Below are 57671 nucleotides of genomic sequence, written 5' to 3' on the forward strand. Positions count from 1 at the left end.
TCCTCGTCAAATTCCTCATCAGATTCCTCATCAGATTCCTCGTCAAATTCCTCATCAGATTCCTCGTCAAATTCCTCATCAGATTCCTCATCAGATTCCTCGTCAAATTCCTCATCAGATTCCTCGTCAAATTCCTCATCAGATTCCTCGTCAAATTCCTCATCAGATTCCTCGTCAAATTCCTCATCATTTTTTCTAGCCTTTTCAAACCAATCAAGTTCTTCTTGTAATTCTTGTAAATGTTCTTTATCTAATAATGAAACCATTCTATCAATTCTCTTTATGTATTCAGCTTCTGTCTTAATTTCACCTCTGGTGAATTTGTAAAAATCATAGATCAATATATATTTTTTGTTTATTTTATCAATTAATGAAACAATTTTTTTATCCTTTTCACCAACCGGATTTAAGTGTAGTTTAATTCGGTGTCTTAAATAACTAAGCTTCTCGATATAAGCATTTAATTCAGCGCCTTGTAATATCTTTTTTTGTTTGTAAAAGTAAGTCAGCGATGAGTATTCCGCCAACAAATCCTTTAACTGCCCTATCCACTTTACCCTTTCACTGGTTACCGCATTTACATAGAGAGTTCTTTTATTAGTTACTAAGCTATTGATCAAATTAGCTACCCCAACAATTAATGTGATCCCTATACCAATCAGTGTTATAAGATCTTTAGTGTCCAAATTCCACCGCCTCCTCTAATAGTATTTCATAACTCTAAAGCAATCTGACCTATAGAATTTTGCACCCGAATTTCATGCGTCGAATTTTTATAGAATTTAGAATGTATGTTTTCACCTACTAATCAATATATACGCTAAAAATGATGATATTTATGTGTAAAATAACCCCCGCCTTCGTTTTTTAAAACGAAACAAATTAATGTATTTTGATTCATAATCTTACTCTTTGTTTGTACGCCTCTTATTTTCCTTAATAATTTTATAGACAGTTGCTCTTCCTATACCATATTCTTTAGCGATATCTTTCGCGCTCTCGCCACTTGTGAACAATACACAAACATGCTTTCTAACTTTCTCATCTATAGTTGGTCTCCCTCCAATTCTACCTCTCTTACGAGCCGCTTCTAATCCCGCTTTTGTACGTTGCTGGATAATATCACGCTCAAACTCAGCAAAAACAGCTAACATACCAAACATAGCTTTTCCTGTTGGGGTAGATGTGTCAAAAGCATCACTTATCGATACAAAATCAACTTGCTTTTCTTTCAATTGCTCTGTCAATTCATATAACTCCTTAGTACTTCTAGCTAAACGATCTAGTTTATACACTACGAAAAGATCTCCTTGCGTAGCAGCTTTCAATGCATTATTCAATTCAACTCTTTCACTCTTTCGGCTTGATATTTTTTCAACATACATAACTAACCTGAACCCTTTTTCTTCTGCGTACTTCTTAATAGCTCTTTCTTGCATATCTAAGTTCTGTTCTTCAGTACTAACACGACAGTAACCAATGATTCGATTCATTTATACACCAACTTTCTATTTACCATACGTTTTATACACTTTTGATAATAGACGAGTTTATAGACGAAAACAATGAAAAAGAGCGAGTATAAATTAACATTTATACTCGCTCAAAAACGATCTATAAAACGATGCTTTAATAGACAATTTAACAAGTTCAAAGATGATGAAAGAAAAAAGAAAAATCAAATCAGTAGTTAATATGAATTAAGCTCACTTGGATCATTTGTTACTAACTTACCTTTATAAGCCCTCGAAAGAATAGATTGCTTCAAATTTTCTATAGCTTTCGAATCCGGTATTAGACTTAAAATACTTTCTTCTTTATCAATCAATTTTTCAAGCATATTTACTATCTCTGATTGTTCTTCTAAAGAAGGTATAGGAAATATTAGGTTTCTACTCTGAGAAATTGAAATATTAACTTGACCCACTACCCCTTTAGTATTTTCCATAACTTCTTTTAACGTTTCGTCGTACTGTAAGCAGTAGTAAAGATACTTCGGTAAAACATACTTTATGGGTCTAAAACGAACAATAGCCTGATTCATATTCATTTCGGGATATGAAGTAGGTATTATTGCGATTTTTTTCAATGGAGGACCTACAATATTCATAATTACATCATCAGGTTTCAATCTGGACTTTTTCAACTTCGACTCATGTATTTCTTTGGGAATATATTGAGGTTTGTATTCAAAGTCAACTGTATTGTTTACTATATTATAAACTTTTAAAAATGGTATCTCACCTGATTCAGATATTTCCTTCGAAGGTGTTCCTCCACTAGTAATATTATAGCAAAACATATTTGCTTTTAAATATACCCAGCCTTTAGCGTCTGAACATTTATCTATATCAAAGTCTTCAAACATTTTGTCTAATTCTTTCATCTCTTTATTCGATTCAGCTATTGAATATCTCTCTTCCTTTATAGCATTAAACTTCAACTTAGCTGTTTCATTTGAGTTATTAGCACGCCACTTCTTCGTCAGTTCTCCACTAAATGCTTTTTCAAAAAGAGACGCTCTCCGTAGTTCAAACAACTCCTTGGTTTCTTCCATTATTTCTTCCACTTCTTCAATTTTACTTAATAGAGCCTCTAATTTTTCAACAATTCTTTTTTGCTCTTCTATAGGAGGAACTGGTATGGGTAACTTGTCTATAGCATTTGGAGATACTCTCGGAAGATTAATACCATTACTATTCTCAATAGCATATTTTAGTACATGCGGTAAATCTAAATACATATTTACAAACTTACTTGTAATTAAATCCTCAATTCGGTATACCAGAATATCAGTTGAAGCAATCCCATCAAAATTAACATGAGCATGCTTATTAAGGTAAGGTCGTAATTTACCGTATAATATATCATTTTTCTTGAAAACTATTTTCTTGCTTTTTAAATTCTCACTACTACCTACCTCTAATATGCCTCCACCTTTTTTCATATGTTCCAGACCAATATATTTCTCTGATCCATCCGGCTGCACTTGTTCTTTTATTCGTTCAAATAAACATTCTAAGTCAGTCCAAAACCAATTCAAGGGTATTTCATATGGTTTCTGCCTATTTGTTTTTGAGATATCGACTTTCCTTCCTTCTATACCAATCTTTTTCTTTCTCATTTCACTTCCACCTTGTTTTCTTCAAGAACACTTAATTCATCCAATACCTCATGTAATAAACCAATAGCTGTTTTAAGTTTGTAAATAGTTTCCTCTACAGATTCAATAGGATCTTGTACACTATCATATGAAGAAAGCGATTCATCAGCTATTAGTCCAACATCTAAACTATCATTGTTTTTCGCAATTTCTTCTCGAGTAAACATACTCCAACGATCATCCTTGATTCTCGTACGGTCTTCAGCTGTATATGCAATCATAAATTTTTCGAAGTTAGCCTTTGATAATTGATTACGCTTACCAAAAGAAGATAAATTTGTCCGAAGATCATATACCCATACATTTTTCGTATTATTTTGATCAGTTTTACCTCTTGTAAAGAATAAAACATTTGTTTTAATACTTTGTGCATAAAAAATGCCTGTTGGCAATCGTAAAATAGTATGCAAGTTACATTTATTCATTAAGTCATAACGAATTTTTGCTCCTGCACCACCCTCAAAAAGTACATTGTCAGGTAAAATCACTGCAGCTCTTGAATTCCCATTATCTTTCAACCCATTATAAATAAGTTGTAAAAAATTCAATTGCTTGTTAGATGTTTCAAATGTTAAATCATCTCTTGTAGTGCGTTCACCACCTTTTCTCTTTCCAAATGGTGGATTTGCAAGAATTACATCAAAATTCTTTATCCACTTTCCATTACTTGATAAGGTATCTCCATGCTCTAAACGTCCTTCAATGTCATGTAATAATGCATTCATTAATGCTAAGCGGTGTGTATCCTTTACGAGTTCCATTCCCGCAAACGCTTCTTTCCTTTGAAACTCAATTTCGTTCGCTGTTAAATCAAAGTGATTATCTGTATTTTCTTTCACGTGCCGATCAGCAGCAATCATAAAGCCAAATGTTCCTGCAGCGGGATCAACACAACGTTCACCTGGTTTTGGATCAATTAATTGCACCATTACATCAATCAATGCTCGAGGCGTGAAGTATTGACCGGCTCCTGATTTTGTTTCACTCGCATTTTTTTCAAGAAGCCCTTCGTATAAATCTCCTAGCCCTTCTTGTTTAGCATTATACCAATCAAGTGCATCAATGGATTTAATGATTTTCTCTAAGTTTTTAGGTTCTTCAATACTCGTTGCTGCGTCACTATACACAAGACGCAACTTATCATTATCGTTGCTGCCTAATTCAAGAAGAAGTTTTTGATAAAACTGCTTTAATGGTAAGCCTTCTTTTTCAACCAGTTCATCCCATCGATATTCTGCCGGAATTATAGCTTCAGTCTCTTGTTCTTTCATCATTTTCAAAAACAATAAATAAGTTAATTCCGTTACGTATTGTTGGTAATTAATCCCGTCGTCTCGTAATACATTACATAGATCCCATAACTTCTTTACAATTTCTTGGTTTGTCATTTATTTTTTCTACACCTTTCTATACTTACGTTCAATTAGTAATTTATCAATATATACAAATCAATTTTATTATTATAACGCAAAAAGCACCGCTAAATTAAATTAGCGGCACTTTTATTATATTATCCTACATATAGGTTATCATTGATTGTTGATACGATAGGATCAATTAAATCGCCAAATTCTCTTTGCAATGTTCTAATTCCACCACTACTCTTAAATGGTTCTTCCATAAAAGCTTCTTCTGGTGTAGGTGCCAAAACAGGAAATAACAATAATTGTTTTTCAATCCGTTCTAGCCATTTTTTTTGCCTTGGTGTCCAATCATGAAGAGAATGTACTTTTTGCATTGCATACTTAATGCGTGTTTCATGATCAACTAACGCTACACCAAGAGCAGCTTGGCGAATAAAGCTAATGATATCTGCAGCAATCTCTTCATTCTTCGCTTGCTTCCAAGCAGTTTGCAAATGTGATTGCTTAAAGCCTTTCGTCTCTAAAATTGTGATAAGTTCTCGCAGATCCTTTCTAGTTAAGTCTTTTGGACGAGTACAAATCAACTGCAGAGCTGGTATTTCGTTTATATTGTCTTTAACAAATTGAACAAAACCATCTAAGTAATCTTCAGGACGCTCATTCCCCTCTCCATATCCTCTACCAACTTCTGTGACTTCATCTTCATGAGTAGAAATATATCGTCGACCCGCTTGAGTTTTGTACTCTCCCATATACTCAAATAAGATTGAATGATCAATAGCTTCTTGAGGTGAGTAGTTCTTCACTTCACTAATCCAGTCATCAATACTTTTACCGTCAGATAGTTCTTCAAATTTCTTTTTGTCCGCTTCATTCAGTCGTTGTTTACGGCGTTGTAGCTTTGCGGTTAATTGTTCACTAAAGAAACTCACTTCTTCTTCAGTTTCTGCGTTAGCTAACCGCTCATGCAATTCTCGAATACTGTGATTTTGACTTTTCACAACAGGCTTCATTTCTGTATATTTTTGAAGTTTATCATATATCCCAACAGCATCATAAATATTAAAATGGGTTTTATTTATTTCAGGACAAAGTCGCGTAGCACGACCAAGCATTTGGTCGTAAAGAATCCGAGATTGTACACGTCGCATGAAAACAATATTCGTAATACTTGGCACATCAATACCTGTAGTAAGAAGATCAACCGTAACAACTACACTTGGCAAGCGTTCATTTTTTAAGCGTTTAATCGCTTCAAGCGGTTTGTAAATAGAACCCGTGATTTTTACAATCGAATCATCTTCAACCTCATCACCACGATCTTTAAATGCCTCTTTTAACAACCGCACAATTAAATCGGCATGCTGATCTGTGGCAGCAAAAATAAGTGTCTTTTCTTTGCCCATAGGATCAATATACTCTACAAGCTTATTTAATATTGCCCTGTTGAATGGTTCGGTAATAACTCGCTTGTTGAATTGTTCAACATCAAAATGAAGAGTATCTTCTATTTTTTCTAATTGAACTTCATTGTTTTCTGGATCGTATACTTCTACCTCGGTATCCTTTTCAAAAGTAATCCCCAACGTCGATAACTCGGTTTTAAACACATATGGAGGTTCATGATCAGTTAAAAATCCATCCAGAACTGCTTCACTGTATGAATACTTAAAAATTGGCATCCCAAATATCTCCGTGGTATGAAGAGCGGGCGTTGCTGTAAGCCCTAAACAGGTTGCATCAAAGTAGTCAATAACACGTCTGTATTGGCTAATGTAGTCGTTCTGGTCTTCAAACAATAGCTCATCATCTGTCATTTCTCGATCGCTAGTATACCCTCTGTGAGCTTCGTCCACGATAATGAAATCATACTGCCCCACACTTGGTGTACGGTTTTGATCGCTATAAAACAATCGATGTACCATTCCTTGAACAGTGGCTATATGAACTCGAGTCATTATTTCAGGTTTTAAATCATCTAAAGATTTAACATCGTAAATACTCGAAAACGGCAATCCTTCTATTTCCGTATCTTTTAATGCGTTTTCTGTTTGGATACCAAGAGATTTACGATCGACTAAAAAAAGAATCCGTCGACTCTTTTTCGCTTTAATCAAACGATACATAAGTGCAAGTGCAGTTCTTGTTTTTCCAGTACCAGTCGCCATTGCCACAAGCATTTTACGTTGTCCTTCTTGCATTGCTTTTTCAGCTGCTAATACAGCGTTTTGCTGGTAATATCGTAATCCAAACTTCGTAATATCCTCTTCCTGCAACTTTTCATTTGCTAATTCATCGTTTTGACTCAAAAGTAATTGTAAATCTTCTGGTGAATGCCAACCTTCAAGTGGACGGGCATGATCCGTTGGTTTACGAGCATCCCAAAACCATATCCCTGACTCTTCGTGTAACTGTCTTAAGAATGGTCTACCATTAGTCGCATACAGAAACGGTACTTTATAATCACCTTGTAGATTTAATAACTGTTCATCTCCAACTGAAGCTGCATTTCTAGCATAAGTTTTAGTCTGACTCTCTAAAACAGAAGGTATATTTTTATGCTTTGCTTTGGCTTCAATTAGCCCAACAAGTTGCAAGCCAATAAAGAGTGCATAATCAACTCGCCCCCTCCCAACTTTCCATTCAGCTATAGCCATGTTCTTATTTTTTTCTGGCTTTGTTTTATTTGTATACGCATTTAAATTAAGGGTGTCAGCTTCCCAACCTGCGGAGCGTAGTTTTTCATCGATAATCATTCTTGTTTCAGCTTCTGTCAGGTATTGATTTCGACTATTGTTTTTAGCTTTCTGTCTACGTTCCTTTTTCAAATCGGAAGTTACTAATTTTGCTTCTTCGCGAATAGTATCTAGCTCTTCTTCTAGATGTTTGACTTTAAGATCATATTCTTTTTGTAATTTATCCAGTTCTAACCTTTCTTCTCTTTTACTCGGGTCACAATAAGAAGGAGCTTCAAAGTTCCAATCTCCGTATACTTCCATAAACCAGACAGATATACGAAATGCAAGATGGAGCGTCGCTTTTGCCTCTTCAACTTCTCCATATTCCGCTCCATGAACAGCTTTGTTACCCTTTTTACGTATTGTCTCAAATAATTCAATTAACTCTGAGTGAAGAATCCCTTCTTTCCTCAACTTGTTAATTCGATCAACTTGTTTTGTATCATAAGTTTCTTGAAAATTTTCAAGAGCAAAAATATATTTCGTCATCGTCTCAGCAAATAAACGTAACTTCATTAGTGTCGTATGGGGATCAATGTAAATATTTCGTTCTGCTGATTCTCCTAAATTAGCTAGAACCGACCATTTATCATTTAAAAAGGAAAAATTACTTTTCATAGTCACACCACTTTATCTAGTATTTGTAATCATTATATCATCGGAGTGTATAAGATTTACAGAACGTTCATTTTAATGAGTAGTTAGCCACTTTATTGTAATACTTTAAACTAGGCTCTAATCTAAATCTTATTATTCATTTTTCAATAAAATCGATATTTTATTTAATAAAAAGAGGCTTCATTTACGAAGCCCCTCTTTCATCACAAACTCCTATTGCGCCACCTTTAAACTTCTTATGATTTGTCCTATATTGAAATTCTGCTTCTCCTACAGCCCATTGCCCCGTATGTTCATTGTGAACCCATCTCGTATAGTAATTCTTTGAAATAGTATTATTAATATCAAAATGTATGCAATGTAGTATTTCTTCCTCATGTAAAATTTTCAGGTACTCTACAATGGACTTTCTAACTATCCCGGTATTTTTTGCAATAGTATCAATTTTAATATATGAGAGTGGATAAGATGTTGAAGAATAAAACATATAAGCAACAATATTAAAATACGTCGCAAATATTTTCGGTCTGTAATTACTATTCAAACTTGCTATTTTATTTATATCTTTGTAAAAGACTTTAGCAAATCCCATGTCTTCATCCTTCCCAGTAGGTTTAATAAAGTAAGTATTTGCGTGTTTTAAGTGATTTATTTGATTGAACATCTCAATATCTTCATATATTTCTATATGACCTTCTGTTTGAAGTCTTAGGAGCGATTGGTTAGTGCGCGTTTTTGTCGAACTTTGTTCCAGGTTCATTCCTAGACATTTCATTAAGTGATTCACTCCAGTAAATGCGACTCCTTGAAAGTTATTAGCAAGTGTCTTAATTACCGCTAAATGATATACATCTAGATCACCGTACTTGCCCAGTTTTTTCGTTTCAATTAATGACTTAGAAAGCATGATGAATGACTCTCTATTTTCTTCCTGCAATGATTTTGATGAATTATTTTTACCCAACTTACTTTTACTCCATTTCTACTTTTAATTTTTTGACTCTTTAAATTAAGTAGACAATCCACAATTCCTACAGCAAATGAGGCTCCGCCGAATGCTGTTCATATTTATATCTACTTATATTTTTGTATCTAATTTATCTTCTATCTATTCCCTACTTATTATCACCAAAATATCTATATAATTTCGGTGATATTTAACTTTCGGGGTGTACCTGGTTTACAGGTGTCTTTTTTTTAGAGATGTATCCAAAATCTAAGTGTAGTTATCTAATAATTGAGAGAACCCTAACCGGAATTCAGGTACTCTTTTTATTTTTGTTGATTACCTTATAATGTTTTTTTGGCGTTTACTTAACTCTAATTTCAGTAAAAACCTTGCCGCCAATTCTTATTTTAACTTCAGTGAAGTTTCGATTCTTCACTTTCTCAGCAATATGATTTAATAACATAGGTCTTAGAGTCTCCTTTGGAACATCTTTAATCATATCTCGAATAATTTTGGTACCCTTAGAGACATTACATGACTTACACAATATCCATGCATTCTCAGAAACACTAGCCATGTTAGGATTGCAAATATTTTGTGGAAGTTTGTGATCAACTTGCAAATTGAACCCACTACCACATATTTGGCAAGCTGTTCCATAAAGTAAAAATGCTTTTTCCTTTTGTTCCTTACTAAACTCCCCCCCATTTTCTCTGCGTATTTTTTCTCGACTATTGTTACATTCTCGGCAAGCAGATGTTAAGCCATCCTTTTTACTTTTGTCTTTAGAAAATTCCATTTCATCTTTTTCCATAGAACATTTCGTACATTTTTTTTTCATTTTTAGTAGTAGTCAATTACTCTCACTCACTCCCACTTTTCCTACCTACCCTCACTTTCTCATCTAATTTTTTATATAAATCGTCTGGATGTTGAAAACGATTAATTCCCCTCAAATCACATTATACTAAATGCGAAATCGGCTATTTTCTTAAGTAACAGCAGCAAAATATTAAGGAAACGTGCAAAATGCACAACCTAGAACTTTTTTTCGGAAATCTTAACTTTTTTATTTTTGTCTTTATATCTTCTAAATCCAGGTGTAGAAGAGTAAGTAAATTAATGACGTTTCATAAACTTGCACCTAGTTTACTTGTCTCGTCTCGATAATTTTTTGGATCCCTTCATGTGTAGCTTTGGCAGCTTCTAAAGACTTTTTGAGTCCGTTGCTTTAAGGTTTGCCGGGATCTTCATTTGTAATTACAAAAAAGAGCAACTAGATACCAGTATCATTTAGTTGCTCAGAATATTCGTATTCATTTTTGCTTACTTTATACTAAAGTCATTTAAGGGACTATACAATTTCCCTATCTCTAGAATACTTTCTTGTTCAAGCCCTCTTAAATATTTGACCGTCATTTGTGTATCATAATGTCCTAGTAAGCGACTTAAGCTGTATACATCGATCCCGTTCCGTAATTGCTTCTGAGCAAAATAATGACGACAGTCGTGAGGAGAACATCTTACTTCGGCTCTTACCCCGGCATTCTTACAATGTCTTCTTAAAATCTTATTTATGGTAGAACGGTGTAGTTGGACAGCAGATTGATCTAAAAAGTAATAATTCTCTATTTCTTCATTATTTTTATGCTTAAAACGCTTCTTTCTTTCTAGTTCATATTTCCTCATATATCTCCGCATCGTTTTACTAATATATACTAAACGCTGTTTCGACCCCTTCCCGTGAATCAAAATACTCTTTGAAGAAATATCATTCGTTGTAATTGATATTAACTCTGAAACACGAATTCCTGTATCGAAGAGTGTTATTAACATGAGTTTGTCGCGAATGTTCGAATACGTTACTTCTTTCACATCATTAATAATCCTTTTAACTTCATCGTCATTAAAAGTTGTTATAACTCGCTTTTCCTCTTTGAGATTTTTAATTTTTCTCATCGGATTTTCTGACTCATCTATGAATTCCTCATCAATCAAGTAGTTAAAGAACACTTTCAAAGTGGCAATATTATTATTGATTGTCGCCGCTCGTTCACACCCTAATTGCTTGTGATGTTGGATATACTTTTTTACATGAATAGCTTTAACCTCTTCAACATACTCTACCGCCATATGAAGTTTCATAAATTCTTGCCATTTGGTTAATCTCCATACACACATCTCAATATACTTTGATTGTCTTCCTTGAATTTGTTGATTAAGTTTAAAGTCATCCATCAACACTAAAATTTCATTCATAAAATCAGCTCCCTTTCATTCACAAATAACGTGAGTAAAAGAGAGCTGATTTTGAAATAGAATTGTTGCAGGTGATTGGATTTATCATTCATCTACAACTAGAAACCGTTGATACAGAAGCGTTCAAACGCCCTTAACCTAACATCGTCACGCCTTTTATTCCCACTCGATTGTCGCTGGTGGCTTCGATGTGATGTCGTACAGGACACGGTTGACGTGACTGACTTCATTGACGATTCGAACTGAAATCTTTTCAAGCACGTCCCACGGGATACGTGCCCAGTCCGACGTCATCCCATCAATCGACGTGACGGCACGAACGCCGACCGCATAGTCGTAAGTCCGCTCGTCGCCCATGACCCCGACCGAACGGATCGGTGTGAGGACGGTGAAGTACTGCCAGATATCGCGTTCGAGTCCAGCCTTCTTCACTTCTTCGCGAAGGATCGCATCCGACTCGCGGACGATTTCAAGCTTCTCTTCTGTGATCTCACCGAGGACGCGAATGCCAAGACCCGGTCCCGGGAACGGCTGACGCCAAACGATGTATTCAGGAAGGCCGAGTTCGGTCCCGAGTTCCCGTACTTCATCTTTAAATAGCGTGTTGAGCGGCTCGATCAACGTGAAGTTCATATCTTCAGGCAGGCCACCGACGTTATGGTGCGACTTGATCGTCTGCGCCGTGTCAGTACCGCTCTCGATGATATCCGTGTAAAGCGTCCCTTGGGCAAGGAAGTCCATATCGACGAGTTGAGACGCTTCTTCGTCAAACACGTAAATGAACTCATTGCCGATAATTTTCCGCTTCTGTTCCGGATCCGAGACGCCGGCCAACTTCGCCATGAAACGTTCTTGCGCATCGATTTTGATGACTTTCATGTTGAATCCGTCTGCGAACGTCTTCATGACGCTATCCGCCTCGTTTTTACGGAGCAAACCATGGTCGACGAACATACACGTCAACTGGTCCCCAATCGCACGATGGACGAGTGCTGCGACGACAGATGAGTCGACACCGCCAGACAAGGCGCAGAGGACTTGTTTATCGCCGACGATCTCACGGATCTTTTCGACTTCGATGTCGATAAAGTTCTCCATCGACCACTCGCCTTTGGCACCACACACTTCATAGATGAAGTTTTTCAAGATGTCGTTGCCGTACTCCGAGTGACGTACTTCCGGATGGTACTGGACACCATACATTTTGAGGTCGTCGTTTTTGATCGAGGCGACCGGGCAAGACGGGTTCGTCCCATCGACGATGAACCCTTCCGGTGCTTCCATGACGAGGTCACCGTGGCTCATCCACACCGTATGCTCAACTGGTAAGCCTGTGTAAAGGGCAGATGCTTCAGGTGTCGAGAACAGCGTCGCTTTCCCATACTCGCGATGGGCCGCACGTTCGACGCGTCCACCGAAGTGATGCGTCATGAGCTGCATGCCGTAACAGATCCCAAAGATCGGGATACCGAGTTCAAAGATTTCCGGATCGCAGCGGTACGCACCTTCCGCGTAAACGCTGTTCGGTCCGCCCGAGAAAATAATACCGGCCGGGGCAAGTTCACGAATCTCGGCAGCGGTCATCTTATGGGAATGAAGCTCACTGTACACCCCAAGGTCACGCACTCGGCGTGTGATCAACTGATTGTATTGTCCTCCAAAGTCGAGCACCAAAATCATTTCTTGTTCTATCTTCACAAAACCTCCACCTTTCTGCCTTCATCTCAAAAAAAGAGCGAGCCTCTCCCCCGGATTCACCAAACCGAAGAAGAAGCACGCCCTTTTTTCTGTATACGAAACGTGCTCCTTCATAGTCGGTCCATTTACGGTGGTCCGGTAGAGACTCTCGCGCCAATTCGCGAGTATATACGAAGGAATGCTTTGTTCAATTGTCTAACTAATGCGTCTATCTTACTGTATGCACCCGTTCACTTCAACTCATAATTCGGCGAATCATGATTTTCCAATATTCTTTATATTTTGAATTCGGAGTTTGATCGGCGTAAAGGCTCTGTTCGAACAAGCGCGTCAAGCGCGTCATCTCGTCCGATTCGTAGTACGCATCGACTTCGGCCGCGAGCTCGGACGGCGTCCGGCCCTCAACTTTAAATCCGGCGCCGCGAAGCCGTTTCACGAGATAACGATGCATCGCCACGAGCCGTGGTTCATTGAGCGGACGTCTCGTCCACCAGAGGACCATGATCAACCGTTCGAGTGACTTACGGTTCCAGACGAGCAAGGCAACTGCGAACACGATGAGCACCCAAGCCCAAACCGGTATATTCCACGACTCGGCCGCCGTCTCGCCTGTCGCGACGTCGTCGAGCGCCAAGTCTTCTTGCGGACGGTTCGTCTGTTGATCGTTTTGGTTCGCCTGAGGGTCGTTCGCCACCGGATCATCTGCTCGGATGTCCGATTCCGTCTCGACTTGCAACAAGCTAGCGTCAGAGAAACTGATCGTCGCCTCGAGCGGCACCCAACCAGCCCCTTCCACGAAATACTCGACCCACGAGTGGGCGTGGCGGTTTCGGACCGTATATTCTTCCTCACCTTGGATGACTCCGCGTGTATCCCCCATCGTAAAGCCTTTCACCCAACGCGTTGGCACGCCGTTCGCCCGCAGGAGCACGGCAGCTGACGTTGAGAAGTTATCACAGTACCCGACGAGCGTATCGAACAAGAACTGGTCGACATAGTCGGTCTCGCCTTCAGGGGTTGCCACATCTTCCGTGTCATATTGGAACTCGCCTGACTGGAAGAAGGCTTGGATCGCTTGCGCTTGTTCGTACGGGTTCTCACTGTCGGCCATAATCTCGACCGCTAAATCACGGACCCGGTCCGGTAGCGTATCCGGCAACTGCAAATAAGCTTGTTGCTCCTCGTCCGTCAACGTCGTCACCGGTTCGTTCAGCTCGAGTTGTTGTTCTGTAAATGAAGGGACGCTGTATCGCAACTGAATCGTCTCCGGCGTCACTTGTCCGTCATTATCGAATACGATTTTTCCGGAAGGGCGAATGTGGATCGTCTCATTCGGGAACGACTCTTCGATGTCTCCGACAAGGAATTCCGTCCCACTCTCCGTCTCCGCAGCCTGCGGGTATTCCCCGCCATACGGGACGAACGACTGGCGACGGTCAAATCGGAGCAACGCCTGTTCCGGGGTCGTATCGACCTCATCGTCGACGAGCTGCCCCCGGTTATAGTCAGAATCGAGGACAGGGGATTCAACCCATCCTTTACCCGTATAAATTTCTTTTGCCTCGATGCGCCAATAGCGGGCCGGCACACCCCGTGCGATGAAGACGATGCCGTCATCTTGTTCGAACGGACCGCCGAGCTGTTCGTCGTTCACGCCATAACCGACGCGACCACTCCCCGAACCGCCCTCGTTCACCGCGTTTTGGAAACTCGTCGTCAACCGATCAGACCAGTCCCCTTCGATTGTCGGAGACACACTGCCAAGTACGATGACGACCGCAGCGAGCAGGCTGATGCTGACGTAACGGACGAGCGATTTGCTCGGACGCTTCGCCACATCGGTCACGAACAAGAGGAAGAGCGATGCCAAGATGGCGAATAGGATATTACTTTCACCATCATAGAGCGTCCACGTGTCAAAATACGCCATCAACCCAAGCGTCGAGACAATCATTCCGAGAACGAAGCCGTAGCTCGGATACGTCCGGCCGACCAAGATGGCAAACAAGACACCGATGAGCGCCATCGCCGAGAAGAAAATGGCTTCTTCAGGCAGCGCCCCGCTCAATACACCTGTCAAGTCGTCGAGCCATAGTCCGAACCAGTCGAGCAAACTGCCGTGATAGATGTAGAGGACCGTAAAAAAGTTGAGGACGACGACAGCGATAAAGCCGTACCAAGGGAGCAGGCTCGCAAACATCGGCACGAGCAGCAAAAATAAAAACGGCCAGTTCACATCAAACGTCGTGCTTCCGACGATCGGTTCAACCCAAAATGACAACAAGTAGGCGGCCAGCGCCGTATAGACGATTCGCTTCACCCACTCGGTCATGTCGTCACCTCGTTTGCCGTATAGAGATGATAGCTGCCTTGGGTCTCATGCATGAGTTCGCGCACCCATTTCGTCTCGAACGGGCTAATCAAAATTAAGTTGCCCGTCTCTTGCGGCATGTTGCGCTTGACCCGCTCGACGAGACGGCCTTCCGGTTCCGGCGTCGCCGTCAACAGATAATGCCCAAGCTCGGCACTTTGGTCCGGCAAATGGAACAAGCGGACCTGCTCTTCAATGACGTACAGTTCAAACGGCAAATTTTTGCGTTCGAGTTGCCGAATCGCCCCGACGAGCAGTGACAGCGAACGTTCGAACGCTTCCTCATGCCCGGCCGAAGCCGACGGCACGAATACGAGCGATAGTTTCTTTTCTTGTTCTTGGTCGAACGTCTTCGTCATCAGATTGTCTCGACGGGCCGACGCTTTCCAATCGATCCGGCCGATCCGGTCACCGGCCGCATACTCACGGACACCGCTCGTCGTGTTGGCGACTTCGGTATATGTCCGGGTGCGCCGATATTGCTCGCCCCGTCCGCCGACGTGTTCATCGCGCGGCAAATCGAAAGGAAGTTCAGCCGGGGAGACTTCGACGACCGTCTCAATCCGAAGCGTCCGTTTACGGTCGAATAACCCAAAGACGTCACGGACGTGAAGGAGTGTCCGGTCAAACACATGAATGCCTCGCTTAATGTGTTCAACCTCATAATGGACCGTCTCACTGCGTCGAAAGAAACGATCGACCGGGGTCACGATCGGATCCGTCACCTCGGCCAAGCGCGATGGCGGTGTCTCTTCAAGCGTAACGACACCGATGAGGAACGGGTACTTTCGTTCGATTCGAAGTGCCACGTCCATCGTCTGCCCAGAGACGAGCCGTTTTGTCGTGACGCGACGAGACACGTTCGCCGCCGTGACCGGATACACCATGAACAGCGTCCAGTACACGGTCAAGACGAAAAATGACCACCATAGCGTCGACGCGACGATACTCCCTTCGATGCGAGCGAACGCATAAAGTCCGAATGCCGCCGCCCAGACGAGGAACAGCTTCATCCAATTTTTCATACTTCCTTGACCTCGCGATCCATCGGGACGGGAAGTGTGTCGAGCCACCCTTTGACGAGTTGCTCTGACGTCTTCCCTTTATAGCGCGCTTCCGCCGTCAACAATACCCGGTGCCCGAGCACGCTTCCTGCGAGCGCCTTGACGTCATCCGGTAAGACGAAATCACGGTTATGGATGTATGCCCACGCCTGAGCCGTTTTCATTAGAGCGAGCGTCGCCCGCGGACTTCCGCCGAGGTATGTGAACGGGTCGTTCCGCGTCTCATGAATCAAGCGGACGATATACTGCTTGACCGCGCTCGAGACGTGAACGTCGCGTACTTCACGCTGCATCTGTTCCACTTCTTCTTTCGAGATGACACTTTGCAACGCTTCTAGCGGTTCTGCCTTCTCGAAGCGGGTCAACAAGGCAATCTCCTCATTAAATGACGGATAGCCCATCTCGATTTTGAGAAGGAAACGGTCGAGTTGGGCTTCCGGTAACGGGTACGTCCCTTCATGCTCGATCGGGTTTTGGGTCGCCATGACGAAGAACGGCGACGGAAGAATCTTCACTTCGCCGTCAACGGTCACACTGCGCTCCGCCATCGCCTCTAAGAGCGCCGACTGCGTCTTTGGTGACGTCCGGTTGATTTCGTCGGCTAGGACGATGTTGCCCATGAGCGGGCCAGGACGATATTCAAACTCTTTCGTCTTTTGGTTATACATCGAGATGCCCGTCAAATCGGACGGGAGCATGTCTGGAGTGAATTGAACGCGTTTAAAGTTAAGGTCGATGGCACGGCTGAAGGCACGAACGAGCATCGTCTTCCCGACACCTGGGACATCTTCTAACAGCACGTGACCTCCGGCAAGCAAAGCAGTCAAACTTTTCGCGATGACATCTTCTTTTCCGACGATCACCGTCTCAATGGCGGTGATGATCGATTGAATGGCTGGACGATAAGACATGGCCGACTCCCCTTTTTCTCTTGTTCCTGTCTCTTCCGAAATTCGAATGTTCTGATTTTATTGTGACATATTGAGCCGCTTGAATGAAAGAAATACATCGTACGAATCGGCTTTCCGTTCTTTACCCGAAAACAGGCGCCCTCTCTCCAAAACGAGCGGGCGCCTTCGATATTTATTTAGGTCGTTCAATCTCGAACTGTTCACCGAGTTTGGCATAAAAATCACCAGCCAGACGGCTGACCGGTGCCAATTGCGCTGCGTCGACGCGCCCGGCTTGATACAATTCGGGATCGACATGAAAACGGACGACACGGGCGATTAAAACATCGGCCGTCACTTTTCCGTCATGTTCGATGGGAACGTGATGATGAAGTTTACACTCCATCCGGATCTTCGCTTCTTTGACACCCGGCGTTTCAATGACGTCACTCGGTTCGAGCGTGAACGTCGTCCGGTCGAGCTCACTTTCCTCTGGCCCTAGGTTCGCCGCCGTCTCGTTTACGAGTGCGACGTTCGTCTCATCGACGATATGAATCACGAGTTCTTCCGTCGCAACTGCATTCCGGGCCGTATCTTTCATGACGCCATCTTTTCGTTGGATGGACACCGAGACGAGCGGAGGGTTTGACGCGATGATATTAAAGTAACTGAACGGGGCAGCATTGACGACATCACCGTTGCGCGTCGTCACAAAAGCAATCGGCCGCGGGACGATGCTCCCGATTAAAAACTTATACGTGTCTCGTTCAGTCAATGCAGTCGGATCGATTGATAACATAAGCCACCTCTTCTTTCATCATATTGTTACTTTCAAGCTAGCTGTTTCGAATGGACGATGTCAAACGTAAACGCATCGGAATGTGTAGGATTATTAAATTCGGGGTATATCCGTCTAGATGTGTTAATTAGAGAAAAAGAAAATCAGCCGATTCACAGTACATGAGCAGTTTGGTTTTCAGACGATTTCTCTTTATGTATATTTCGATTATTTGATGAATGAAGTGGAGTGGTTTTCAGACAAGGAAGGAAGTAGAGCGTATTATGGGCAAGTGGATTGAACAATTGGACAGTCGCCAAATACTCCGTATCTTATACGGAGTATGTATCGCTAGCCTCGTCTTGACCGGGATCGGAGCTTGGGTCGTTCGAGACGGGACAGTCTCGTCAAGCGAACTGATGTCGCTACGTTGGATCTGGGTAGTCGGGTTAGTCATGTTTATCGGAGCTATTTTATTAATCGGGCGACCGCTCATCAAACGGATGGCTGCTCAAAACGAAAACATGCACGCGAAGCAACAAGAGACGCAACAAGTGCTCGAGGAATCAAAACAAAATGAGACCAAACTACAATCCCGGAACGAATTGATTGAAGTGCTCGCCTCAAAGGAATCGTTATTCGACTATTCTTCGGTCATCGAAAAAATCGTCTTGTTGACCGAAGCAGAATTCGGCGCGTTGATGCTCGTCAAGGACGGAGAAATCCATTCGGTCGTCCCAAATGGAATGACCGAGGAGCAACAAGAGAGCTTAATCGAAAAATCATACCTATTACAACGTACCATGACCTCACAAGCACTCGAGGCGACGTCGAAAAAAATTGCCGACGATGTTCACAACTATCCTTACTATATCCACGAGACGGCCATCCCGGTAAAGGATCCGTCTGATGGCAAGATGATTGGGTGCCTCTACCTCGCTTGTTATGACGAACAGTTCGATGCGAGTGAAAAGTCGGAATTGAACGCGTTCGCGAATCAATTGGCGATTTCCTTGCTACGGACACGCCTTTACAGTCAGATGCAACAAGACCGGAAAGAGACGGCCCAATTGATCAACTCGGTGCGCGAAGCGATCCTCTACTTGAACTACGAAGAACAGACCGTTGTCGGTAACCGGGCTTTCGTGCGCATGTTCGATGAGCTTCAGTTCGAATACAAAGGCTATGAGGAATTGGCCACCGTCTCGATCGATATCGAACAGTTGGCCGAACGTGTCGACCAACGTGAGTTGTTCATCGACTATGTTGAACGCGTCTTCAACCAAGACCCTCCGGTAGACGGACTTTCGATCTCGCTCGACCAGGGGGATTGCTACCTTCAAGTGTACGCGGAAAGTATTTACCGGGACGAGACGCTTCACGGAACAATGCTCGTCTTACGTGATGTGACGGCCGAAACAGAAATCGACCGAATGAAGTCCGAGCTCGTTTCGACCGTGTCTCATGAATTACGGACGCCGCTGTCATCGATTTACGGGTTCACAGAATTGATGCTCGAACGTAATTTGAAAGACAGCCGCCGTGAATTGTATTTGAAGACGATTCATGACGAGGCGAAACGCCTCTCCTACTTGGTCAGCGACTTCCTCGACCTTCAAAAGATGGAGGCCGGAAAACAGACGTTCGAGTGGGAACATGTCGATTTGTATACACTAGCACGCGACAGCATCACATTCTATCAAGAGACGACCGACCTGCACCACATTCACCTCGACGCCGACTCGGCCCAAGATTTTCATATCGAGGCAGATCTCGCCGGGATGCAACAACTACTCGGCAACTTGCTCAGCAACGCCATCAAATACTCACCAGAAGGCGGCAACGTCCTCGTCTCGCTCGAACGGATCGACGATCAAGTCGTCATAAAAGTACGCGATAACGGAATCGGCATCCCTTCGTCCGCTCTGCCGAACTTATTCGGAAAATTTTATCGTGTCGACAATTCGGATCGTCGTAAAATCGGCGGCACCGGGCTTGGCCTTGCCATCTGTAAAGAAATCACTAAAGCACACGAAGGCCACCTTCATGTCGAATCAGTTTACGGTGAAGGCAGCACGTTCATCTGTGAATTACCGACTTTAAAAGAAGCGATTCATCAATGAACACGATTGGCATTTCAGCCGATCGTGTTTTTTCACCGCTTTTTGCTTTTTAATAAAGGAATCTTTTGGCATAATATAGAAAAACAATAGCAACGGAACAGAACGAGTTCACTCGGTTATACCTACGCCAATATTCTTACACGTCTTTTATAGAAAAGAAGTTATACTAAGGAAGAAGAGAGACACACGATTGGAGGTCATGAAGTTGGATCACCAGGACCCACCCGCGTTTTCAGAATTAGGCGACTTTAAACAATGGGGACGTTTTGATTTAAACGTTCCACTTCAAGGTGGACAAACCGAACTCCAGATTGCCGTATCAATCGTGAGAAACCACATCCCGCTTCGCTTAGGTGGTTTCTACATCATCGCGAACGAGGATCATATCCTCCATAGCGGTTCCCACGATTCAAACTTGCAAAAGCACATCATCCACTTGATCCAACAAGTACAGGCAGGGCATGCGGAACAAGAGTCACTTCTCCATGAATCGTTTTGGACGGTCCACTATTTTACTACACCATGAAAGAGACGATTCGGGCGTCTCTTTTTTTGTGCGTGAAAAAACGCCTCCTTTTGGGAGACGTTATTCGGATTGAGACATAATCGTTATTACTTTTTCGTAGTATTCAGTAGCTAGTTTGTACTTGCCGTTTTCTCTTAGTTCTCGCGCAAGCCAAAGTGCATATTTTTTTGTGTACATGTATTCATCATGGGATTCAAAATATGAGACTGCTTTTTTCAAGCTGAAGATCAGTTTATCTACATTTTTTTCTTTAAAATAATTCAAATATATATCAAAGTGATGATTGAATTCTTCTATTTCTTTTTCTTTTGTCATTAAGTCATGTCCTACTGTTAACCATTTCACCACACCTTCTTCGTTACTTTGATCAAAGTTAACTTCAATTAACGATAAAACACTATATAATTTGCTTCGCACATCAATTTTATATTCAAAACTTTCAATAAAATACTGCAAAGCTTTATCTTGCTCCCCAAGCAGAGAATAAATTTCACCCATATTGTTGTAAAGCATTCCATAATAATTCTTTAAATCTGTGGCACTTATCACTTTAATCGCTTTCTGATAATAAGATAATGCATCAGAAAAACGCTTCCTCCTCTTATAGGATAGGCCAATAATTAAATGACATTCTACAATTCTCTCTAAATAAAAATTCTCTTGGAAATAAACGAGTGCAAATTTCACATTTTCGATTGCTTGAATATTATCTGTAAATTTATAGTAAAGTCCCCCCATGATGTAACGGATATCAGCGACTTCCCAATCAGGTATTCCTGAACCCGCTAATTCTCCGTTTAATTTTTCCACAAGTTCAAAAGCAATCTCTTTCTCATTCTTGTGAAACATCTTTAGGGCCTTTATAATTGTGTATCTTAGCTGATCGTCTTTGGTCAACTGGTCTTCAATCCAACCAACTTCTGTAACATATCGCTCATCACCACCAGGCATCATACCAAATCTTGCCAGAGTAACCATTAAAGTAATATACAGAGTCCTCGACTGTTTGACAGCTGGATGTTCTATATATTTTTTAATCATATTTTGCTTGTCTTGATCATTACGATTTAAGATTGCTTCTTTTAGCAGACTTCGAATTTCACTTCTTACTTTTTCTACTTGATTGCTAAAGTCAAAATAGAGTGGTACATCCAGATCTAACCTATCAAAAATAAGTTCCAGTACTTCTTCACTAGGAGAAGTTTGATTATTTTCAATTTTACTTAGATAAGAAACTGAACAAATCCCTCGGGCTAAAACGGTTTGTTTCATATTTTTTCTCATTCGCTCTACTTTAATTAGGTTTCCATAGTTATATTCCATTATAAGCAGTAGCCCCTTCGCCCTAATATCAGACAGTTTTTTGTTATCATCCTTCTGTTTCTTTCGAATTTAGGAAAATTTAAACGTTTTGTATCAAAAAAACAGGCCTTTCGACTGAAAATTTCCCAACTAGTCACAGTTCGACCGATACACAATTCATGATAAGATTTAACTATAAAAGAGTAATCACTTAAGATAATTTTAGGTACAAAGATTCAACCTAAAAAAATAAAAGGAATCTAAGTCAATGGAGGTGAATACATCATATGGGTAAATTAAACTTTTTACTTGCAGAAGATTACATTAAGCCTAGAATATACTTCCAGCCGAAGCAAACGTCTTCTTTCAAGGCTTCTTATTCCTATACTGACACTAATCAGTTCGAGGGATTAGAACATTTGACCCAATTGTTACGTTCATCTAAAGGCTTTATCCTTAACGCGTTTCAAATTGATTACTATCAGGCTTTACCGAAACTGATTACAAGAACACTTCAAGAAAATCGATCTCATAAAAGGCTATACATTCTTGGGCCTGAACTGTCTCTCTCTATTCTAAAGCGCAGTTCAAAAACCGTCTATGAGAAACATTTTCAAGAGTTCGGCTATATCAACATTGAACAGGATCAACAAAGTGTTGTTAGCCAGTGTCTGTCTTTATTGAAAGAAGGACACATCCTATATATTCTTCCAGAAGCATCAATCTGTTGGCGACCAGAACCGCTCCAACAGTTTGAAAATCAATTTACTCCTCTTTGCAGCACACTGCTCAGTCAAGAAGCTCATGTTCCAATTTTGTCATCTGCTACGACAGAAGAATCTGACAAAGTTAAGCTCTATGAGCCGAACATGCCACAACAATTCATCGGAGATTTTGAATCACGGATTGCACAACAATCTGAAGCAATCTACACATTGCTAGAATCACCACTCTCTGACTACTGAGCAACATCATACTAGGGATCATAGCTTATCCACATAAACCAACACACATAGGAGGAATTTGATCATGAAAAAAGCAACAGGATTCTTTTTTATCGCAGCAGCAATTTTTCTACTAGGAAGTTCGTTTAAACCACTAGCCGAAGAAGCTCCACGTATTACCAAAATCGAAGCTCCAGTTTTAAAATATGCTGAAGAAGCTCCACGCATCACTAAAGTTGAATCACCAATCAGAAAATTTGCTGAAGAAGCTCCACGTATTACTCAAGCGGTAGAAACAACTAAACCCTTTTCTGAAGAGCTTCCACGTCTTATCTAATTTCAAAAAACGTTTCTCATATGAACACCTCAAGAAGTTCGGACTTAAAAGTCCAACTTTCTTGAGGTGTTTTTATAGGTAGATAATTTAGTTTATCTTCGTGTCTCTTTTTTTATTCCAAATGCGACTATCGTTCTATTTTTTAAAAAAAGATAAATAATTTACATATTAATCTCCATTTTTTTCTTGTTTACTTATATAATAGCGAAGACATGAAGACGATTTCATTTCATCGTTATTTCAAAGATTCAAGAAAAAGGAGCGAATCACGATTGAACATAGAAAAAACACCTTGGCATTTAAAACTCTTACTTAGCACATCCCTCGTCTTCACTGGCGCAGCAGTCGTACCGCTCGAGCTTTCACAGACCGGATTTGAATCAACTCGTGTCGAAGCGGCCACTACATATAAAACAACAGCTAATTTAAATCTTCGCCTTAGTGCAGCGACTTGGAGCAAAGTCCTTCTGACAATCCCAGCAGGCGCGACGATCAAATACATAAGCAAGTACGGCTCGTGGTATAAAGTCTCTTACGGTGGCAAGACGGGGTACGTCGCTTCACAGTATGTGAAGCAGACAACCGCTTCGACGATGACGACTAGTTCAACGAAAGCCTATACGACAACCGTCAACTTAAATTTACGGAAAAGCGCCTCGACGAAAGGTACGATTCTATTGACGATTCCAACAGGGAAACGAGTGACTTATGTCAGCACATACGGTTCATGGTACAAAGTGACGTATGGCGGACAGACCGGTTACGTCTCCTCACAATATTTAAAAGCTTCAAGTCCATCGACAACGACAAGCTCGACAAAAGCTTATACGACGACTGTCAACTTGAACTTGCGGAAGAGTGCCTCGACGACCGGAACGGTATTGCTTACCATCCCGTCTGGCCGCAATGTGACTTACCGGGGGACGTATGGCTCGTGGTATAAAGTTTCTTACGGTGGGAAGACCGGCTACGTCGCAGCGCGCTATTTGAAAGCGGGCACAACGACGACACCCACTACTTCAACCGGATCAGGACGCACCGTCGTCATCGATGCCGGTCATGGCGGGAACGATCCGGGTGCGGTTTACGGATCTGTCCAAGAGAAAGTCATTGCACTCGACATCGCTAAGCGCTTGGCGAACACACTATCGAGCACGTACAACTATAACGTCAAAATGACTCGTGCAAACGATGGCTACTTATCCCTCGCCCAGCGCGTCTCGTTGACAAAGTCATATAAAGGGAGCGCTTTTGTAAGCGTCCATGCCAACTCGGCACCGAGTACGGCCTACCACGGCCATGAAGTTCTCGTCCCAACGACGGAGAGCTACACGACAAACCCTTACGTCTCCGCGAGTCGTAACTTAGGAGCGGCCATCAACCGTGAACTCGGCGTACGCATCCCAACGATTCGTAACCGTGGCGTGAAGTATCAAAACGTGTATGTCATCGGAAAGAATACCGTCCCGTCGACGCTCGTCGAATACGGATTTATTGGCAATGCGAACGATCGCGCTCATCTGACGAGTACGACATATCGTCAACGGATGGCTGATGCGACTGCTTCCGGCATTCATCAATTCATGCGTTCATCGAACTAATTCAAAGAGACCCGGCTGAACGTTCAGCCAGGTCTCTATTTGTATTGCGTCACATCGCACCGCCAGATTTTATGAGGGGCACCGAGTCCCCAGTAATGGTCGATCGTGAGTACAGGTGGACCCATCCGTTTTTCCCAGTACGTTTGCGCGGTCGGAAACCCCGCATCGAGATAAAAAATCGGCTGTCCCCTGATCAACAGCTCGTCCATCACGTTTTTAAGCAAGAAATGACCGACCCCTTGCCGCTGCTCGCTCGGCGTCACATAGATGCATCCGACTTCCGGTACGTCCGGCTCGACATCGAGATGTGCCGTGATAATCTCGTTCGGAGGAAGGATAGCCGCTGTTCCAACGATGACGTCGTCTTTTAGCACGACAAACAATTGGACAGTCTCGTCATCCAAACTATCTTGAACGGTCGTATTCAAGCGCGCCACTTCCTCGTCCAACAAATCAGCGTCTTCAAACTGTTCCCGGCGGATCAAATCGCTCAGACTCTCCATAAACAAACGCTGGAGCGGTTTGACATCATCTCGTTCAAGCGGACGAAAGTTCAATATTTCCACTTCCCTCTATCCATAATCATACGTTTCCTTCTTTACCCGTGTCTCTGCCTAACGTAACGTTCGGTTGATGCGACCCTTCCACCGCCTCGAGCTGTTCGAGATGGTCATACCCGAGATACCCGTGCGTCTTCCAGACAAGCACGATTGCCGTCGTGAACAACAAGAGCGTCAAATAAAGAAAACCGATTGAGACCTGCCCCGGCTCGATCAAGGGGACGAGGGCATACGAGACGTTAAACGTCGTATGCAGTAAAAAGGCCGCCCATAAGTTCATCGTCGTGACGTTATATAACCACGAGATGATCAACGTAAACGATAGAATGGCGACGGCGTAAGCCCAAAACGGGAGGGATGCCTGTCCGGTGCCCGTCATAAAGAAGAGGGGAATATGCCAAACCGCCCACACCACGCCGACGAACAGGCTCGCCTGGAGCGGCGTCTTGTTGAGTTGCAGCGCGTCGAGTAAATACCCGCGCCAACCATACTCTTGTTGAACCGTTCCCCCGAGAAATAACATGTAGAGGAAGTACGGGATGACGAGCCAAGGTTCGTTCAGCAGTAACGCACCGCTCGCATCGGTCAGCCAGTACGCGAGGACAAATAAGAACGGGATGAGCAACAGGCCGAACGCATAGTACTTACCGGCCATCCGCCACTCGAAGCCTCGCTTCAACAGTGTCTGCACCCCGCTCCATCCGTTTTCTCGATACGCCATATAACTGCCGGCCACGCTCGGTCCGAACGAACCAATCAAGACGGTCGCTAAAATCGGCAAGCTTGTCCACGTATAGAGCCCCCACCAGCTTAACCATGAGAACGCGAACGCGATGACGATAAACGTTATGACTTCTTTTCGTGTCGGGATCATGCGCTCCGCCTCCTTTTATATGTAGTTTACCCACTCTAGAAGCGACTTGCCTACTTCACCGGCAAAATATTTTTAACATATGAAGCAAAATGATAGGTCGGCTACTATTTGCCGAGGTATAATCAGAGTTACAATAAAATCACATTTACTAGCGAGGTACACATGGAACCAGTAGTCGAACACTCGATGAGTCACAATTACTTTCTCGTGATTCTTTCTTATATTATCGCCGCTGTTTCCGCTTATGCTGCCATCGAACTGGCACGCCGCGTGAACGCGACGAATCGCTCCACTCAAAATATGTGGATTTTGGCGGGGGGCGCCACCCTCGGACTCGGGATTTGGTCGATGCATTTCATCGCCATGCTCGCTCACGAGGCGTTGCGCCCCGTCACGTATTCGATCCCGCTCGTTTTACTGTCTGTCATCATTGCGATGGCCGGCTGTATCTTCGGCTTCTTGATCGTCTCGCGCCGGACGACTCATCCCGTATTGATCGGTGCAGGACTGTTGATGGGAACCAGTATCGCCAGCATGCATTACGTCGGCATGGCCGCGATTCAAGGCGTCGCGATTTCGTATGATCCATGGTTGGCCATGTTGTCGATCATCATCGCCATCGCGGCCTCACTTATCGCCTTATGGATCGGCTTCTACTCAAAGTATGCCAAACAAAAAATCGACCTCGAGCTGAAAGTGTTCTTTTCACTGCTCATGGGCGTCGCCATCTTCGGGATGCATTTCGTCGGCATGGCCGCGTCATCGTTCGTGTTCATCGAAGCGAACAGCCCGTTCGCTAATGCCGTCGAACCGTCGCTTCTCGCCTGGCTCGTCACGGCGATCACGGTCATCTTGTTTGCCATCTTCTTCTTGTCGCTCACGCTCGACCGTCACCTCAAGAAACGAGAACTCATCCAAGCGACGATCCTCGATTCGACGACGGATGCGGTCGTCACGACGACGAAAGATGGCATGATCCAGTACGCCAACACCGCGTTTTATCGTTTGTTCGACAAAACGGACGATACTTTTTTCCAAGACTACCACTCGTCCTTGACGATCAATCAACAGTTCTATGACCCAAGACGGGTCGAAATCGACGATAAGACGATTGAAGTGACGAGTTACCCGCTCAAAGGTGAAGCGATGGACCAAGTGCTCTGGTTTTTACGGGACGTCTCGGAGGCGATCGCCTCACAACGTCTCGTCGAACATATGGCGTATCACGATACGCTCACCGATTTGCCGAACCGCCACAAGCTCGAACGCATCCTTGCGGAACATATTCAAATCGAGGACCCGGTCGCTTGTCTTTACATCGACATCGACCGCTGGCGTTTCTTGAGTGATATGCTCGGACATCACGGTACGGACGAATTGACGATGCAAATCGCCGAACGTCTTCGCGTCACGATTCATCCAGATGACATTTTGACACGAGTCGGTGCTTCGGAATTCATTATCTTACTGTTCGATAAGCGCAGCACACTCGCCAAACAAAAAGCGGAGAAGTGTATTAAAGCGATCTCACAACCGTTCAATATCGACGGGACGACCGTCGAACTCACGATGAGCGCCGGCGTTAGCCATTATCCGAAAGACACGACGTCCGCGGACGAACTCGTCCAATACGCGCGACTCACCGTCCACGAATCGAAACGGATCGGGAAAAACCAAATCAAAGAGTTCGAAGACGAATCGAAGCATCAAATTTTACGCACGGTTGAGATCGAGAAAGCGCTCATCCACGCACTGGATCGTCACGAGTTCACGCTCGTCTATCAACCGAAAGTATCGCTCACGAAAAATCGACTCGAAGGCGTCGAGGCGCTCTTGCGTTGGAATCATTTCGAACTCGGCGATGTCACACCGACCGAATTCATCCCAATCGCAGAAAACACCGGACTGATCCACCAGATCGGCAACTGGGTCATGCGCGAGTCGTGTCTCGCTTGGGTACGGTGGAACAAGTCCGGCGTCAAGCCGTTCACGCTCTCAGTCAACGTGTCACCGCTCCAGTTCGCGCGTGAAGACTTCGTCGAGACGCTGCAAACCATCTTACAAGAGACCGGCATGGACCCGATGTTCCTCGAACTCGAAGTGACGGAATCATCGATGCTGTCGTACGAGGCATCGACGCGCGATAAGCTCACCCAACTTCATCAGTACGGGATTTTGATCTCGCTCGATGATTTCGGGACTGGTTACTCGTCGTTCCGCCAACTGCGCGAACTTCCGGTCCAAGTGCTCAAGATTGATCGCTCGTTCATCGTCAACTTGTTCACAGACCGCAACCAAGAAGCAATCGTCCGCTCGATGATCCAACTCGGTCATAACCTCAACATGAAAGTGTTGATGGAAGGCGTCGAAACGTCTGACCAACTCGAATGGTTGCTCAATGAGCAGTGCGACTACGTCCAAGGCTTTTACTTCAGCCGTCCGCTTCGCGAGAAAGACGTCGTGAAGCACGTCAAATCGGTCACGACCTATATCGAGTTCGGAAAGACCCGGGCTTAAAAAGACTGCAGTTCGCTGCAGTCTTTTTGTATGCAAAAATCTCCTATGCCAAGGAGACATAGGAGATCAACTTTACGATACGCGTGCTTTTTCTTGCTCGCGGATCAAATGGTACTGCTCGAGAATGAGTTTCGTCAACGTGTCATCTTCATGCAACTGAAGGTACTTTTCCACTGTCGACAAGATACCGTCTTCTGCGATCGATAAATAAAGTTCAGAAGATTCCGAATCCTCAGGGTTGTAATAATTCAAGGCGGCGGCGATCCCGTAGGCAAGTTCGTTCGGCTCGATACCGTTGGCGATGAGTTCTCGTGCCGGTTTGACGAGACGATCACTCGGCCCAAGCTTACGAATTGGCGAACGGGCGACACGCGAGATTTCATCTTTCAGCTTCGGATTCTCGAAACGTTTGATGATTTTTTGAATGTATTGGCTGTGCTCTTTCGCTTCGAAACCGTATTTCTCTAAGAGCAGCCAGCCTGTCTCGTAAAGGGCGCCTTGGACGACTTGACGGACGCGGCGATCTTTTAACGCCTCGTCGATTGTACCTTTCTCAAACAAAGAGCCGATGTATGACGCGACGGCGTGACCAGTGTTGACCGTGAACAGCTTCCGCTCGATATAAGGTCCAATCTCGTCGACCCACGTCACACCGTGAAGCGGGGGCCGCTCGGCCAATCCGTGCGTCTCAATGACCCATTCATAGAACGTCTCGACTTCGACGTAGAGCGAATCTTCGTGCTGTTGGAGCGGAACAATCCGGTCGACAGCCGCATTCGGGAACGAGACGTTCGCCGTACCGACACCGCCTGATACTTCAATCGCTTGTTGCAGCGACGCACTGCCCCCGATCATGTTCTCACAAGCAATCACATAGACCGGTGATTCCGTGTCCCGGTCACGCAACCCTTCACTGATAAGTGGAGCGACTTTTGGTAACAGTGTCGGTCCGATCGCTGTCGTGACTAAATCCGCATCGGCGATGAGTGATTTGACGCGTTCCGGATCGGTCAAGCTGTTGACGCCGCGTACCCGGTCGACGAAGACGTTATCGACGCCGTCTTCAGCAAAACCGACCTCGTAATACCGTTTGTCTTCAAGCGCTTGGATGACGGTATCGTTAATATCGACGAACGTGACCTCGTATCCGCTCTGATTTAATAGTAATCCGATAAATCCACGACCGATGTTCCCGGCCCCGAAATGTACAGCTTTCATGACGCCACCTCTTCCATAAATAGCGACAAGATCTCTTCTTTCGTTTTCGCTTGTACTAAACGCTCAACGTTATCCTCATCCGAACAGATGACCGCGATTTGAGATAGGAGTTCTAAATGTTCATCATCCACCCCAGCGATCCCGATGACGAGCTTCGCAGTTTGTCCGCCAAAGTCGACTCCTTCCGGTACTTGTAAAAAAGAGATTCCCGTCTTCTGAACGGCGGATTTCGCTGATTCCGTCCCGTGTGGAATCGCGACTTGATTCCCGATATAGACGTTTGAGAGCGCTTGGCGTTCATGCATCGCTTCTACGTAGGCCGGTGACACACAGCCGGCTGCTTGTAATACCGAGCCTGCCGCATTTATCGCGTCGGCCGTCGTGTTAAACGATTGATTAAGTCGAATCATCTCTGTCTGAATGCATGGCATTTTAGTTCCTCCTATAGCTCAAATCTGTTCTCTATCTACTGTTTTATGAGATTTTGCTGCGTTCTGCTTTGATTTCTTCAATCAATTGATCGTAGTATTCTGCGTTCAAGAAGTTCGTGACCGAACGGTGAATCGCATTCGGCACTTGCGCTTCGGCCCGGTCCGTCAAATCCTGATGGGTGATGACGAATTGAGCATCTTTTGGCAATTGGCTGATTGACGTGTTCGTCACTTTGATTGGCAAGTTCGACTTGTTCACTTTATTGCGAAGAACCGACGCTCCCATCGCACTCGAGCCCATACCGGCGTCACATGCGAAGATGATGTGGTCGATTTTGTCGAGGCTCTCCGTGTTCACGAGAGCAGATGCATAAGTCTGCTTCCCTTTCATCGCGCTGACATTTTGTGTCGCTTCTTCGAGTGACACTTCTTCGGTCGCACTTGATTTCAAGATGACACTTGCCACGGCAAACGTGACGGCTGCTGACAAGAGAATCCCAGCGACAAGTCCGACGTACGAACCGCGTGACGCCATCGCGAGAATCGCGAAGATACTACCTGGCGACGCTGGTGCGACAAGACCGACATCGAACAGGACGAACGTGAACACGCCTGTTGCGCCCCCTGCGATCATCGCAAGGATCAAAATTGGCTTCATCAAGACGTAAGGGAAGTAGATTTCGTGGATCCCACCAAGGAAGTGAATGATGGCCGCCCCTGGCGCTGTCCGTTTGGCTGCACCTTTCGCGAATACCATATAGGCAAGCAACAGACCGAGACCTGGTCCTGGGTTCGCTTCTAGTAAGAAAAGCACCGATTTCCCGGCGTCAGCGACTTGATCGACACCGAGCGGGCTTAAGATCCCGTGATTGATTGCGTTGTTCAAGAACAAAATTTTCGCAGGTTCGATGAACAAGCTAGCGATTGGCAGCAATTTTGCGCCGACGATCCAGTCAACACCTGCAGCCATGACTTTATCGAGCCCGCTCATAATTGGACCGAACACTTCGAAGCCACCGATCATAAGGAGACCACCGATGATCCCGACCGAGAAGTTGTTGACGAGCATTTCAAATCCAGCTTTGACTTTGCCTTCGATGAGGCGATCAAACTGTTTGATAACATAGCCACCGAGTGGGCCCATGATCATCGCCCCGAGGAACATCGGAATGTCCGTCCCGACGATGACTCCCATCGTGGCGAGCACCCCAACGACTCCACCTCGGACGTCGTGAATCAACTTCCCGCCTGTGAACCCGATTAAGAGCGGTAACAGATACGTGATCGTCGGACCGACGAGCTCAGCTAATTTTTCGTTCGGCCACCAGCCCGTTGGAATGAACAGGGCTGTGATAATCCCCCAAGCGATGAAGGCGCCAATGTTCGGCATGACCATCCCGCTCAGGAAACTCCCGAACCGTTGTACTTTGACTCGGACTCCGCCCGAGCCAGCTTGCGTATTCGCCATGGATAAAACCTCCAGTCGTAAATTGTGAATGCGTAATCGTGTTGTGTAGCTAACCGGTTTGTGCTCTACACCTGTATTGTAGACTCGAGGTAAGCGCTTACTCAATTCAATCCAGTTCGTTCTTTGGCAACGTTTCATGCCAAACAAAAAAATGACCGCGAGTGGGTCATTTTTCATATAGCGTGTCTTGAATCAGTTTCTTCATACATTCATGAAGCAAGAGACGCAGTTGTTTCTGTGAACCGGTACTATATAAGTTCATATGGTCTTCGCTCTCAATCAGCGACCCGCTAACGGCACTGAGAAACTGCAGTTCGACGTCGCTCGCTTCTTCCGGCGCCAGCAGGACGAGTAGACGGGACACCGGTTCGGTCGACTGGTCCATCATGAGGAGCGGGATCGACTGCTTCAAATCGAAGGCGAATACGCTCGCACGCTCGATTGACGAATGGCGACCATGGAACAAGGCGAGCTTCGTCCCCGGGATACCGAGCCCCGCGACTTCGTGACGTCGCAGCAATTGCGCGGACAGTTGGATGCCGCTTTGGACGAGATCACGTTCTTCTAACCGCGTGCCGATGTCGAGCAAGATGTCCTCGAGCCGTTCGCTATTGTCGAGCGTGACGAGATCGAATTGTTCATCCATCCGTTCGAACGTCTCGACGAGTTCTCCGAGCTCCGTGAAGTCGAGCATCGTTGAATGATGTTTTTCTTTCGTTTGAAACGACTGTGGGAGTGACAAAAGCAAGTGACGGACGCGCTGGACTTCCTCGTTCGTCAAGAGCGGGTTAACAATAAGTGTGGGCACCGCGAGCGGTGGGAGTGGAATCGTCGACAAGATGACGTCATAATCGTCGAGCCGGTGCTGCTCGAGCCCGAACAACGACGAGTTGACGACGTCTTGCATCTCAGGAAACTCCTGCTTGACCCGATTGACGAGCATCTTCGATGAGCCGAGTCCGGCCGAACAGACGACGAGCGCCCGGTATTCGCGGCGCCGCACCGGTTTGACAAGAGCGGCCGCGAAGTGCATCGCCCAAAACACCGTTTCGTCTTCTGTGAACGTATTCGTCCCAAAGACGATGTCGGCCGCTTGTTGGATAGCAGACCGTAAGTTCGGATAATCGCGGTCGATGTGCGGACGGACCGTATCCGTATCCGGGAGTGCTTGCGTATTCATGCTCGACAAGATGTGGGCAATTAGCCCTTTCTCGAGGGCGGCATCGTCTGCGAACGCGAAACCGTGGATGAGTGAGACGTGATGAATCAGCTTGTGGACTCGAATTTGCATGACCCAGCGCTCTTCCTCATCTTCTTTCATCTGTTCCTTCAACGAGCGCAACCGGTTGGCCTCTTCGGCGAACCAGACCCGTTCCGCCATCGAGAACGGCGTCCCGAGTGCCGTCTCCATGGCGTGGGCGACTTTCAAGTAGTCGTCCGAGCGTCCTTTCGTATACATCTCTAAGAAGAAACCGGCATCCAGCCGGGCTTGCTGTACCCCGTAGGCGAACGTGACACGCATGATGGTGCGGTCGTCCATCCGCTCATACGGATGTTCCTTCAAATAATCATAGCCGTCGCGGAGTGCTTCGAGCATCGCTTCACACGGGACCGTCTTCAAAAATGCCGGAATATAGTCGTCCTCACCACGGACGAACCGATAGAACGCGAGCGTGTCCCAATGAGCGAGGAGCGCATTGATCATCAGCTTCCGCTTTTCCGCTTCAAGCCCGAGCACTTTCGCACCGACGCCTTTCTTGCGTTCGACTTCGAGATGGTACTCGTCAAACCAACGATCGAGTTTTTCTAAGTCTTGCGTCAGCGTGCTTGGTGACACGTGCATCTGTTTCGCGACCGCCTGCAGTTTGAGCATGTCTTTCTCAAACAAGAGTCGCCACGCCAGTTCAAAGATTCGGTCCTCGGCTGTTGGGATTGCCTCGGCCGAGAGAATCAAATCTTCCCGTAGTTGTTGTTTTGCATCCGAGCGGCCGATTAGACTGAGTCCGTGACCTCGTTGCCACGCCAGCTCCAACTCGAATTCTTTTAAGACGCCTTCGAGTAATTGACGCTCACGCTGAATCGTCCGCTCAGACAAATGAACCGCTTGCGCGATCTCCGCGAGCGGTGTCGATGTTTCAGTTGCTAATAGATGTAGTAAAATCGAGCGCTCCCGGGCGCTCCACTCATGCTTCATATTCATTCACCCATTCCTCGACGACTTGTCGGTATTCCTCGAGCGACAGCATATGGTTGACCGAACGAACGTATGCCGTCGGATGTGTCATCACTTCTGTACCTTGTTGATAGATGATTAAATCAACCGCCGCAGGCACATCTTCATAAGTTCCATGTGTGACGTGACACGTCATACGCCCCGAAGACGCCTGAGCAAACAACTTTGCTGCCATCGCACTCGTCACGAACCCACATGGACAGGCAATGTATACGTTCATGTCCAACCTTCTTTCGTCGCTTATCTTTATCTAACCATACGATGGAACCGCTTACTTCACCTACTATTTTGCTCTTTGTCAAAATTATCGGCAAGCAGTAAAAAGCATCTCTCCTCAATCGGAAAGATGCTTTATCTAAAGTTAAGCGGTCTTCAGGCGTTTTCGTGTATGAATCGACTTCATGACGGCACGTGCAATCGGTTGGGCGAACAACAGCTCGATCCAAAACGCGATGCCGAAATTACGGAACCACGTCGGGAAAAAGTGTTCGAGCGTACCGAAGTTGAGCTCGCCCATACCGATCCATGGTCCGATGATGGTCATGACGAACGAGATCATCGAGACGTTTAGGACGATGTTCAACAAGATGCGTGCGTTGAAGCCGTCCGTCTGACCGGCAAACCGGTTAAACAGTATGCCGGCTAGCGGCTTCACGATGAAACGGATCAACACGATGAGCGCAATCCAAGCGAACGGGATGATTTTGAGCGTATCGACGTAATGAGCGACACTAAAGCCACGCTCCATGCCGACGATGATCGGGGCAATCGTGTTCACAGATAAAATCGAGATAATCAACATGAACAAAACGCCTTCTTTTGGGTTTTGAGGTAACCGGTCTTCCAAGTGCATAATAAAGCCTCCGTACACATATGATTTCAGATGGTAGACGTATCTTGCGACATATATTTTCGGTACGAAACCGATATCTCTACAAACTGATTTTCATAGTGTAGCAAATCGGAGACTAGCTTCGTAAGCATTATTTTTTATTTTTATTCTACCGTCACCGATTTTGCCAAGTTACGCGGTTTGTCGACGTCACAACCTCGGGCGAGCGCGGTGTAATACGCCATCAGTTGGAGAGGGAGCACGGTGATGAGTGGCGCGAGAATCGGTTCCACGTGCGGTAAGATGAACTCATCATTCTCGTGCTCGACGCCTTGCATCGAGATGATACACGCATTGGCACCACGGGCGACGACTTCTTTGACGTTGCCGCGGATGTTCAAGTTCGTCTTCGGTTGCGAGATGAGCGCGATGACTGGCGTCCCGTCTTCAATCAAGGCAATCGACCCGTGCTTGAGTTCTCCACCCGGGTAGCCTTCCGCTTGAATGTACGAGATCTCTTTTACTTTGAGTGCACCTTCGATACAGACCGAGGCGTCGAGTCCGCGACCGATAAAGAACGTATTCGGTGTTGTCTTTAAGTAACGTTCCACCAAGTCTTCGAACAGCTCTTTTTGTGACATGACCGAGTCCATGATCGTCGCGACACGTGCGAGTTCCGGCATCAAGTCGAACGGCAGCTCTTTCCCGTTCGCACGAGCGATGTCATAAGCGAGGATCGCGAGCACCGCGATTTGCGCCGTGTACGCTTTCGTCGACGCGACCGCAATCTCGGGGCCGGCGTGGAGGAGCATCGTCTCGTTTGCTTCACGGGAGAGCGTTGATCCTGGCACGTTCGTCATCGTGAGTGCTTTGTAGCCGCGCTTTTTCACTTCGACGAGGACGGCACGGCTGTCGGCTGTCTCTCCAGACTGTGACAAGAAGACGAACAGCGGACGGTTGCTTAAGAGCGGCATATTGTAGCCAAATTCAGACGAGACGTGCACCTCGGTCGGGATACCGGCAATCCGTTCTAAAATGTCTTTCCCGACGAGTCCGGCGTTGTAGCTCGTGCCACAGGCGACGATGTAGATGCGGTCCGCTTCCGAGACGAGCGAACGGACGCCTTCTGTCAGCTCGATGTCGCCGTTCTCGTTCTGGTAGTGTCGGATGATGTTGCGGATGACGGCCGGTTGCTCGTCCATCTCCTTCAACATGTAGTGCGCGTACGTTCCCTTCTCGATGTCTGACGCATCGATCTCGGCCGTGTACGGCGCACGTTCAAGGATTTCGCCATCGAGCGTCTTGATCGTCGCCGACTCACGCGTCAAGATGACGATCTCGCCGTCATGGAGCTCGAGGTACTGGTCCGTCACTTGGAGCATCGCCATCGCGTCCGACGCGACGACGTTGAACGTGCCATCACCAAGTCCGACGAGGAGCGGCGACTTGTTCTTCCCGATATAGAGGCGCTCACTGTCCTCTGAGTCGATCATCGCGATCGCGTACGAGCCGTGGAGCTCTGAGAGCGTCTTACGGAACGCCGCCTCGACGTCATTTAGCACGACGAAGTTCTTCTCCATCAACTGGACGATGACTTCCGTATCCGTCTCTGACAGGAACGGTGCGTCGATCGTAGCCTTGATCTGCTCGTCGTTCTCGATGACGCCGTTGTGGACGAGCGTAAAGCGGCCCGTCGTGCTTTGGTGTGGGTGGGCGTTCGGTACGCTCGGTACCCCGTGTGTCGCCCAACGCGTGTGACCGATGCCAATGAAGCCTTCCGCTTCGACCGGTACGATGTCACGTAACGCGGCAATCCGTCCGACTTCCTTGAACACATGGACATCGTCACCGACAAGCGCGATTCCCGCTGAATCGTAGCCACGATACTCAAGCTTCTCGAGTCCCTTCAATAAAATCTCTTTCGTTCCGACTCGACCGATCATCCCTACAATTCCACACATACAAAAATCTCCTCTGTATTCGATTTCTCGAAAAAGGAAACGGACTTTTTAGAGTGCTGTCAACGCGCTCCCCTTTGGCCGTCCGGTCACCCGAACGTTTTAAAAGAACACTTTTAGTCGTGACAGGCGACTAGAGGGTATCCGCCGAAACCTCGATCACCCTCGTCCTCGTCAACTCCGTAGAGTTCTGGCGCTTTTCCTTCATAGCTGGCCGTTTCTCCAGATACCCTTTCATGCTAGTCGTTCAACATAATCCACGGATAGTATTTTCATCACATCATCGTTCAGTACTTTTTTACCGTTCACGTAAAAGTCACCACTTTCACTAAAAAGCCATTTTTTTGGAGGCTTGTCCGCCTGACACGGTTCGTGCATGATAATAGTATATAGAGATGAAACGGAGGAACGGATATGAGCGGGCTCTTTCTCGTCATCGGCATCACCTTATCGATTCTCTCGAAGTGGCTGCAGTTTAACGGACAGGATGCGCGCGGAGATGTGCTCGTGTTTCCGGCTGCATTCTTTCTCGGCTTGGCGCTGTTGTTCAGCTTGCCGTTCTTTAAAGAGTGGTGGGAGGAACCATCAAAGCGACCGAAAGCGCTCCGCTTCGCTGGGCTCGCGGCCGGTGGCATTCTATCGTTCCAGTTGTTCGCCTGGCTCGTCTTCGGACAAGCTCAGTGGCTCGGTGCACTGTTCTTAATCCCCTTCCTCGGCTGCCTTTACTTCATCATCCGTACGTTCAAATGAAAACGGGGGAAGCGCTCATCATGCGCCTCACCGTTTTTAGGGAATGTCGAGGTCGAATAGAACCCCATAATGATCACTCGGCAGAATATTAGTTTTGCTAACGGATGCATTTCCGAACACGTCAACGTTCGTAATAAGCAGTGAGTTCACTTCAACGTGACGCAACAAAATCCAATCATAGCGCGAGGATCGTTTCATTAAGGAATCCTGTTGCAGATATGGATTATGTGTATAGTCCAATGTCGGTTGCGCTTCTCCTTCATCATACTTGGCGACATCGACCCACCGGTGTTCGGTCAAATAGTGATGGTTCTCTGACTGCGGGTCATCATTGAAGTCCCCGCATAAAATTTCGTACCGTTCCCCTTCGCCGATCCATTCGTGGACCGCCTTCATTTGTGCTTCCCGTATGTCCGACGACCTCCAATTTAAATGGACGTTCGTCAATCCGAACACGTGGCCTCCTACTTGGAACGTTACCCTCATCGCACAGTAGTTTGCTTCTTCTACCTCGTAGTGCCAAATCGCATCATTCGTAGCGAGCGGAACTTTACTTAAAACGGCGAGTCCTTCATCCGGTGAATCGGGATAAGGATGAAACACACAAAACGGATATCCCGTCTGATTCGCAATATATGTTGCGACATCGATTCCTGTTTCGCCGTCTATGTATGTTTTAACTTCCTGAAGCGCGAGCATGTCAGGGGCAACACGTTTTACTTCCTCACAGATGGCCCCGATTCGCTCGTGCCATAACGTTGGATTGTTCCAAATGTTAAAGCTTGCAATCCTCATTCTATGCCTCCATTTCGATGGTTCTGTTTCAACAAAAATTGCGCGCTATCTTGAATCAGTTCAATCGTCCGGGTCAACTCTTCTGTCGTGTTATCAAGATAATAGGGACCAGGTGCGCCCGAGTTCAGGAACTCGTTCCGTAAAATGAGGACACGTTCCCCCATCTGTGAACCCGCCGGCCTGTGCTGATCGCGTTGGACATGAACATCTTGCTCTGCCCATAAGATGACGTATCGCACTTCAATCCCTTGTTCAATCCAATGTGACGTATATGTCTGTATATCGTTCCAAAATGCGACCCAATCCACGACGACGTCATAATCTGCCGCAAGAAAGTTATCGCTCAAGGCAACGATGTTTTTCCAAACAAGTTCATTCGCACGCTCAGACTCCCAAGGTTTTTCACGACCCGAGACTGCCATATGACTAACTTCATCGCCTGAAATGTATGCACTTTTCTTCATCTGTCGAGCGAGCTGTTTTGCGGTTGTCGATTTCCCGACGCCGGCAGGTCCCGAGATAATCCATACTTTCTGCTTCATCAAACTGTTCCCCCTAAACATTTAAGAGGAAGCGCTCAAGCGCTCCCCCACTTTCGTTCTTCTCGTAATTCGGCTTCCGTGACGTAGTTGTTGTCGAGAGTGACCATGTGGCGTTCGTATAAACGATGTCCCCCCCACGACAAGATTCCACCAACTAAGCAGATTATGAGAAACATTCTATAAGTCACCATTTCCATTGTGAAACCGTATAAAAGTACGATAATCAATGGATAGGACATAATCCCGATATACGTATGGGCGTGCACGAGTCGTTTTGCGTCATCTGACGTCAAATAACGCTTTTTCACATTTTCACGTTCCCAGTCTTTTTTGAGTGCTGGAATACTTGTCAGCACTGCGACAACAACAAGTAGAATCGACGGAATCCACTCATTTTCCGAAGCAAGTTGTAACATGAACGTCAATGTCGCCGTCATAAAGGCAACTCGCCATTTTCCTGAATCGTCAATCGCCATCAGTTCCCGCATTTGAGTGCGCTTATCCATATCGTTCTTCCTTTTCAATTTCCCGCGCTTCTTTAATTGCTTTGATATCTTGATCCGTCAAATAGTTCCCATCATGTTTTTGAATGATACGGTCGAGCCATTTTCCAAAGAACGTCGCTCCCCAGAAAAAGGCTTGTGATAAGAGAAACGCTTGGAACGATTGTGGTTGCTGTGTTTGATTGAACGCGACGATGCCATAAAAACCAAGAGCGACAAGTCCAAATAACGAAGCTGTATACCGTAGCGTCAACAGCTTTCGCGCCTTCTCATTTTTCACGAAGCGGCGCCACATCCGGAAACGCATCATCTCTGTCGTGACGACGAGACTAAATATTGAAAATATGAATATCAGGAAAAACGAATCCGGCATCTCCCAATACGACGCATAAGTCAGCATGCCGATGATTGCTGCGACCACAAAGATCCCAACGCCCCAGCTTGTCCATTTATCCATGCGTAGCACCGTATCAATCTGTTGTTTTGTTTGCGGTGAAAGTTCCATTATGATTTCATCCTTTCAATCACTTGGTCGTATGTTGGCATGTCAGGGTCGTACGCTTTCAATTTCCGGACAATCCATCGTTTTCGATATGATTCGGTTAGTCCCCAGATGCCAAACACGCCGCCAATTAAGAAACCAAACGATTCAGTCGTCAGTAGCGTCGTCATAAAGGTTCCCATTAAGATTGCGCTAATCCACGTATCAGCATATTCGATTTTCAGCCACTGCAAACCCTTTGGTCGCGTTGAGAATTGGCGCAGGATTCGATATTGCTTATGTCCCATCACGACAAGAAACACCGCGACAGTCCACATCAAGGGAATTAACAACATCCGTTCAAAGAAAAGGGAAACAACCAATGAAGTCACATAAACAACGAGCAACGGAACACCGAAGCGTTGGATTCGCTTCACCCACTGAATTTCTTTCTGCAATTGTTCACCCATCCCCTCACCTCCCGGTCTGCTTATATGTAGGACGCCACACGTCTTCCTGCTTAATCCGCTTATCAATCCTCATCGTGATCCATCCAGCTAACACAATCACGAGCAAACCGACTGTATAGAAAACTTTCGTCTCCAACAATTCATTGCCGTTCAATGCGAGAAAGAAGGCAACCGTATTCAACATGTCACTCCCCAACTGTTGGCGATAGCGATGCGTCAATTTCGGATTCAACCGTTGTCGCATCTGATAGCGACGTACATACATCACATTGACGGGAACGAGCACGAGGGCCATGTAGACGATGCCCCAAAACAGACTATCCGTCCACCACACGATTGGAAGAATGACGACTAGAAACACCCCTACAATCCCAAACATGAGTTGTTGAAACGAACGGACCCACGCCCGTTCCTGTTCGACTCGTTCCCTCATCGCGCTTCCTCCAGCTCGAGGGCGCGTAATATCGGATCATGTTGATTTAAACGGCGTGACACCGTTTCTGTCAACGTCCCCCAAATGAACACCCCGAACGCCCAATACAGGTCGTCTTGATTGAAGACCAACAGGCCACTCACTAAAACGAGTAAACCGATCGAGCTCACGATATCGTACACGAGATGCCACCTTAGCACCTTCCGCGTAGCAAGATCGACTAAAAACGTACGTCTCATCTGATATTTTTGCACGTCTAACATGAGCATTCTGACCCCAACGAGAGTGAGAGGAATGATGAGCCACAGTTGCTTCCCGAAGAAGGATAAGACGATGGCCAATACCACGACGCTTAAAAAGATGTATCCGACCCGTGTCTGTTGCTTCTTCCAAGCCGTCTCTTGTTCAATTCGTGTCGGTTGATTCATGACTTCCCCTCCCTACTATTCTCTTATTGTATACGGAAATGAAACGGTGGGGTTTCAAGTTATCCAAATATTCTCGCAATGAATCGTTCGACGTTTTTCAACAATTGGCGAATGATTTACGACCGTTGCAAATAATTTCTGCTATACTGATAGCGTATTCATTCCTATAAATTAATGTGAAAGGTGCAAACAGTCATGGCCCCAAAGTATAAACAAGTCGCTGAACAGATTGAGACGGATATCGTCAATCACGTCTATCAACATACGAACAAACTCCTCACGGAAGACGAATATGCGACGAAATACGCCGTCAGCCGCAACACGGTCCGGAAAGCGATCGAGATTCTCGTCAACAAAGGCTACGCCTATCAAGTCCAAGGGAGCGGCGTCTTCGTCCGTGACCATTACGACAGCGATTATGTGAACCTCGAAAAACTCCAAGGTCTCACGAGCGACTTCAGTGGACGAAAAGTCGAGACACACGTCCTCGCCTTTGAGGAGACGACGGCAAACGAAGAAGTGGCGGAACGGATGAAGTGTCCGGTCGGGACGCCTGTCTATTACGTCAAGCGGCTGCGTCTCGTCGACGACCACCCGTTCTCGGTCGAAGATTCGTACTTCCGCAAAAACCTCGTCGTCTATCTCGACCGAAACATCACCGAGAAGTCGATCTATAACTACTTCCGTAACGACCAAAAGCTCGCCATCGGTTTTGCCGACCGCGTCATTTACGCCGATTTCTTGAACGCCGATGATGCCGTTTTACTCGGGTTGAACGAGAACGATCCGGCCCTTCTCGTCGACAACACCGTCTATTTAACGAACGGTCAAATCTTCGACGTATCGCGCTCGACACATCATTTCCGCCATGTTAAGATGCTGAAAGTCTCTAACATCAAGTCTTAAACGCACTCGAGAGGTTGATCTCGCGTGCGTTTTTTTCGTTCACATTTTATTCAAAAAGAAAGGGTTTACATGTAAGCGGTGTCGTGCTAGTATCAAACTATAGAATTTGTACCTACGAATCTTAGTTATCCATACAAAAAAGGAGAGATATTATGGTTTCTGAAACAATCGAAATTACACCCGAAGACATCTTCGGTTTAATCGCCCTCTCAGGTGACGCGAAAGCAAGTTACCACCACGCAATGCTCCTCATGCAAGAAGGCAAGCCAGAGGAAGCGGCTGAAGCGGTTAAAGCTGGCGACGCGACGTTGAAAGAAGCACACGCTATCCAAACAAAATTCGTCACGCTCGAAGCACAAGGGAAAACGGCGACAGTCGGCGTCCTCATGGTGCACGCGCAAGACCACTTGATGAACACGATCCTCGTAAAAGAGATGCTCGGCTACATGATGAACATGCAAAACGAAATCAACCAATTGAAAGGAATGGATCAAAAATGATGAAAATCGGACTCTTCTGCGCAGCAGGTATGTCAACAAGTATGTTAGTAGAAAAAATGAAAGCGGTTGCCGCTGAACGTGGCCTCGAGGCAGAAATCGCAGCCTACCCAGAATCAGAAATGGAAACGTACGTGAACGACCTCGACGTCGCTCTTCTCGGACCACAAGTGAAGTACTTGCTTTCAAAAGGCAAACAGATCTGTGAGCCAAAAGGCGTTCCAATCGACGTCATCAACACAGTCGACTACGGCATGATGAACGGAACGAAAGTATTAGACCACGCACTTAAGCTTGTAAATAAATAAACTGAGGTGACCACTTTGAAAATGCCAAAAGATTTCTTGTTCGGCGCTGCTTCGGCTTCTTACCAAGTCGAAGGCGCATGGAACGAGGACGGGAAAGGACTCTCAAACTGGGACGTCTTCTCGAAAATTCCTGGAAAAACATTTGAAGATACGAACGGCGACGTCGCAGTCGACCATTACCATCGTTATAAAGAAGACATCGCGCTCATGGCCGAAATGGGACTCGAATCATATCGCTTCTCAATCTCATGGCCGCGTATCTTCCCGAACGGCACAGGGGAAGTAAACGAAAAAGGACTTGAGTTTTACAACAACTTGATCGACGAGTGCTTGAAGCACAACATCGTCCCGTTCGTGACACTCTACCACTGGGACCTCCCGCAAGCGCTTGAAGAAACAGGCGGCTGGAAAAATCCAGCTACGGTTGACGCGTTCGTACGTTTCGCCGATACTTGTTTCCAATCGTTTGGCGACCGTGTCCGTCACTGGATCACGTTCAATGAAGCGGTCATCTTCTGCTCGCTCGGCTACTTGACTGGGGCACACCCACCAGGTATTGAAGGCGATGTCAAAGGTTACTTCCAAACGACACACCACGTTTTCGTCGCACACGCCCGTGCCGTCGAGTTGTTCAAACAAAACGGTTACGAAGGTGAAATCGGCATCACGCACGTATTCAACCCGGCCTTCAGCATCGATGAAGCCGAGGAGAACAAATTTGCGGAAATGCACGCGAACGCTTATGCGACGCACTGGTTCTATGACCCGATCTTGAAAGGCGAATATCCAGAATACGTCGTGAAAGGACTTGAAGAGCAAGGTCTTCTCCCTGAAATGACAGCTGAAGAGCTCGAGCTTCTCAAGCGTACAGCGCCGATGAACGACTTCATCGGTCTCAACTACTACAGCCCGCAACGCGTCATGAAAAATGACTCAGCGCTCGTTATGGCCGGTGGTCGTGAGAACTCGACAGGCCGCCCAGGTAACCCATCGTTCGACGGCGTCTACAAGACAGTCATGATGGATGACAAGGTATATACGAAATGGGCATGGGAAATCTCACCGGAAGCGTTCCTTGACGGCATGCACATGTTGAAGGAGCGTTACGGCAACGTGAAAATCTATATCACCGAGAACGGTCTCGGCGACGTCGATCCAATCGTTGACGGCGAAATCCTCGACGACCCACGTATCGAATACATCGAAGGCCACTTACGCGCTGTGAAACACGCCGTTGAACAAGGTGTCAACGTCGCAGGTTACTACGCTTGGTCGGCAATCGACCTTCTCAGCTGGCTCAACGGATATAAGAAGCAGTATGGCTTCATCTACGTTGACCACGCGAACGGACTCGCTCGCAAGAAGAAAAAATCGTTCCACTGGTACAAAGACATCATCGCCACGCGCGCTGAAAACCTATAAGGAGGTTCCCCATGAGCCGCTTAGAAAGAGTATTTGAAAAGTTCACACCAGGTTTCGTTCGATTTGCGAACGCAAAGCCCGTCCTTGCAATTAAGGACGGGTTCATCCTGACAATGCCGATGACGATCATCGGTTCGCTGTTCCTACTGATCTTGGCGTTACCGATTCCAGGTTGGGCCGAGTTCATGTCAGGATTGTTCGGAGCCGATTGGACGCTCCCACTCACGCAAGTCGTCGGTGCGACGTTTGACATCCTCGCTTTGATCGGGGTATTCGGAATCGCCTACTCGTACGTCAAAAACGAAAAAATCGAAGGCGTACCAGCTGGTATCCTCGGAATCATCTCGTTCTTGATCATCACACAAGCATCTGTCCTCTCTGAATCAGGAGAAGCAGTCAACGGAGTCATCCCGAAAGTATGGACAGGCGGACAAGGTGTCCTCGCTGCCATCGTCGTCGGTTTAGTCGTCGGATTCATTTATTCGCAATTCATCAAACGCGGGATCAGCATTAAAATGCCTGACGGTGTCCCACCTGGTGTTTCGAACTCATTCTCGGCACTCGTTCCTGGTCTTGCGATCATCGCACTTGCTGCTGTGACGTTCGCTGTCTTCCAAGCGGTTGCAGAGCGTACGTTCACAGAAGTCGTCTATGACGTGCTTCAATCACCACTTCAAAACCTGACCGACACGCTCGCAGGAGCAGTCATCATCATGGTTCTCATGTCAGTCATGTGGTGGTGTGGAATTCACGGTGCCGCAATCATCATGGGTATCATGGGGCCACTCCTTACAGCAAACGCGCTTCAAAACCAAGCGCTCATCGACTCAGGCCAAACACTTGTTGCCGGTGAGAACGCAAAAATCGTTACAATCCAGTTCCTCGACGTCTTCACGAAGCTCGGTGGTTCAGGAATCACGATCGGATTCATCATCGCTACGCTTATGGTCGCCCGTTCGGCTCACTTGAAACAGCTCGGTAAGCTCTCGCTTGCACCAAGTTTGTTCAACATTAACGAGCCGGTCATCTTCGGGATGCCGATCGTGTTCAACCCGATCATGTTCGTACCGTTCGTCATCGTACCTGCAATCGCATCGTTCATGGTGTACTTCTCAATCCTTTGGGGCTGGGTCGATCCGTTCAACGCACTTCAGGTGCCGTGGACAACACCACCGATTATCTCTGGTTTCTTAATCGGCGGATGGCGTGCCGCGCTCTTGCAGATCGTCACGATTGCAATGGCCGTAGCCGTCTACCTCCCGTTCGTCCGCATGCAAGATCGCGTCTCGTACGGTGAAGAGTTGAAAGCACAAGAAGAATCAGACCAAGCATCAGCCTAAGTAAAAAACGACAGCCCTTCTCAACGATGAGAAGGGCTGTTATATTTAGGGAAACAAGTAAGAAAGTGGTTTGCTCATTCGACAATAACACGGGATTAGAAAGGATCTATATGACGAGAAAAATGTTGCAATGGATTGCATTTGCTATCGCTATTTTGCCTTCGTCCGGTTTAGTGATTGCTATGGTGAACGGCATCTACTTATCAAGAGAAGACATTAGAGTTATCTTAGCTATATTTTATGGAGTCTCTATCGTGACAGTCTTGATTTCCCTTTTCTTACCTAAGCGAGTTGATAAACAATGAAACTCAACTATACTGCCCTCTTCTGTTTATTGTCAGGCGTATCAGGACTTGTCGGTCTGGTAATCCAATCCGTCTATCCGATGTTGAGTGGCATGCTATTTCTATTGTTTGCCGCCTATCACTTGGGCAAGCAACGTCAAACCATTCAAAACAGGAAAGGAGAAATTTGATTTGAAAAACTATACACCAAGCTTCATGATTTTATCGAGCGCCGCCCTCACCTTAGGCCTTGGATTCAAGTCTATCTTCCCTTATGCGATGCTGATCGGCGCTGGCCTACATACGATTTTCCTACTGTGCGCTGCCTATTCGTTAGGCAAGTATCGGGCCAACACATCACAACACGATTCGTAACGCCATGACACTTACTGTCACGGCGTTTTTTTTATCACGTCACTGTTCTGTTGGCCGTGGCTTTCCTGACGTATAATTACTTATTCCGTCACCATGCGAACCGGGAACTGATCCGCGATGTCCCGTAAGCCTTTTAGAAAACGTTCCACGTTCAACATAGACGTCTCAAACGCGAAACTTAACTCTTCTGCGTCGTCCTCGAGCGGGTGTTCCAGCTGACCTCGCACGCTCACCTCGTCCCCATCCTTGTCCCGTCTCGTCAACGTCAAGCTGACGAACGGTTCCGTCGGTTCGAACACGACTTCCTGCACGTCACCCGCTATGAACGACTCAAATACTGGTATGTAGTGCGCGACGAGCAAACTATCGAGCATGATGTCATCGAACGTGATGCGGTGGTCCGGCGTGTGAAGCCCGACCCAATTCTGATGCCACGCTGCATCTTGAATGTTGTCGGCGTCAGGATAGGCGTACGCATAGCTCTCAATCGTCACATCAATCGTTTCGTCGCGCGACATCAGTTTCGTGATTGCCATTACTTTTCTTCCTTCCGCAACGAATAGCCGTCAATCTCCAAGAGGCGCATTCGCTTCTGGTCGATTGCCGCATGGACGATGACGATCACCCCAGGATTCAGGTCCATCATCTTTTTGATTTTCGTCAAGTCGTCCCCTTTGATCTCGACCGGCAAGACGAACTCGCCTTCCTTCAAATGAATGAATTTGATCTTGCCTTGGTCATCATAGCCTGTCACTTCGTACGTCGCATATTCGCGTTTCATCAACATCTCCCCCTCTTTTGAATCAACTTCAACACCGAGACTACGAACTTCTCGTTCACGTTCAATCCGTTTATATCGTTCAATCAGACCCTTCACTCCAAAATAGGATGAAAAGAGCACAAAGAAAATAACGAGGACATTGAAATAAATAATTCCGTAGATCAAACCGTAAATGAACCAGCACAGCAAAGACACCGCCATCACGTAAGTCGTCTTATCCTGTTCGCTCTCTTGATCCGTTCTACGGTCCAACGCCATCGTCGCTCCTCCTCCCTACTTCATACGTTCCCCCCTTGAATAAGTTCCACACAAAAACAGCCAATCCCCGTAGCGGCAGGGACTGGCTGTTTTGTTGGTTACGCTTCGACGCTGTCGGCGTGACCTGCTTTATGCTGTTCGATGACGCCGGCGTACCATTTCGCACTATCTTTCCAGACGCGCTCTTGCGTCTCGAAGTCGATGTAGAGAATGCCGAAGCGCTTCTCGTAACCGAAGCTCCATTCGAAGTTATCCATGAGCGACCAGAGATAGTATCCGGCGATGTTCATGCCTTCGTCGTTCAAGTCAGATACGGCTGTGAGGTGCTTTTTGACGTAGTCGATGCGTTTATCGTCATGGACTTCACCGTTCTCAAGCACGTCGTCATACGCTGCGCCGTTTTCTGTGATGATGATTGGAAGATCTGTGTACTCGTTACGTAAGCGACGGATCAGGTCTTTGAATTCGTTCGGGGCGATATCCCAGCCCATGCCCGTCTTGTCGTAATCGGAGTAAGCGGCGACTGTCATGAAGTCGTTCGCTGCGCTGAACTCGACGAGTCCGCGACTGTAGAAGTTGATGCCAAAGAAATCGCACTCTGTCGAGATTGTCTCCATGTCACCTGGTTTGATGAAGTCGTACGTGTGCACGTATTTCGAGAACAAGTTCATCATGTCGACCGGATACTGGCCTTTGAAGACCGGATCGAGGAACCAACGATTCGAGTACCCGTCCGAGTTGTTCTGAGCGAGTTTGTCGTTCGCCGAGTCCGTCTTCGCGTAGACCGGTGATAAGTTGAGCGTGATGCCGATCGGTGTCGTCGACTTCATGTCGTTCTTGAGCAATTCAACTGCTTTACCGTGTGACAGCAACATGTGGTGCACGGCGCGGACCGCTTCGTTCATGTCACGATGTCCCGGTGCGTGAACACCGGCATGGTAGCCGAGGAAGCCGGCACACCATGGTTCGTTGTGCGTGATCCATGAGTCGACGATGCCGTCGAGCTCATCGAAACACACTTTCGCGTACTCGAGGAACCAGTCGACCGAGTCGCGGTTCACCCAGCCGCCTGCTTCATGGGCCCACATCGGGAGGTCCCAATGGTAGAGCGTGACAGCCGGCTTGATGCCTTCTTCACGGAGACGCGTCGCAAGCGTCTTGTAGAATTCCATACCGGCCGGGTTGAACTCACCTTTGGCCGGGAAGATGCGTGGCCAGGCGATCGAGAAGCGATATGTGTCAACGCCGAGCTTTTTGATGTGCTGAATGTCTTCTTCATAACGGTGGTAATGGTCGCAAGCGACGTCACCGTTATGCTTTTCGAACACACGTCCGTCGATGTCACAGAACATGTCCCAGATCGACGGCGTACGCCCGCCTTCGTTGTGGGCGCCTTCGATCTGATAAGACGAAGTTGCCGTTCCGAAGACGAAGTCTTTGTTAAACTGCATAGTCAATTCCTCTTTTCTGTCTAGTTATTCTTTGACCGCACCAGCCGAGATACTGCTGACGATGTATTTCGACAAGAACAAGAAGGCGATCATGATCGGCACGACTGAAATCGCGATACCGAGGTAAAGGGCGCCGAGGTTTTCGGCGACTTGCGAACCTTTCAAGAAGCCCATGAGTACCGGCAACGTGTACTTCTCTGGTGAGAACAAGAGCACGAGCGGCATCAAGTAGTTGTTCCACGAGCCGATGAACGTGAAGATCGACATCGTCGCAACAGCTGGCATCATCATCGGAAGCGCGATCGTATGGAAGATGCGAAGCTCGCTCGCTCCATCGATCCGCGCTGCTTCGATCATACTGACATGCAGCGTCGCTTGCGTGTACTGGCGGATGAAGAAGACGACGAACGGACTCGCGATCGACGGTATGATGAGCGGGATGAACGAATCGAGAATCCCGAGCGTCTTGCTGATCTCGTAGAAACCGATAAGTCCGAGTTGTCCCGGGACCATCATCATGACGAGCATGAAGATGAACATCACATTTTTTCCTTTGAATTCATAGAACGAAAATCCGAACGCAGTCATGGCCGAGAAGTAACCCGAGAGTAACGTCACGAGCACTGCAACAATCAAACTGTTTTTAAATCCGGTCCAAATGTTGATGTAGTCGCTCAAGATCGCATAGTTATCGAGCAGTGATGTCCCTGGGATGAGCGAGAAACCGGTCATGATCTCTCCGTTCGTCCGTGTCGCGTTGACGAGCATCATGAGGAACGGGATGAAACAGATAATCGTCAAGATGACCAAGCCTGTATAGATCAAGCCACGGCTAAACCGTTTCTTTTTGACCTTGTTTTTTGGCGGCTCCACGCGGAGAGGTTTCTCCTCGCGCGGCGGCTGTACTTCGCTGTCGGCGAGCATACGCCGTGATTCTGCATTTTGTTCCATTGGTTATGCTCCCTTCTGCGCAGCGCGCTCTTTACGGAACATGCCTTTGAAGACGACCGCCGAGAAGACGAGCGTGATCAAGAACAAGCCGTAAGCAACCGCTGATGCATAGCCGTAGTTGTTATACTTGAATGCTTGGTTGTACAAGTAAAGCACCATCGTGTTCAGTGATCCATCTGGCGCACCGACTCCATCCGTCAACAAGAGCGGAAGGTCGAACAGTTGAAGGCCACCGATGAGCGATGTGATCATGATATACAAGAGAATCGGTTTAAGCAGTGGCACCGTGACGTTCGTGAACATCTGCCAACGGTTCGCGCCATCGATATGGGCAGCTTCGAAGAAGTCTTGCGAAATCCCCGACACACCGGCCATGACGATGATGAACGAGTGACCGAACCACATCCATGTCAAAATGAGTGAGACGGACAGTTGTGCCGTCACCGGTTGCGATAACCAATTGATTGGGTCTGAGATAATGCCGAGTTTCAAGAGCATCATGTTGAGTGATCCGTGCTGCCAGTCAAGCAAGATTCCAAACAAGAGTGCGACCGAACTGATCGTGATCAAGTTAGGAAGGTAGAAGAATGAACGGAAGAACGCGAGGCCCTTCAATTTCAAACGAAGATCTGAGAACAAGAGCGCGAGAGCCAGTGCGAGACCGATTTGCAAGACAAAGTTTATTCCCCAAATCTTAATCGTATTGACGAACGCCTCGATGAAGTATGTGTCTGTCAACAAACGCGCGTAGTTCGCGAAACCGACGACCTCTTCACCCGGACTGCCGGTATAGTTGGTGAAACTGTAGTACAGGGTCAAGAAGACCGGGTAGATACTGAATGTCAAAAAGACGACCCAAAATGGGGCAATAAACGCATAGCCGTAACGGTCAAGTTTTTTCACGTCGTGTTACTCCTTCCATAGCAACCCTTAAGGGGGGAAATCCCCCCACGGGTTAGCTTGCTTCAGTCAACTGTAATGTCTGGGTAAGCGTTCTTCGCTTGTTTTTTGAACTCTGCGATTGCTTCGTCTTTCGACTTCTTGCCTTCAACGTATTGGAGGACAGACGCGCCGTAGAGTGTGTCGAGCTGTTGGTCGTATTTCGTTACAATCCCTGGTGTGATTTCATCAGCTTGGTCGAGGAAGAACTCGTAGTTGTTCTGTCCGCCGAGGAACTCGTCGCTGAAATCGTCTTTGATCTTATCTGTGACCGGTTTGTAAGAAAGAACGTCACCAGTCTCTTCAGCCCAACCTGTCAAGAACTCTTCGTCTTGCGTCATGAGTTTAACGAAGTCGTATGCTGCTTCTTTGTTTTTCGATCCTTCGTAAACTCCGAGCCATGTGCCGCCCCAGAAGTACGGGCTTGGACCGTTCGTGACTGCCCAGTCACCGGCTGAATCTTTCGCGCTGTCTTTCAAGACGCTGTGGAGACCCCATGTTGGGAGGACGTATGAGAAGACTTGTGTTTCGACTTCTTTGCCGCCTTCTTTAACTTTGATCGGTTTAGACATACCTTCGAACCAAGATGGTGACCATTCTGGAGCGAGTGCCGTGTATTGTTTCTCACGAAGCTCTTTCGCGTAGTCCATGTAGTCGATCTTGTCTTGTGTCAAGACGAGTTCGTTCTTGTCGTTTACCCATGCTTCAGGGTTTGCGCCTTGTGAGAACCAACGGATTGCGCCTTCATCTGGGAACATACGATAGCCTTTTTGCTTCATCTTCTCAGCAACTTCGAAGACGCCGTCCATCGAGCTCATCATGTTTCCGATTTCAGTCGGATCATCCGTACCGAGCACTTCTTTCGCTAGGCTACGTTTGTAGTAGACACCACCTGGAGTCGTTTGCCATGAAAGGGCGCGCACGTTGCCTTCTTGATCTTTACCAAGGTCAAAGACGTATGGGATGTAGTCGTCCGCGATTTCATTGACGTTGTATGGCTCGTCTGAAAGGTTTTCCCAGTATCCTGCGTCAACCCATTGCTTAAGGAACGCGATTTCCCCAGTGAATACGTCTGGTGCCCCAACGCCGCTTTCAAGTGCTGGCTTGAGTTTTGTCGGATAGTCGGCGATTGGAACGATTGTCAATTCTACTTTGACTCCGTTGCGCTCTTCGTACGTTTTGATTGGTTCTTTGAGCTCATCCGTGAACGACCAAACTTTTAGAACGTCGTCTTTAGAAGCTGTTTCAGAACCTGAAGTTTCTTCGTCGTTTGAGCACGCGCCCAAGACGCCGACTGATAGTGCTCCGATTGAAAGTAAGCTGACTAATTTTTTACGCATGTGTGAACCCATCCTTTTAATGTTTTTTAGAAAGCGTTTGCAAGAAGAGGTAATAATTTGTCGAAAGCGCTTTCGAAAATGTCGAAATAAAATATCGAAAGCGATTTCGATTTTTTGGGAATGACTTTCGAAATCGCGCTCTTCCCTCTATCCGGTTAAAGGGGAGAGAGCGACTTCGAAATATCATCGGGACTACTTTACTTTTTGACCGGTGCGCATGACAAGCGTTCGATCAATTTGACCGGAATGACGCGACGTTCTGTGAGTCGTTCTTTAGCGGTCATCTGTTCAATCAACAACTCGGCCGCTGCTTCGCCGATCTCGTCCGTATCTTGACGAATCGTCGTCAGCTTCGGCGTGATGTACTTGATCATGTCGATGTCATCGTAACCGATGATCGAGATGTCTTCCGGTACCCGGAGACCGTGCTCATGGACGGCTTCAATCGCACCAATCGCCATCTGGTCACCCGCGACGAATACTGCGGTCGGAGGGGCTTCGAGCTGGAGAAGCTTCTCCATCGCTTGTTTACCTTCTTCGACTGAAAAGAATCCGGCGTTGATCAAATAACCTGGTTCAATTGGAAGATCGAGTGCCTGCATGGCGAGCTCGTACCCTTTGATTCGGGTCGCACCGGCGTCAATCGTTCTGTCACCGGCGATATGTGCGATCTTGCGATGACCGAGCTCGTACAAGTGGTTCACGGCTAGACGTGCACCCGCGATATTGTCCGAATAGACGACGCTACAATCCGCGCTGTCCATATCGACGACGACGATCGGGATGTCGCTTTGCATGAGTTCTTGAACTTGCTCATCCATCCGGTCCGAGCAGATGACGACGATGCCGTCAACGGCGCGGTGTTTGAAGTGTTCGAGATAACTCATGTCACGGTTGCGGAGGTTCCTTGAGGCAAACATCAAATCGTAGCCTTGTTCCTCTGTCGCGTGACGGAAACTCTCAATGATTCCGTTGAAGAACGGGTGTTTCATCCCGACTTCGTTCGCTTCCGAGAACATGACTCCGATCGCCCACGACTTCTTCGTCGATAACGACTGGGCGTGCGCGTTCGGCAGATAGTCCATCTCGGCGGCAGCTTTTAAAATTTTGGCTCTCGTCTTTTCGTTTACGTCCTTGTAGTTGTTCAACGCTTTAGAGACGGTCGTGATCGAAAAGCCGGTTTTCTTTGCTAAATCATAGATCGTACCCATGTCAGTCTCCTCTTCCCGAAAGCGCTTTCGGTAACTTGATTGTAGCGCATGAATTTGTAGGAATCAATTCTTTTTCGTGGAATATTTTGAGATTTATTTTTGTGACGTCTTTCTTCTATATAACTGTAACAGGAAAGTTTTTGTCGTCAATGTGTCCGTGTATACAACCAAACGAGATTCGTAAATTTTTGAACTTCTGTCTCTCCGGTCACGCCTTTAAATAGACGTTGAAATGGTTTCAGCAACTGTTCAAGAACAATCTTCCGAAGCCGATCTTGATCTAGTTCATACGTGATCGCCTCAAATAAATCCCCTTGTTCTTCCGTCATCACAACATGCTTTTGGATCCGCTCTGCCATCTCGACCAACTCTTCTTTCGTGACCAAGTTTTTATCCGTCGTCCCCCGCATTTGATCGACCGTGACCGGGTTCAAAATATGTTCACCGGTCTCGACCATCCGTGCTGCCATCAGCTCGACGTACTCGTACAAGTTACGGATAAGTTTCTGGATCGAGTAAGCCGTGTTCGTGATGCGCAGCGTGAACAGCACGTGTTGCAACATCCCGTTGAATAGAATCGTCAACTCGATTGAATACGGACGAATCGGTTCGCCGATAATTTCCGTCAGGCGCATCGCGAGCCACTCGATCTCATAGACGCGATGCTGCAAGACGAGTTTTTTCAATTCAGGCTCGTTCGCCGACATGATCGACTCGAACAAGGCGTACAGATTACGTTCCTCATTTAACTGAATGAGAATCGAGATCTGCTCGATAAAGACGTCTTTATCGCGCTTGTCCCGCCCCATCTGCATCTCAATGCGACGCTGGCCGGCGTCATAGCGCAAGTTCTCAAGGATGTTGGCGACACAGTCCGTTTTCGAGGCGAAATAATTATAAAACGTCCCTTTCGAGATGTTGGCTCGCTCGATGATTTCTTGGACGGATGTCTGTTGTACCCCATTCTCGATGAACAACGTCATGGCGACGTCCGCGACTTTTCGTTTCTTATCTTTCATATACTGATTACTCCGTTCTGTTTGGTTTGTATCCTAAGTATAGCATTTTGAACTACCGGTACAAAATTGTTGATTTATTTATACGGTGGGTATAAAATCATTTCATCGACACTTACTAGTATATAACTATTTAGAAAATAAAGGAGAAGTCTAAATGAAACCAGAATTCCAAAAGAAACCGCCGTACCTCATGCTCGCGGTCTTGTTCGTCGGGGCGTTCATCGCCTTCTTGAACAACTCATTACTTAACGTCGCGCTCCCATCGATCATGGTCGATTTGGACATCGCCGACTACTCGACCGTTCAATGGCTCGCGACCGGCTTTATGCTTGTTACGGGCGTCCTCGTCCCAGCATCGGCCTACTTGATCACCCGCTTCTCAAACCGAGCGCTCTTCATCACCTCGATGGCGATTTTCGCCCTCGGGACGGCGATTGCCGCCTTCTCTCCAACGTTCGGCTGGTTGCTCTCAGGGCGGATGATTCAAGCGGTCGGTGCCTCGACGATGGGACCGCTCTTGATGAACGTCATGCTCGTCAGTTTCCCGCGTGAGAAGCGCGGAACGGCGATGGGAATCTTCGGGCTCGTCATGATCACGGCACCAGCGATCGGTCCAACATTGTCGGGCTATATCGTCGAATATTATGACTGGCGTGTCTTGTTTGAGATGATTCTCCCGCTCGCGATCATCGGGCTTGGACTTGCCGTTTGGAAAGCCGAGAACGTCATGGTTCAAAACAAAGACCAATCGCTCGACTACTTGTCGCTCGTCTTATCGACGCTCGGCTTTGGCGGAATTTTATACGGCGTCAGTTCGGCCAGTTCGGACGGTTGGGATAACCCGATCGTCTTGACGACGATGATTGTTGGTCTCGTCGCGTTGATCGCGTTCGTCGTCCGCCAGCTCAATATGGAAAAACCGCTCCTCGACTTACGGGCGTATAAATATCCGATGTTCGCACTCGCGTCGATCATCGCGATGGTTAACGCGGTCGCCATGTTCTCCGGGATGATTTTGACGCCTGCTTACGTTCAAAGCGTCCGCGGCATCTCGCCGCTCGACTCAGGACTGATGCTGTTGCCAGGTGCCATCATCATGGGGATCATGTCACCGATCACGGGGAAACTGTTCGATAAGTTCGGACCGAAGTTACTCTCCATCACCGGTCTCACGATTACGGCGATTTCGACATATATGCTTGCGAACGTCCAGCTAGACTCGACGTATACGTACATCGTCACGACGTACACGCTTCGCATGTTCGGGATGTCGATGGTCATGATGCCCATCATGACTAACGGTCTCAATCAGTTGCCGACACACCTTAACCCGCACGGTACGGCCATCAACAACACGGCTCAACAAGTGTCCGGCGCGATTGGGACGGCTGTTTTGGTGACGATTATGAACTCGGTAACACGGACTGAAGCCGAGTCACTTATGACCGGCGTCGACCCGTCGACACTCACTGAAAGCGCAATGGGTGCGATGACGCAGCAAGCGCTACTGTCAGGGATTCAAGTATCGTTTTATGTTGCGCTCGCGATGAACTTACTTGCGCTTGTATTAGCATTTTTCGTGAAACGGGTCGATGTTCGAAAACTCGATTTCAAGGAAGAAGAGCAAGAGCTCAAAAAAGCGAATTAAGTTATACGAAAAGCCGCCCTGTTCTCACAGGACGGCTTTCTTTGCGTGCTATTTCACTCGCTTCACCGTCACATACTCTTTCAACAAAAAGTTGATGCGATCGACTTCATACGGCTCAACTTCTTTTCCTAACTCAATCATTTCTTCATGTTGCGGATGGTTCGGATCATTTAAAATCTCTTGCAGGTGTATGTTTCCAGTCATGCCACCGATATCCTCGAACGGCGTCTCGCCCTCCCACTCCGTCACCATCGGATGCGGGTGCGGATAATCGGCGATGACTTTCTCCAGAATCAGTTCATGTTGCCAATCGTCCCCATAGTCGTACGTGTAGTAGAGTGTTTGATCGGACTCGATGATACTCGGGAGCTTCACGTTTTTCATGTCCCGGACCGTTACTTGCTTGAACCGTTCCAATAGGTTCGTTTCAAATTCGCTCAGCTTTGACTGAGCCTTTAAATACGCGAGACGATCTTTGTGTTCATACACTTCTTCAGGATTTAACACGAAGCGGAACGTCGGGTTACGTAAATCGTCCTCGAATTTTGCCAAATGTGAATCTTCCCACCACATGACGAGTTGAATCGCGTCATGAAGCCGTTTGAAATTCGTCTCCGCCGGGATGATGAACCGGCGCCATACAGGGGTCGGACTCCCTAGCAATTTAATTTGGAATTGATATGCTGTAAACATGTGGTACCGCCTCTCTAAATCGATTGTTCTCGAACATCTGCCCGTCTCGGTTGCTCCGGGTCAAGCAACCGAATTTGTTGCTCATAATACCACTGCACCACATACTGACCTGCGACTGCAACTATAAAAAATAAGCCTAGGAGCGGGCGACCTAATAGAACCATGACAAATAAAATCAAACTTGGTAACATCATGAACAAAAATGTCCATATGTACTGCCGACCAATCAATCGCTTGACGTTCGCCTCAGGCGCCATACTCCGCGCGAACTGACTCTCCTTATAATGGAGCCATCCCGTCACAACGATAGACAAGATAACCCCAATTCCGAGCCCGATATAAAACTGTCCGATTTGATATGCGAGTATAAACGTCAAAACGAGTATTAGAGCGAGACTAATTTGAGAACGATTTCGTTTCTGTTGATGCCGTTTTAGCGCTATGGCACGTGCTTGTTTATCCATTCCCCTCACCTCAATTCTAATCTACGACGCAAATTTGGATTATGTTCCCTTTTTAGCTAAAATTAATGATTGTGACTCTGAATAATATGGTATTATCTGTATAGTTTATTCAATCGAATCGGAGGATGTCTTGATGAAAAAAGTGCTCGCTTTTGGCTTAGCTATGATCTTTATTTTAACTTCATGCTTCACCTTCGAAACATCGGCCGAAGCCGCGCCAAAGAAAGAGAATCGTGCTATTATGGGAGCATCGACTTTAACTCCTCAACAGATGGCAGACTACGTGAAAGCGAAAAATCCTAGAACCGTCCGCCTTCATGGCGTGACAGTCGAAGAGCTCGCCAAACTGTTCGTCATCATCGGCGCAAAAGAAGGCGTCCGCGGGGACGTCGCCTTTGCCCAAGCATTGAAAGAGACAGGTTACTTCCGCTACGGCGGGGATGTCCTTCCGAAGCAGCACAATTACTCAGGGATCGGTACAGTCGGCAAAGGTGTCAAAGGCCATTTCTTCCGCTCCCCGCACCAAGGCGTGACGGCACAGATTCAACATTTGAAAGCATATGCTT

56 protein-coding genes and 1 riboswitch (1 of these 57 running past the window's edge) are annotated in these 57671 nt (G+C 46.6%); of the genes, 16 read left to right on the plus strand and 40 right to left on the minus strand.

All coding sequences use genetic code 11. The annotated features are described in order from the left end of the window. From KNP77_RS09385 to KNP77_RS09445, 13 genes are all read right to left on the minus strand, one after another. Nucleotides 1–686 (minus strand): hypothetical protein (locus tag KNP77_RS09385; protein ID WP_214890310.1); only part of this gene is annotated, 686 nt, incomplete at its 3' end. Between the two features lie 219 nt (nt 687–905). After that, a complete protein-coding gene (locus KNP77_RS09390) occupies nt 906–1493 on the minus strand; it encodes a recombinase family protein (protein WP_214890312.1) in 588 nt (195 codons plus the stop codon). A gap of 197 nt (nt 1494–1690) precedes the next feature. Continuing rightward, nucleotides 1691–3124, minus strand: a complete 1434-nt coding sequence (locus KNP77_RS09395) for a restriction endonuclease subunit S (protein ID WP_214890315.1) — start codon at nt 3122–3124, stop codon at nt 1691–1693. Next, nucleotides 3121–4551, minus strand: coding sequence for a class I SAM-dependent DNA methyltransferase (locus KNP77_RS09400; RefSeq protein ID WP_214890324.1), 1431 nt, complete (start codon nt 4549–4551; stop codon nt 3121–3123). Before KNP77_RS09400 ends, KNP77_RS09395 begins: the two co-directional genes overlap by 4 nt. 122 nt (nt 4552–4673) lie before the next feature. Further along, nucleotides 4674–7883 carry a type I restriction-modification system endonuclease gene (gene hsdR, locus KNP77_RS09405; protein ID WP_214890326.1) on the minus strand — a complete coding sequence of 1070 codons (3210 nt, stop codon included), beginning with the start codon at nt 7881–7883 and terminating at the stop codon, nt 4674–4676. Between the two features lie 184 nt (nt 7884–8067). Then, nucleotides 8068–8847 (minus strand): hypothetical protein, encoded by a 780-nt coding sequence (locus KNP77_RS09410; protein WP_214890329.1) that lies wholly within the window; start codon nt 8845–8847, stop codon nt 8068–8070. 346 nt (nt 8848–9193) lie between these two features. Further along, nucleotides 9194–9646, minus strand: coding sequence for an HNH endonuclease (locus KNP77_RS09415; protein ID WP_214890338.1), 453 nt, complete (start codon nt 9644–9646; stop codon nt 9194–9196). A gap of 512 nt (nt 9647–10158) precedes the next feature. Next, complete coding sequence (locus KNP77_RS09420; protein WP_214890340.1) at nt 10159–11091, minus strand: tyrosine-type recombinase/integrase; 933 nt, start codon at nt 11089–11091, stop codon at nt 10159–10161. A gap of 156 nt (nt 11092–11247) precedes the next feature. Further along, complete coding sequence (gene guaA / locus KNP77_RS09425; protein ID WP_070329119.1) at nt 11248–12771, minus strand: glutamine-hydrolyzing GMP synthase; 1524 nt, start codon at nt 12769–12771, stop codon at nt 11248–11250. A gap of 111 nt (nt 12772–12882) precedes the next feature. After that, nucleotides 12883–12983, minus strand: a riboswitch (purine riboswitch). A 41-nt stretch (nt 12984–13024) separates the two neighbouring features. Beyond that, on the minus strand, nt 13025–15121 hold the full coding sequence (locus KNP77_RS09430) for a transglutaminase domain-containing protein (RefSeq protein ID WP_214890343.1): 2097 nt from the start codon (nt 15119–15121) through the stop codon (nt 13025–13027). Beyond that, entirely contained in the window at nt 15118–16185 is a 1068-nt protein-coding gene (locus tag KNP77_RS09435; protein ID WP_131490742.1) for a DUF58 domain-containing protein, read from the minus strand. The genes KNP77_RS09430 and KNP77_RS09435 overlap by 4 nt, the downstream gene beginning before the upstream one ends. After that, nucleotides 16182–17135 carry an AAA family ATPase gene (locus KNP77_RS09440; protein ID WP_070329107.1) on the minus strand — a complete coding sequence of 318 codons (954 nt, stop codon included), beginning with the start codon at nt 17133–17135 and terminating at the stop codon, nt 16182–16184. The genes KNP77_RS09435 and KNP77_RS09440 overlap by 4 nt, the downstream gene beginning before the upstream one ends. Before the next feature lie 172 nt (nt 17136–17307). Further along, a complete protein-coding gene (locus KNP77_RS09445; protein WP_131466580.1) occupies nt 17308–17913 on the minus strand; it encodes a flavin reductase family protein in 606 nt (201 codons plus the stop codon). Nucleotides 17914–18176: 263 nt separating this feature from the next. Here KNP77_RS09445 and KNP77_RS09450 point away from each other — a divergent pair, with 263 nt between their 5' ends. Both KNP77_RS09450 and KNP77_RS09455 read left to right on the plus strand, forming a co-directional pair. Further along, on the plus strand, nt 18177–20015 hold the full coding sequence (locus KNP77_RS09450; RefSeq protein WP_236633572.1) for an ATP-binding protein: 1839 nt from the start codon (nt 18177–18179) through the stop codon (nt 20013–20015). Nucleotides 20016–20220: 205 nt separating this feature from the next. After that, nucleotides 20221–20541: a hypothetical protein gene (locus tag KNP77_RS09455; protein WP_131466578.1), complete on the plus strand. Its 321-nt coding sequence runs from the start codon at nt 20221–20223 to the stop codon at nt 20539–20541. Between the two features lie 60 nt (nt 20542–20601). Here the strand turns inward: KNP77_RS09455 and KNP77_RS09460 are convergent, their stop codons facing one another. Then, a complete protein-coding gene (locus KNP77_RS09460) occupies nt 20602–21864 on the minus strand; it encodes a helix-turn-helix domain-containing protein (RefSeq protein WP_214890346.1) in 1263 nt (420 codons plus the stop codon). A gap of 266 nt (nt 21865–22130) precedes the next feature. Here KNP77_RS09460 and KNP77_RS09465 point away from each other — a divergent pair, with 266 nt between their 5' ends. From KNP77_RS09465 to KNP77_RS09475, 3 genes are all read left to right on the plus strand, one after another. Beyond that, complete coding sequence (locus KNP77_RS09465; protein WP_070329103.1) at nt 22131–22808, plus strand: hypothetical protein; 678 nt, start codon at nt 22131–22133, stop codon at nt 22806–22808. A 64-nt stretch (nt 22809–22872) separates the two neighbouring features. Further along, on the plus strand, nt 22873–23124 hold the full coding sequence (locus KNP77_RS09470; RefSeq protein WP_070329102.1) for a hypothetical protein: 252 nt from the start codon (nt 22873–22875) through the stop codon (nt 23122–23124). A gap of 272 nt (nt 23125–23396) precedes the next feature. Next, nucleotides 23397–24725, plus strand: a complete 1329-nt coding sequence (locus KNP77_RS09475; protein WP_251139015.1) for an N-acetylmuramoyl-L-alanine amidase family protein — start codon at nt 23397–23399, stop codon at nt 24723–24725. 35 nt (nt 24726–24760) lie between these two features. Here the strand turns inward: KNP77_RS09475 and KNP77_RS09480 are convergent, their stop codons facing one another. Both KNP77_RS09480 and KNP77_RS09485 read right to left on the minus strand, forming a co-directional pair. Then, complete coding sequence (locus KNP77_RS09480) at nt 24761–25282, minus strand: GNAT family N-acetyltransferase (protein ID WP_131466222.1); 522 nt, start codon at nt 25280–25282, stop codon at nt 24761–24763. 25 nt (nt 25283–25307) lie between these two features. After that, nucleotides 25308–26159, minus strand: coding sequence for a CPBP family intramembrane glutamic endopeptidase (locus tag KNP77_RS09485; protein WP_214890352.1), 852 nt, complete (start codon nt 26157–26159; stop codon nt 25308–25310). 162 nt (nt 26160–26321) lie between these two features. Between KNP77_RS09485 and KNP77_RS09490 the strand changes: the two genes are divergently transcribed. Then, the gene (locus KNP77_RS09490) at nt 26322–28676 is read left to right on the plus strand and encodes a bifunctional diguanylate cyclase/phosphodiesterase (RefSeq protein ID WP_251139016.1); all 2355 of its coding nucleotides are present in this window, start codon (nt 26322–26324) and stop codon (nt 28674–28676) included. A 72-nt stretch (nt 28677–28748) separates the two neighbouring features. Here KNP77_RS09490 and KNP77_RS09495 read toward each other — a convergent pair whose 3' ends face one another. The 7 genes from KNP77_RS09495 to glmS all read right to left on the minus strand — a co-directional run bounded on the left by KNP77_RS09495 (nt 28749) and on the right by glmS (nt 36819). Then, nucleotides 28749–29894 carry a mannitol-1-phosphate 5-dehydrogenase gene (locus KNP77_RS09495; RefSeq protein ID WP_131441481.1) on the minus strand — a complete coding sequence of 382 codons (1146 nt, stop codon included), beginning with the start codon at nt 29892–29894 and terminating at the stop codon, nt 28749–28751. Beyond that, nucleotides 29891–30325, minus strand: coding sequence for a PTS mannitol transporter subunit IIA (locus KNP77_RS09500; protein WP_214890355.1), 435 nt, complete (start codon nt 30323–30325; stop codon nt 29891–29893). Before KNP77_RS09500 ends, KNP77_RS09495 begins: the two co-directional genes overlap by 4 nt. Nucleotides 30326–30368: 43 nt before the next feature. Continuing rightward, nucleotides 30369–31793, minus strand: coding sequence for a PTS mannitol transporter subunit IIBC (locus KNP77_RS09505; protein WP_131441482.1), 1425 nt, complete (start codon nt 31791–31793; stop codon nt 30369–30371). 166 nt (nt 31794–31959) lie between these two features. Then, nucleotides 31960–33987 carry a BglG family transcription antiterminator gene (locus KNP77_RS09510; protein WP_158625526.1) on the minus strand — a complete coding sequence of 676 codons (2028 nt, stop codon included), beginning with the start codon at nt 33985–33987 and terminating at the stop codon, nt 31960–31962. After that, nucleotides 33977–34246: a PTS sugar transporter subunit IIB gene (locus KNP77_RS09515; RefSeq protein WP_071398922.1), complete on the minus strand. Its 270-nt coding sequence runs from the start codon at nt 34244–34246 to the stop codon at nt 33977–33979. The genes KNP77_RS09510 and KNP77_RS09515 overlap by 11 nt, the downstream gene beginning before the upstream one ends. A gap of 141 nt (nt 34247–34387) precedes the next feature. After that, nucleotides 34388–34879, minus strand: a complete 492-nt coding sequence (locus KNP77_RS09520) for a DUF2798 domain-containing protein (protein WP_214890357.1) — start codon at nt 34877–34879, stop codon at nt 34388–34390. 143 nt (nt 34880–35022) lie between these two features. Continuing rightward, nucleotides 35023–36819, minus strand: coding sequence for a glutamine--fructose-6-phosphate transaminase (isomerizing) (gene glmS / locus KNP77_RS09525; RefSeq protein ID WP_214890361.1), 1797 nt, complete (start codon nt 36817–36819; stop codon nt 35023–35025). A gap of 411 nt (nt 36820–37230) precedes the next feature. Here glmS and KNP77_RS09530 point away from each other — a divergent pair, with 411 nt between their 5' ends. Next, nucleotides 37231–37566 (plus strand): hypothetical protein, encoded by a 336-nt coding sequence (locus tag KNP77_RS09530; RefSeq protein ID WP_214890364.1) that lies wholly within the window; start codon nt 37231–37233, stop codon nt 37564–37566. 36 nt (nt 37567–37602) lie between these two features. Here the strand turns inward: KNP77_RS09530 and KNP77_RS09535 are convergent, their stop codons facing one another. From KNP77_RS09535 to KNP77_RS09565, 7 genes are read right to left on the minus strand one after another with little or no spacing between them, the layout of a single operon-like run. Beyond that, the gene (locus KNP77_RS09535) at nt 37603–38361 is read right to left on the minus strand and encodes an endonuclease/exonuclease/phosphatase family protein (RefSeq protein ID WP_214890368.1); all 759 of its coding nucleotides are present in this window, start codon (nt 38359–38361) and stop codon (nt 37603–37605) included. Beyond that, nucleotides 38358–38903: an AAA family ATPase gene (locus KNP77_RS09540; protein ID WP_214890371.1), complete on the minus strand. Its 546-nt coding sequence runs from the start codon at nt 38901–38903 to the stop codon at nt 38358–38360. Before KNP77_RS09540 ends, KNP77_RS09535 begins: the two co-directional genes overlap by 4 nt. A gap of 35 nt (nt 38904–38938) precedes the next feature. Beyond that, the gene (locus KNP77_RS09545; RefSeq protein ID WP_131441487.1) at nt 38939–39409 is read right to left on the minus strand and encodes a hypothetical protein; all 471 of its coding nucleotides are present in this window, start codon (nt 39407–39409) and stop codon (nt 38939–38941) included. Further along, nucleotides 39402–39911, minus strand: coding sequence for a hypothetical protein (locus KNP77_RS09550; RefSeq protein ID WP_214890374.1), 510 nt, complete (start codon nt 39909–39911; stop codon nt 39402–39404). Before KNP77_RS09550 ends, KNP77_RS09545 begins: the two co-directional genes overlap by 8 nt. Next, on the minus strand, nt 39911–40357 hold the full coding sequence (locus tag KNP77_RS09555) for a hypothetical protein (RefSeq protein ID WP_214890378.1): 447 nt from the start codon (nt 40355–40357) through the stop codon (nt 39911–39913). The genes KNP77_RS09550 and KNP77_RS09555 overlap by 1 nt, the downstream gene beginning before the upstream one ends. Before the next feature lie 4 nt (nt 40358–40361). Further along, nucleotides 40362–40790, minus strand: a complete 429-nt coding sequence (locus KNP77_RS09560) for a DUF2116 family Zn-ribbon domain-containing protein (RefSeq protein ID WP_214890380.1) — start codon at nt 40788–40790, stop codon at nt 40362–40364. Then, nucleotides 40787–41218: a hypothetical protein gene (locus KNP77_RS09565; RefSeq protein ID WP_214890382.1), complete on the minus strand. Its 432-nt coding sequence runs from the start codon at nt 41216–41218 to the stop codon at nt 40787–40789. The genes KNP77_RS09560 and KNP77_RS09565 overlap by 4 nt, the downstream gene beginning before the upstream one ends. A 195-nt stretch (nt 41219–41413) precedes the next feature. On the opposite strand from KNP77_RS09565, the gene KNP77_RS09570 reads away from it, so the two are divergent. From KNP77_RS09570 to KNP77_RS09600, 7 genes are all read left to right on the plus strand, one after another. Next, entirely contained in the window at nt 41414–42124 is a 711-nt protein-coding gene (locus KNP77_RS09570; RefSeq protein WP_070329090.1) for a GntR family transcriptional regulator, read from the plus strand. Between the two features lie 152 nt (nt 42125–42276). Beyond that, complete coding sequence (locus KNP77_RS09575) at nt 42277–42624, plus strand: PTS lactose/cellobiose transporter subunit IIA (RefSeq protein WP_016510548.1); 348 nt, start codon at nt 42277–42279, stop codon at nt 42622–42624. Continuing rightward, nucleotides 42621–42929: a PTS sugar transporter subunit IIB gene (locus KNP77_RS09580; protein ID WP_070329088.1), complete on the plus strand. Its 309-nt coding sequence runs from the start codon at nt 42621–42623 to the stop codon at nt 42927–42929. The genes KNP77_RS09575 and KNP77_RS09580 overlap by 4 nt, the downstream gene beginning before the upstream one ends. Nucleotides 42930–42944: 15 nt before the next feature. After that, nucleotides 42945–44351 carry a GH1 family beta-glucosidase gene (locus KNP77_RS09585; RefSeq protein WP_070329087.1) on the plus strand — a complete coding sequence of 469 codons (1407 nt, stop codon included), beginning with the start codon at nt 42945–42947 and terminating at the stop codon, nt 44349–44351. A gap of 11 nt (nt 44352–44362) precedes the next feature. Next, on the plus strand, nt 44363–45691 hold the full coding sequence (locus tag KNP77_RS09590) for a PTS sugar transporter subunit IIC (RefSeq protein ID WP_214890386.1): 1329 nt from the start codon (nt 44363–44365) through the stop codon (nt 45689–45691). A gap of 125 nt (nt 45692–45816) precedes the next feature. Further along, complete coding sequence (locus tag KNP77_RS09595) at nt 45817–45996, plus strand: hypothetical protein (protein ID WP_214890388.1); 180 nt, start codon at nt 45817–45819, stop codon at nt 45994–45996. Between the two features lie 171 nt (nt 45997–46167). Next, nucleotides 46168–46350 carry a hypothetical protein gene (locus tag KNP77_RS09600; protein ID WP_214890390.1) on the plus strand — a complete coding sequence of 61 codons (183 nt, stop codon included), beginning with the start codon at nt 46168–46170 and terminating at the stop codon, nt 46348–46350. 80 nt (nt 46351–46430) lie between these two features. On the opposite strand, the gene KNP77_RS09605 is transcribed toward KNP77_RS09600, so the two are convergent. The 8 genes from KNP77_RS09605 to KNP77_RS09640 form a co-directional block, all read right to left on the minus strand. Next, nucleotides 46431–46886 carry a WapI family immunity protein gene (locus tag KNP77_RS09605; RefSeq protein ID WP_214890393.1) on the minus strand — a complete coding sequence of 152 codons (456 nt, stop codon included), beginning with the start codon at nt 46884–46886 and terminating at the stop codon, nt 46431–46433. Next, a complete protein-coding gene (locus KNP77_RS09610; RefSeq protein WP_214890396.1) occupies nt 46886–47389 on the minus strand; it encodes a hypothetical protein in 504 nt (167 codons plus the stop codon). The genes KNP77_RS09605 and KNP77_RS09610 overlap by 1 nt, the downstream gene beginning before the upstream one ends. 98 nt (nt 47390–47487) lie before the next feature. Then, nucleotides 47488–48840 carry a GH1 family beta-glucosidase gene (locus tag KNP77_RS09615; RefSeq protein ID WP_214890399.1) on the minus strand — a complete coding sequence of 451 codons (1353 nt, stop codon included), beginning with the start codon at nt 48838–48840 and terminating at the stop codon, nt 47488–47490. Between the two features lie 24 nt (nt 48841–48864). After that, nucleotides 48865–49791: a carbohydrate ABC transporter permease gene (locus KNP77_RS09620; RefSeq protein ID WP_173647386.1), complete on the minus strand. Its 927-nt coding sequence runs from the start codon at nt 49789–49791 to the stop codon at nt 48865–48867. A gap of 3 nt (nt 49792–49794) precedes the next feature. Continuing rightward, nucleotides 49795–50694 (minus strand): carbohydrate ABC transporter permease, encoded by a 900-nt coding sequence (locus KNP77_RS09625; protein ID WP_016510553.1) that lies wholly within the window; start codon nt 50692–50694, stop codon nt 49795–49797. Between the two features lie 62 nt (nt 50695–50756). Next, the gene (locus KNP77_RS09630) at nt 50757–52070 is read right to left on the minus strand and encodes an ABC transporter substrate-binding protein (protein WP_251139017.1); all 1314 of its coding nucleotides are present in this window, start codon (nt 52068–52070) and stop codon (nt 50757–50759) included. A 197-nt stretch (nt 52071–52267) separates the two neighbouring features. Then, nucleotides 52268–53281 (minus strand): LacI family DNA-binding transcriptional regulator, encoded by a 1014-nt coding sequence (locus tag KNP77_RS09635; RefSeq protein WP_070329079.1) that lies wholly within the window; start codon nt 53279–53281, stop codon nt 52268–52270. A 146-nt stretch (nt 53282–53427) separates the two neighbouring features. Beyond that, a complete protein-coding gene (locus KNP77_RS09640; RefSeq protein WP_131466250.1) occupies nt 53428–54300 on the minus strand; it encodes a TetR/AcrR family transcriptional regulator in 873 nt (290 codons plus the stop codon). A gap of 154 nt (nt 54301–54454) precedes the next feature. Between KNP77_RS09640 and KNP77_RS09645 the strand changes: the two genes are divergently transcribed. Beyond that, nucleotides 54455–55948 carry a DHA2 family efflux MFS transporter permease subunit gene (locus tag KNP77_RS09645; RefSeq protein ID WP_214890405.1) on the plus strand — a complete coding sequence of 498 codons (1494 nt, stop codon included), beginning with the start codon at nt 54455–54457 and terminating at the stop codon, nt 55946–55948. Between the two features lie 48 nt (nt 55949–55996). Here the strand turns inward: KNP77_RS09645 and KNP77_RS09650 are convergent, their stop codons facing one another. Further along, nucleotides 55997–56641 (minus strand): plasmid pRiA4b ORF-3 family protein, encoded by a 645-nt coding sequence (locus KNP77_RS09650; protein ID WP_214890409.1) that lies wholly within the window; start codon nt 56639–56641, stop codon nt 55997–55999. A gap of 14 nt (nt 56642–56655) precedes the next feature. Next, the gene (locus KNP77_RS09655; RefSeq protein ID WP_214890412.1) at nt 56656–57105 is read right to left on the minus strand and encodes a hypothetical protein; all 450 of its coding nucleotides are present in this window, start codon (nt 57103–57105) and stop codon (nt 56656–56658) included. A gap of 271 nt (nt 57106–57376) precedes the next feature. Here KNP77_RS09655 and KNP77_RS09660 point away from each other — a divergent pair, with 271 nt between their 5' ends. After that, a protein-coding gene (locus KNP77_RS09660; protein WP_251139018.1) for a glucosaminidase domain-containing protein crosses the window boundary here: on the plus strand, nt 57377–57671 show its 5' portion. The gene runs 185 nt beyond the window's last position; 295 of the gene's 480 nt are visible here — the first part of the coding sequence; its start codon is at nt 57377–57379; the stop codon falls past the right edge of the window.

Source organism: Exiguobacterium sp. s142, from assembly GCF_018618455.1.
GTDB lineage: Bacteria > Bacillota > Bacilli > Exiguobacteriales > Exiguobacteriaceae > Exiguobacterium > Exiguobacterium aurantiacum_A.

Bases quoted from the DNA above. Each gene is read 5' to 3' on its own strand.
- KNP77_RS09390 (WP_214890312.1), bottom strand. From the start codon at position 1,493: ATGAATCGAATCATTGGTTACTGTCGTGTTAGTACTGAAGAACAGAAC.
- KNP77_RS09395 (WP_214890315.1), bottom strand. From the start codon at position 3,124: ATGAGAAAGAAAAAGATTGGTATAGAAGGAAGGAAAGTCGATATCTCA.
- KNP77_RS09400 (WP_214890324.1), bottom strand. From the start codon at position 4,551: ATGACAAACCAAGAAATTGTAAAGAAGTTATGGGATCTATGTAATGTA.
- hsdR (WP_214890326.1), bottom strand. From the start codon at position 7,883: ATGAAAAGTAATTTTTCCTTTTTAAATGATAAATGGTCGGTTCTAGCT.
- KNP77_RS09415 (WP_214890338.1), bottom strand. From the start codon at position 9,646: ATGGAAAAAGATGAAATGGAATTTTCTAAAGACAAAAGTAAAAAGGAT.
- KNP77_RS09420 (WP_214890340.1), bottom strand. From the start codon at position 11,091: ATGAATGAAATTTTAGTGTTGATGGATGACTTTAAACTTAATCAACAA.
- guaA (WP_070329119.1), bottom strand. From the start codon at position 12,771: ATGATTTTGGTGCTCGACTTTGGAGGACAATACAATCAGTTGATCACA.
- KNP77_RS09430 (WP_214890343.1), bottom strand. From the start codon at position 15,121: ATGACCGAGTGGGTGAAGCGAATCGTCTATACGGCGCTGGCCGCCTAC.
- KNP77_RS09435 (WP_131490742.1), bottom strand. From the start codon at position 16,185: ATGAAAAATTGGATGAAGCTGTTCCTCGTCTGGGCGGCGGCATTCGGA.
- KNP77_RS09440 (WP_070329107.1), bottom strand. From the start codon at position 17,135: ATGTCTTATCGTCCAGCCATTCAATCGATCATCACCGCCATTGAGACG.
- KNP77_RS09445 (WP_131466580.1), bottom strand. From the start codon at position 17,913: ATGTTATCAATCGATCCGACTGCATTGACTGAACGAGACACGTATAAG.
- KNP77_RS09450 (WP_236633572.1), top strand. From the start codon at position 18,177: ATGGGCAAGTGGATTGAACAATTGGACAGTCGCCAAATACTCCGTATC.
- KNP77_RS09460 (WP_214890346.1), bottom strand. From the start codon at position 21,864: ATGGAATATAACTATGGAAACCTAATTAAAGTAGAGCGAATGAGAAAA.
- KNP77_RS09465 (WP_070329103.1), top strand. From the start codon at position 22,131: ATGGGTAAATTAAACTTTTTACTTGCAGAAGATTACATTAAGCCTAGA.
- KNP77_RS09470 (WP_070329102.1), top strand. From the start codon at position 22,873: ATGAAAAAAGCAACAGGATTCTTTTTTATCGCAGCAGCAATTTTTCTA.
- KNP77_RS09485 (WP_214890352.1), bottom strand. From the start codon at position 26,159: ATGATCCCGACACGAAAAGAAGTCATAACGTTTATCGTCATCGCGTTC.
- KNP77_RS09490 (WP_251139016.1), top strand. From the start codon at position 26,322: ATGGAACCAGTAGTCGAACACTCGATGAGTCACAATTACTTTCTCGTG.
- KNP77_RS09495 (WP_131441481.1), bottom strand. From the start codon at position 29,894: ATGAAAGCTGTACATTTCGGGGCCGGGAACATCGGTCGTGGATTTATC.
- KNP77_RS09500 (WP_214890355.1), bottom strand. From the start codon at position 30,325: ATGCCATGCATTCAGACAGAGATGATTCGACTTAATCAATCGTTTAAC.
- KNP77_RS09505 (WP_131441482.1), bottom strand. From the start codon at position 31,793: ATGGCGAATACGCAAGCTGGCTCGGGCGGAGTCCGAGTCAAAGTACAA.
- KNP77_RS09510 (WP_158625526.1), bottom strand. From the start codon at position 33,987: ATGAAGCATGAGTGGAGCGCCCGGGAGCGCTCGATTTTACTACATCTA.
- KNP77_RS09515 (WP_071398922.1), bottom strand. From the start codon at position 34,246: ATGAACGTATACATTGCCTGTCCATGTGGGTTCGTGACGAGTGCGATG.
- KNP77_RS09520 (WP_214890357.1), bottom strand. From the start codon at position 34,879: ATGCACTTGGAAGACCGGTTACCTCAAAACCCAAAAGAAGGCGTTTTG.
- glmS (WP_214890361.1), bottom strand. From the start codon at position 36,819: ATGTGTGGAATTGTAGGGATGATCGGTCGAGTCGGAACGAAAGAGATT.
- KNP77_RS09530 (WP_214890364.1), top strand. From the start codon at position 37,231: ATGAGCGGGCTCTTTCTCGTCATCGGCATCACCTTATCGATTCTCTCG.
- KNP77_RS09535 (WP_214890368.1), bottom strand. From the start codon at position 38,361: ATGAGGATTGCAAGCTTTAACATTTGGAACAATCCAACGTTATGGCAC.
- KNP77_RS09540 (WP_214890371.1), bottom strand. From the start codon at position 38,903: ATGAAGCAGAAAGTATGGATTATCTCGGGACCTGCCGGCGTCGGGAAA.
- KNP77_RS09545 (WP_131441487.1), bottom strand. From the start codon at position 39,409: ATGGATAAGCGCACTCAAATGCGGGAACTGATGGCGATTGACGATTCA.
- KNP77_RS09550 (WP_214890374.1), bottom strand. From the start codon at position 39,911: ATGGAACTTTCACCGCAAACAAAACAACAGATTGATACGGTGCTACGC.
- KNP77_RS09555 (WP_214890378.1), bottom strand. From the start codon at position 40,357: ATGGGTGAACAATTGCAGAAAGAAATTCAGTGGGTGAAGCGAATCCAA.
- KNP77_RS09560 (WP_214890380.1), bottom strand. From the start codon at position 40,790: ATGAGGGAACGAGTCGAACAGGAACGGGCGTGGGTCCGTTCGTTTCAA.
- KNP77_RS09565 (WP_214890382.1), bottom strand. From the start codon at position 41,218: ATGAATCAACCGACACGAATTGAACAAGAGACGGCTTGGAAGAAGCAA.
- KNP77_RS09570 (WP_070329090.1), top strand. From the start codon at position 41,414: ATGGCCCCAAAGTATAAACAAGTCGCTGAACAGATTGAGACGGATATC.
- KNP77_RS09575 (WP_016510548.1), top strand. From the start codon at position 42,277: ATGGTTTCTGAAACAATCGAAATTACACCCGAAGACATCTTCGGTTTA.
- KNP77_RS09580 (WP_070329088.1), top strand. From the start codon at position 42,621: ATGATGAAAATCGGACTCTTCTGCGCAGCAGGTATGTCAACAAGTATG.
- KNP77_RS09590 (WP_214890386.1), top strand. From the start codon at position 44,363: ATGAGCCGCTTAGAAAGAGTATTTGAAAAGTTCACACCAGGTTTCGTT.
- KNP77_RS09605 (WP_214890393.1), bottom strand. From the start codon at position 46,886: ATGGCAATCACGAAACTGATGTCGCGCGACGAAACGATTGATGTGACG.
- KNP77_RS09610 (WP_214890396.1), bottom strand. From the start codon at position 47,389: ATGGCGTTGGACCGTAGAACGGATCAAGAGAGCGAACAGGATAAGACG.
- KNP77_RS09615 (WP_214890399.1), bottom strand. From the start codon at position 48,840: ATGCAGTTTAACAAAGACTTCGTCTTCGGAACGGCAACTTCGTCTTAT.
- KNP77_RS09620 (WP_173647386.1), bottom strand. From the start codon at position 49,791: ATGGAACAAAATGCAGAATCACGGCGTATGCTCGCCGACAGCGAAGTA.
- KNP77_RS09630 (WP_251139017.1), bottom strand. From the start codon at position 52,070: ATGCGTAAAAAATTAGTCAGCTTACTTTCAATCGGAGCACTATCAGTC.
- KNP77_RS09635 (WP_070329079.1), bottom strand. From the start codon at position 53,281: ATGGGTACGATCTATGATTTAGCAAAGAAAACCGGCTTTTCGATCACG.
- KNP77_RS09640 (WP_131466250.1), bottom strand. From the start codon at position 54,300: ATGAAAGATAAGAAACGAAAAGTCGCGGACGTCGCCATGACGTTGTTC.
- KNP77_RS09645 (WP_214890405.1), top strand. From the start codon at position 54,455: ATGAAACCAGAATTCCAAAAGAAACCGCCGTACCTCATGCTCGCGGTC.
- KNP77_RS09650 (WP_214890409.1), bottom strand. From the start codon at position 56,641: ATGTTTACAGCATATCAATTCCAAATTAAATTGCTAGGGAGTCCGACC.
- KNP77_RS09655 (WP_214890412.1), bottom strand. From the start codon at position 57,105: ATGGATAAACAAGCACGTGCCATAGCGCTAAAACGGCATCAACAGAAA.